Below are 54,553 nucleotides of genomic sequence, written 5' to 3'. Positions count from 1 at the left end.
AAGGGCCAACCCGCACGCGCCGGGTGCATGTGGGCCGCGATATCCAACCGTGCCTCGCAGCCGCGCGCGGCTGCGGCAGCGGCCAGGCGACGCAGGCTGCGATGGGTGGCGCGGTGCAACTCCGGCGCCCCGACGGGGTCGAAATCGCTGATCACACCGCGCACACTCACCCCGCGATCCAGGGTGTGCATCACGAGATCGGCCCATGTGTCGCCGGTCCGTCGCGCCTCGGGCGACAGCAGCGGGGTGTCCGGGTCGAAAACCCGGAACGAAAAAGCGATGCGGTCCTGCGCCTGCAGGAACAGCGATTCGAGATAGGGATAGGCCTCCTGTGCGGTCAGCATCACCCGCAGGTCTGGCAGTGCGCGTCCGTCGTCCGGGCGCGCTGTCATGTCCCGTGCTGTCGCCGCGTCCATGTTAGATGTTGCCCCTTGCCCGATTCCTGCTGCATGTGCCGCCGATACGGCGGTTCCAAGGGGCGACGCGGGAGGATGCCGTTTGTTCCCGTCGCGCGCTCCTGGTCGGCGGTTCGGCGCCGATACTGTTGCTGGCCGGGCGGTGGTGCACGGGATGTTTGGCATGCCCGGTGAGGTTGTGTACGGTCAAGATACATCTTTTTGGGAGTCGCGGATGACAGACACCGATGGCCGCGACCTGCGGCGTCACCCCGTGCCGGACCGGGCCGTCGCCTTTGCAGCGATCATTACCCTTGACGGCACGGTGCGACGTATCGACCACGCGGCGGGGCCGGGCGCGGATGGCGTGAGCGTCGGTCAGTCGCTGTGGCAGGTGGCGTGCTGGGGTGGCGGTACGGAGGGTGCGCGGGACCGCGTAGAGGCGATGATCCGGCGTGCGGTGGCCGGAGCTTCCGTGACAGCGACGGCGAGGGTGGCGCCTGGCGGTGAAGCAGCCCCGCTGGAGGTCCTGCACCGCATCGTACCGGTGCGCGGCCAGGATGGCGCGATCACCGGGCTCGTGGCCACCGCCACCGATGTCGGCCCTGCCGCTGAAATCCCTCGGTCGGGCAGCACGCCGGGGTCCGCGCCCGAACCCCCCGACCGCGCGGCTACGTTCGACAGCTTCGCGCAGTTCGAAAGCATCTATGCGGGGGCTGAGACCGGGATCGCTCTGCATGATGCGCGCCTGCGCCTGCTGCGCGCCAACGATACGTGGTCGGTGATGGGCACCGATCCGCTGAAGGCGCTGATTGCCGGGCGAAGAGCCGTCCCGACGGGGCCGGACGCGGGCGGAAACGCGGCGGTGCTGGCGACGGGGACCGATCCCCGGATCGTGGCCGCGATCCGGCGCGTTCTTTCCACCGGCCAACCGCTGCACGGGTTGGATGTGGCGGCGGCAACCGGCCCGCTGATCGGCGATCTCTACCCGGTGCGCCCCGACGGCCCAAAGGGGCGTGTGCGGGCAGTGGCCACCTGCTTGCGCCGCCCGTCCGGCGCGCGCCCCGCCGATGGAGGCGACGCCGCGGTCCGGGCCAACCTCGAACGGCTGCTGGAAGGGATGCCGTCGCCCGCAACTTTGCACGAAGGCCGGTCGCATCGCTTCGTTTATGCAAACGCGGCGGCGCGCAGGATCCTCGATGGCCAGTCCGTGCTGGGCCGGACACTGGCCGACGTCCTCTCGGGCTATGACGTGCCCGGCACGGTGCCGCGCTTCGACGCAGTGTTCCAGGAGGGCGCGCAGGACGTCGTAGCCGAGTTCGAGATGCCGCCGGGATCGGCCCGGTTCTACTACAATGCGCTGCTGCCATGGCACCATAGCGACGGCAGTGTCGGCGGCGTTCTGAGTTACGCGCACGAGATCACGCCGTCCGTGCGCGCGCGCCGCGACGCCACCGAGGCGCGTGACCGCCTGCGCAGGATGCTGGACGCCACCGGCGCGATGATGGTGGTGCTGGACCATGACGGCAGCGTACTGGAGGCCAACAGCGCCCTTTTGAGCAGTGTCGGCGCGGCACGGCGCGACGTTCTGAACAAGCCGATCTGGACATGCCCGTGGTGGTGCGATCCGCCCGAAACCGCGGAGGACACCGCCAGCGTGGCGATCCCGGTGGCGCAAAGGCTGCGCGCGGCCGTGGCGCGCGCAGCGGGCGGCGTGGCCGAACGCTTTGATGCGCGCATGGCATGTCATCCGGCCGGGCTGCGCGAGATAGAGGTGGATATCCGGCCGCTGGCCGCGTGGGATGCGCGCGAGGGCGCGATGGTACTGACCGCTGTCGACGTGACCGAACGCCAGCGCGCGATCGGACAGACCCGGTTCCTGCTGGACGAGATCAACCACAGGTCCAAGAACATGCTGGGTGTGGTGCAATCCATTGCCCGGCAGATGGGCCGCTACGAGTTCGACGATTTCGCGGATGCGTTTGGCGCGCGGTTGCAGAGCCTTGCGGCGGCGCAGGATCTTCTGATCCGCGGCGACAGCGGCCCGGTCACGCTGAACGACCTCGCGCGCGCGCAGCTCGGGCACCTGTCGCACCTGTTCGGAACACAGATCATCCTTGGCGGCCCGAAGGACGTCCGGCTCAGCCCACAGGCCACGCAGTCATTGTCCATCGCTTTGCATGAACTGGCCACCAACGCCGAAAAGCACGGCGCGCTGGCCCGGCCCCTGGGGCAGGTGCACGTGTCGTGGGGGCTGGACGGGAGCCAATTCTGGCTGGACTGGCGCGAGAGCGGCGGGCCGCCGGTCGCGCCGCCCGTGCGGCGGGGCTTCGGCCGGTTCGTGCTGGAACGGGTGGCGTCCCGCAACCTCGATGCCGAGGTGAGCATCGACTGGGCACCGACCGGGGTGCACTGGCGGTTGGAAACAAACCGCCGCAGCACGCTCGTTCCGCCGCGCCATTCCCCTTCGACCTGTGTATCGGGTGGCGGTGCCGTCCCAACCATCCTGATCGCCGAAGACGAACCGCTGCTGGGTTACGAGATGGCGGAACGGCTGCGCGAGGTGGGACATGCGATCTGCGGCCCGGCCCGCACGGTCGCGGACGCGATGGCGCTGCTGGACAGCCTGCCCTGCGCCGCCTGCGTGATGGACCTTGATCTGGCCGGGGAGCGCGCGGATGCTCTGGCCGAACGACTGATCGAGCAGGGCATTCCCTGCGTGCGTGTGTCGGCCCACCCCGCAGATGCGTGGCCGGGCTTCATGGGTGCGTCGCCTTTCATCGCCAAGCCGGTCGACTTCCGCCGCCTCGTTGCTGTGATCGCCGGGCTGACCGGTGGCGCTGCGGCGCGTCGGAAGCCCCCCGCATGACGCCACGTCGCAAAAATGCATTGGAACAGGGTGGGGCCTTGAAGGTTTTACGTTGTTGCCGTGCCACTCAGACGGGAAGCCAACATGCACGATGCCGATGAAACGCCTGGCGGAGGCGCTCGCAGGTCCAGCGCGACCCTCGAGGCGCAGATCGACGAGAACCTGCGCCTCCTGTTCGAAACCGATCTTGCGGCCGACCTGCCGCCTAAACTGGCGGCGCTGGTCGCCCGGCTCGATGCCGGGGCCGGAGACGGGTGCGGCAGCGGGCCCGATACGCCGCCGGACGCTGGGTCGGGTGATGCCGGTCCGGATGATGGCGACAGTGGGGGCACGGATGGCACAGGCCGCGTACAGTTCTTCAGCCACTGGAGGCTTGCGATATGACACCGCTTGACAATGCCAGGCCGACCCACCCCGAGGCGGACACGGCGCGTGCGCGGGTCAGCCTAGAGATCCGTCAGGAACTGATTGACAACATGAAAGTGCTGCGCGCTTTCGCCATCAGCCTCACCCGCAACACGTCTCGCGCTGACGACCTCGTGCAGGAAACCGTGCTGAAGGCTTGGGCCAACATCCACAGGTTCGAGCCGGGCACCAACATGCGTGCCTGGCTGTTCACGATCCTGCGCAACAGCTTCTACTCGGAACGCCGGAAGGCCCGCCGCGAAGTGGCTGACCAGGACGACGTTCTCAGCGGTCAGATCGCATGCAAACCCGAACATGATGGGCACGCGCAGTTGCGCGATTTCCGGCGTGCCTTCAACATGCTGCCGGCCGAGCAGCGCGAGGTGATCGTGTTGATCGGGGTGCTGCAACATTCCTACGAGGATGCGGCGAAAATGTGCGGCGTGCAGATCGGCACAATCAAGAGCCGACTGAATCGTGGCCGCGCACGGCTGGCCGACCTGATGCAGCTGGACAGCGAAGAGGCGCTGGAATTGACCGACGGCGCGACCGCCGCCGTCATGAGCGCGAACCGCGGCACAGCGCTCTGACCCGGCCTGCGCCGGGCACGGCGGGGCGCCGCCATCACAGGAAGAACCCGATCAGCAGCGCGACAACGACTGCCGCCGCGCCCAGCGTGATCGCCCGTCGCCAAGTGTCGGCCCGGTCGGCTCCATCATCGGGTAGCGCGGTCGGCCGGTCCTGACGTCCCGCATCGCCGGGGCCCGCGCGCACATCGCTTGGGTCCGGTTTCCCCGCGCCATCGTTGCGTCCGCCCCGCTGCGGGTCGGTGTGGCGTTGGCTGGGCTCGGGCATCCGGTCCTCCGTCATATGGAAATCAAGCGAGTTTCTGTTTCTCGCGTCTGCAGGGACAACCCGTGCGGGCTGCGCCTGTTCCGGTGCGCTTCAGCGCGATGCGGAAAAACATGCCCACGCCAGGGTCTTCGGGCGCAGGGCGAGTATGCGGACGGCCGCTCAGAGGGAGGGGACCTCGCGACCGTCCGCACCGATGCGCCCCTTTGGGACACCGGGTCAAGCGCGGGCGCGTCGATTTGTTCCACGGCGGACCGGACCGACCTGTGACGGGCGCTTTGCGCAGCCGCGCGGCGACCGCGACCCAAGCAAATTGCGTTCAGATGGCCCCGCCCGGCCCCGGATCCACCGCAACTCCAAGCGCCAGAAGTGGCACTAGCGGGGCGATCACCACGACGACAAGGCCGAGGACGGCGAACAACCCGTCGCGGGTCATCAGCCCGGTGGCGATCAAAAGCACCGCGAGGCCAAGCAGCGACGACGTGAAGGGTACAAGCTCGAACAGCGGGATCACGGAGCCAGCGAACAGGCAGGCGGCGCCCAGTACCGCGCGCCCACCCGCTCCGGTCACAAGCGGCGCGAAGCGTCGGCGCGCATGGCCGTCCAGCCAGCGCCCCAGCCGGTCCAATCGTGCCACTGCCTGCCGCGCGCGGACGCCGCGAACCTGCTGGCGCATCAGCCGGGCGGGCAGCCAAAGGCTGTCGCGTCCGGGCCAGAGCATCTGTGCTGCGACCAGCGAGATCGTCAGTCCGCAGACCGACGAGAACAGCGGAATGCCCGACAGCGGCGAGATCAGCAACAACGCGGGCACCATCAGCATTGGTAGAAACGATCGGGCACCGAAGGCAGCTACCACGTCGCCCAGCGTGACCGTGCGGGCTTGGCTGACCTGCTCCAGCCGTCCCAGAATATCCTGCACCGGCCCGGAGCTCTGGTCGTGCTCGCCCGGAGTTGCGGTCTGTGTCATGTCCGTCCCTCGGGATGGCGGCCCGTATTGGGCCGCGCCATGAAAAAGCCCCGCACCCGGTGGCGCGGGGAGGTTGGGGAACCCTGACGTCGGCTGATGCCGCGCGTCAGCCGCGTCCATTCGGTGCGGCCTGCGGCGCGTCCGGGTCAGGCGCCACGGCAGCCGCGGCGGCGGCCATGAGACGGTCGCGTTCCTGCCGGTATACCTGCTGCGCCTCGCGGCCAAGCCGGTCCGCCATCGCGCCGAGATGCTCGTCTTCAGTGCGGCTGCGCGGCAGGCTCGCGCCCAGAACCGCGCCCGCAGCCAGCGCCAGAGTGCCCGCCAGCAGTGGATGCGCCCGGATGGCCTCCCGCGTCTGTGCGCTGCCGCGCCGGGCGCCCTTGCCGGCCTCTTCCGCCGCGCGGTCGGCGGCGGCCAGCGCCTTGCGCCGGGCTGCAATGACGCGGTCGCGGGCCTCTTCGGTCATTTCGGCGGTGCCGTCCTCCACACGTGCGCGCAGGTCCCCGGCCTTTGTGCGAACCGTGTCTGCTGCTTGCTGCGCCTCTGTGCCGGCCTGCCGCGCGGCGCGCTTCACATCCGGCGACCGGGCGGCCCGAGGTGCCATAAGTAGCGCAACGCCGCCCGCCACGATCATCGCTGTGCCGACCGGGTGCTCGCGGATGGTGTCGACCAGATCGCCGATCAGCCCGCCTGCGTCTGCGCCCTGATCTGGCGTACCGTGGGCGCTGTCCTGCGCCGCGTCGGCCTGCAAGGCGGCCAACGCCGCGTCGAAGTCCGGATCACTGTCTTCGCGGGTGGGGCCGTCCGGCGGCGCGGCCCTGTTGCGATCGGTCATGTCGTCCCTTTCCGTGTGCTACTGCGCAGGCGATCTTGCCGCCCGCATTCTGCCCTGACAACGGCCAAGCCGGCGCTGGGTTCCACACCGTTCCCGCACAGCGGCCCATTGCGGCCCAAGGAACGATTGCGCCGCGCGCGGGTTTTACCTCCACAACAAATCGACAGGAAAAGGTCCACATGACGCACATCGCTACGCTTCGACAGATCGAGAACGTAACCCATGACACTGTGCGTCTCGACCTCACGCGCCCGGAAGGATTCCGCTTTACGGCCGGGCAGGCAGTCGACCTGTCCATCCAGCGCGAAGGCTGGCGCAGCGAGGAGCGACCCTTCACGCTGACCGGGTCGCCGGACGACCCGGAATGGCTGGAATTCATCATCAAGATATACCCGGACCATGACGGTGTGACGCGCCAGATCGGTCAGCTCACCCCCGGTGCGACGCTGCACCTGAGCGCGCCCTGGGGTGCGATCCGCGATGCCGGGCCCGGGCTGTTCGTGGCGGGCGGCGCAGGGGTGACGCCCTTCGTGCCGATCCTCCGCGCGCGGGCCGAAGCGGGAACGCTGGACGGCTGCCACCTTGTGTATGCCAACCGTGGCGAGGCCGACATCATCCTGCGCCGCGACTGGGAAGCGATGGCCGGGCTGCGGACGAGTTTCGTCGTTGACGAGGCGCATTCCGACCTGCCGCAGGGTCCGATCGATGCCGCGCTGCTGCGCCGGTTGCTCGACGCCGCGCCGCGACGGGCGTATCTGTGCGGACCGCCCGGCATGATGGAGGCGCTGCCGCCGGTGCTGGCCGAGCTTGGCCTGCCGGAGGGCGCGTTGATTGCCGAGGATCTGTCCTGACCTGCTGCTCTAACGGCACGGCGGGAACATGCGCGGGCCGCGCCCGTTACTGGACGACATTGCGACAGGACATGCCATGACCGACCCACACAGGCCCACCGACCCGGACAAGGGACCAGATCCCGCGGACCCGGCGCACGACCTGCGCGCCGCGGCCGCCGCCGCGCGGGAGGGTGTTCATGCTGCAGCGCAGGGCGGCACCCGTGCCGCGCTGGATGGCGCCGCCAACCGCGCCAGCAACGGCGCGCGCGCGGCGGACGAGGCGGCGGCGGGCTTCGACCCGGCCGCGTTTCCAGCGCGCGCGCTGGAAAGCGTGGCGCTGCTGCTGGACGATACCGCGCGGGGGCTGCGCGGTGCCGATCTCGACACGGCGCTCGACGCGTTGCGCGAACGCGCCCGGGGCGCGCCTCTCGCCTATATCGCGGGGGCCGCCGCGTTAGGCTTCGCGGCAGCGCGGCTGGCTCAGGCATCAGGCGGTGGCGGCAGCGACCGGGATACCGCCGCGAGCGACGGAGAGGGCAGCACGGCGCAGGCGGAGCGGCAAGATGCCCGATGAAGACCGCCGCCCTTCCCCGCCGCGTCCGATGTCGGCCGCACAGTTGGCTGCACGTGCCTTCGATCAGGCGCGGGGTCTTCTGCGCCGCGAGGCCGATCTCGCCCGCGCCGAGCTCGATGCCAGCGCCCGGCGGGCAGGCGCGGGGCTGGGGCTGCTGGCCGTAGCACTGGTGCTTTCGGCGGTTGCGCTGAACCTGCTTTGCGGTGCGCTGGTCGCCTATCTCGCCGGGCGGGGTCTGCCCCCCGAGCTTTCCGGGGCGGGACTTGGCGGTACCCTGGCTCTTCTGGCGGGCTTTTTCGTGTGGCGCGGCCTTCGGCGGCTTGCGGATGCCCGTCACGGGCCGACACGGGCCGCGCAACAGGCGCAGGCCGATGCCGCACGGCTGTCCGAGGTCGCACATGGACGACGATAAGGCGCGCGCCATCGAGGCCGACATCCACCGCCGCCGAGAGGAGTTGGCGCTCACACTGGAAGCTTTGCAGCAACAGGCCGCGCCGGACCGTCTGGCTGCCGACGTGGCCGTGCGCGCGCTGCGCGAGGGCGGCGCGCTTCTGGACCGGGCAAGTGGTGCGCTGCGGCGCAACCCGGTGGCCGGGGTGCTGATCTTCGCCGGGATCGCGGCGCTGCTGCTGGGCCCGAAGGGCGACGCAAAGCGCGCGCAGCACAGCGCGGACGGGCCCCCGCCGGAGGTCTGAAGGCGCATCGGCTTTCCGATCTGCGTTGCAGTGCCCGCAGTTTCGCACGAAGTTGGCCGAACACCGAATCCCCGCTCCATACGTCGAGACATCCCATGGAAGACCAGTTCTACCGCATGAAACGCCTGCCGCCCTACGTCATCGCGGAGGTCAACGCGATGCGGGCGGCAGCGCGCATGGCGGGCGAGGATGTGATCGACCTTGGGATGGGCAATCCCGACCTGCCGCCGCCCGAACATGTGATCGAGAAACTGGTGGAGGTCGCACGCAAGCCCGACGCGCATGGATATTCGCAATCGCGTGGCATCCCCGGCCTGCGCCGGGCACAGGCGGATTACTATGCCCGGCGCTTCGGCGTCGATGTCGATCCGGAACGCGAGGTCGTGGTCACGCTGGGATCGAAGGAAGGACTCGCGAGCCTCGCCACGGCGATCACCGAACCGGGAGACGTTGTGCTTGCCCCGAACCCGTCCTACCCGATCCACACCTTCGGCTTCATCATCGCGGGCGCCGCGATCCGCAGCGTGCCGACCACTCCGGACGAGGCGTATTTCGAAAGCCTCGAACGCGCGATGGCCTACACCGTCCCGCGTCCCAAAGTGCTGGTGATGAACTACCCGTCGAACCCGACGGCCGAAACGGTGGACCTTGCGTTCTACGAACGGGTCGTGGCCTTCGCAAAGGATCACGGGCTGTGGATAATCAGCGATCTGGCCTATTCGGAACTATACTACAACGGAAAGCCGACCGTTTCGATCCTTCAGGCAAAGGGCGCCAAGGATATCGCGATCGAGTTCACCTCGCTCAGCAAGACCTATTCCATGGCGGGCTGGCGGATCGGCTTCGCGGTCGGAAACCCGACGCTGGTCGCCGCGATGACGCGGGTGAAATCCTATCTCGACTACGGTGCCTTCACGCCGATTCAGGCCGCCGCCTGCGCCGCGCTGAACGGCCCGCAGGACGTGGTGGAACAGAACCGCAAACGCTATCATGCGCGGCGCGACGTGCTGGTGGAAAGCTTCGGGCGCGCCGGCTGGGATATCCCGGTGCCGCAGGCGTCGATGTTCGCCTGGGCGCCGATTCCGCCCTCGCTGGCGCATCTGGGAAGTCTCGAGTTTTCCAAGCAGCTTCTGACGCAGGCCAAGGTCGCGGTCGCGGCCGGTGTGGGCTATGGCGAGAACGGTGAAGGCTTTGTGCGCATCGCCATGGTCGAGAACGAACACCGAATCCGGCAGGCCGCACGCGGGGTGAAGAAGTACCTGCAATCGATGGGCGTGAATACGCCCTGAAGGGCAGGCGGAACAGGCTTCGACAGTCGCCAGCCTCGACGGTATCTGCAGTGCGATCACGCTATCGCGGGCACAATGCGCCGCATGATGCTGCCACGCAACCACTGCGGACACCTCTTTTCGCAACCTCAGGGCGCGGCGGACCGCTCCGCGCCTCAGCGCGCGCGGAACAGGCTGCCAAGAATGCCGCGCACCAGCTTCTGTCCCTCGCGGGAATTGAGCTGCTTGACCACGGTGCGCGCCAGCGTATCCGACAGGCTGGGCCCGCGCCGTTCGGGGGCGCTGCTGCGCTTCGGCGGTTGATACCGGCGGGCCTTGTTGAACTCGGCGAAGGCATCCCGCGCTTCGCTGGTGGCGGCTTCGGCGCGGGCGACATCCGCGGCCGCCGCTTTGGCCCGCTCGGCCAACCTTTCATGGGCACTGTCGCGGTTCACTGGCGTGTCGTAGCGGCCCGCCAGCGGTGAGGCGGCGATGACCGCCGCGCGCTCCGCCTCGGTCAGTGGCCCCATTCGCGATCCGGGCGGGCGGATCAGGGTGCGCTGAGCGATGCCCGGCACCGCCTTGCCTTCCAGAAGCGAGGTGACGGCCTCGCCCGTTCCGACCTCGCGGATGGCGGTTTCCGTGTCGAAATCGGGGTTCGGGCGGAAGGTTTCGGCGGCCAGCCGCAACGCCTTCGCATCGCGCGGTGTAAACGCGCGAAGCGCGTGCTGGATCCGGTTGCCAAGCTGGCCCAGCACGTCGGGCGGCACGTCGTCGGGGTTCTGGGTGACGAAATACACGCCCACGCCCTTGGACCGGATCAGCCGGACGACCTGTTCGATCCGGTCGATCAGCGCCTTCGGGGCCGTGTCGAACAGCAGGTGCGCCTCGTCGAAGAAGAACACCAGAACCGGCTTGTCGGGATTGCCGATCTCGGGGAGCGCTTCAAAAAGTTCCGACAACAGCCACAGCAGGAACATTGCGTAAAGCCGGGGCGAGGACATCAGCCGATCGGCCATCAGCACGTTGATCCGGCCCATTCCTGCACTGTCGACCGCCATCATGTCGGCAAGGTCCAGCGCCGGCTCGCCCAGAAAGCCCGCCGCGCCCTCGTTCTCCAGCACCAGAAGCGCGCGCTGGATCGCGCCGATGGAGGCGGACGACACGTTGCCGTAGCGCGCCTTTACGTCGGGCGCGTTCTCGTCCAGCCAGACCAGCATCGCTCTCAGATCGTCGAGATCGAGAAGTGCAAGGTCCTGATCATCGGCGACAGCGAAGGCGATGGTCAGCACGCCCTCCTGCACCTCGGTCAGGTTCAGCATTTGTGCCAGCAGCAGCGGCCCGATCTCGCTGATCGTGGTGCGGACCGGGTGGCCCGCCTGTCCAAACAGGTCCCAAAACACCACCGGAAAGGCGCGCAGGTTGAAATCCGGCAGGCCGATCCGGTTCGCGCGGTCGAACAGGAAGTCCTTGGCCGCGCCCGCCTGAGACAGTCCCGACACATCGCCCTTTACATCGGCCATGAACACGGGCACGCCGGCCGCCGAGAATTCCTCGGCGAGGATCTGCATGGTGACGGTCTTGCCGGTGCCGGTCGCACCGGTGATCAGCCCGTGCCGATTGGCCAGTTCAAGCCAGAGCCGCTGTGCCGTGTCCTGCGCCGACCCGCCGCCGCCCACGAAAAGTCCCGGCTTGTCCATGCCCCTGCCCCGTGCTGCCTGCCCTGCGCCAGCATGGCGTCAAGCGGCGCGGCGGGCAACTGTCTTGCTCGCCGCGCCGCGGGACCGCGCGCCTTGTCGGTCAAGCGGCGGCGGGGTCAGTCGCCGATCGACCCTTCGGTGTCCCGGCGGCGGTGCATCTGCGCCTTCACCCGGCGGCCGACCACCACCGGCAGCAGGAACCCGGTGATGGCGACCACCCACAGGCCAATGGAAAGCGGGCTGTCGACAAGCGTCAGCCAGTTGCCGTCATCGATGGTGATGGCGCGGCGCAGGTTGTTCTCCATCGCGTTGCCCAGCAGCGTGCCGAGGATGATCGGCACCAGCGGCACGTCGAGCTTGCGCAGCCCCCAACCCATCACGCCGAAGCCGATCATGACCATCAGATCGAACGACGACCCCGAGATACCGTAGATTCCGACGAAGCTGACCATCGCTACGATGGGCATCAGCACGCGCGGCGGGATCAGCAGCAGCCGGGTGAACAGGCCGACCATCGGAATGTTCATCGCCAGCAGCATGAAGTTTGCGATGAACAGCGCCGCGATCAGACCCCATACCACGTCCGGATTGTTGGTGAACAGCAGCGGTCCGGGCGTGATGTTCAGCGCCAGAAGCACCGCCAGAAGCACCGCCGTGGTCCCGGACCCGGGCACGCCAAGCGCCAGCATCGGCACCAGTGCCCCGCCGGCCGCCGCGTTGTTACCCGCCTCTGGCGCCGCGACGCCGCGCGGATCGCCGGTTCCGAAGGTTCCCTCCTTGTCCACCAACCGCTTTTCCATGGAATACGAGATGAACGAACCGAGCGACGCGCCCGCCCCCGGCAGAACGCCGGCAAGGAACCCCAGCAGCGAGGTGCGCAGCATCGTCGGCGTGCAGGCCTTGAGCATCGACAGCGGCGGGGTCAGTCGCCCGATCTTGAAGCTGCGCCCCTCGGCATCGGACTTGCCGTGCCGTTCCTCGAGGAAGATGAACACCTCTGACAGCGCGAACAGGCCGACGATCGCGACAAGGAAGTCCAGCCCGTCATAGAGATGGACTTCGCCGAAGGTGAAGCGCGGTACACCGGTCTGCGTGTCCACGCCCACCATCGCCAGCCCGAGACCGAGCGCAGCGGCGAAGGCCGACTTAGCCTGGTTTGTGGATGACACGCCACCGAGGGTCATGAAAGCCAGCGCGAACAGCGCGAAGTACTCCGCCGGCCCGAACAGCAGTGCGATCTTCACAAGCTGGGGGGCCAGCAGGATCAGCCCCCATGTGGCCAGAAACGCACCGACGAAGGACGCGACGCCCGACAGCGACAGCGCCTCGCCGGCCATGCCCTTCTTGGCCATCGGGTATCCGTCGAGGCAGGTCATCATCGCGGGTTCATCGCCCGGAATGTTCAGCAGGATCGACGAGATACGCCCGCCATACATCGCGCCGTAATAGACCGATGTCAGCAGGATCAGCGCTGGTGTGGCGTCCAGCCCCAGCGTGAAGGCCAGCGGGATCAGGATGGCGACGCCGTTCGACGGGCCAAGCCCGGGCAGCGCGCCCATGACGGTACCAAGGAAACAGCCCAGCAGCGCAAGACCGAGGTTCTGGAAGGTCAGAGCGATGGCGAACCCGTCGGCGAGATTTGAAAACATGTCCATGATCGGCTCCTCAGAACCCGAATGGCCCGCGCGCGAGCGACAGGCCAAGCACGAGATGGAAAATGACGTAGATGCCGACCGAGGTGCCAATTCCGGTCATCAGCGCGCCGAGCGGCCCGGAGCCGAGCCGCCAGCCAAGAAAGGCGGCGGCGAGCGCGGTGGCGATCACGAAGCCAAGTTCCGGCAGCAGCTGGGCATAGAGCACCATCACGACGACAGCGGCGGCGATTTCGGCGATGCGGCCGAAGTCGGGCCAGTGCGGTTCTGGGTCGGGGCGCAGTGCGATGACCGCGCTCGACAGCGCAAGAACGGCTGCGATGATCAGCGGGAAGGCTTTCGGGCCGACCGCGTCGGACAGGAAACTTTCCTCGATGGCGAAGGCCGATATCGCGAAACCGAGCGCCAGAAGAATTCCGAAGACGCCGAAAATACGATCACTCATGGGGGTCTCCCTTGGCGGCAGGTGGTCGAGTGGGGCGCCGTGACAGCACGGCGCCCCGTTGCGGGCAGGCAAGGCAGGGCGGGCTTCTCGCGAAGCCACGGCCGGCCCTTACTTGATGATGCCGATCTCGCGCGAAATGTCCTGGATCTGCGCGATGGAGTCGGACACGAAGCTCTCGAACTCGGCGCCCTGCAGATCGAGCGGCGCCAGCCCGTTGACTGCCATCACCTCTTTCCATTCGTCCGAGGCATAAAGCTCGGCAATGGCCGCGACCCAGGTGTCATAGGCCGCATCGGACATGCCGCCGGGGGCATAAAAGCCGCGCCAGTTCGCGCCGATCGCCTCGATGCCCTGTTCGCGGGCGGTCGGGAAGGAGGCGAATTCGCCGTCCAGCCGGTCGGGCGAAAGCACAGCGATCACCCGGATGTCACCGCTGTCCACAAAGCCCTTGGCTTCCGAGATGTCGCCGGTGAAGGCCTGCACCGAGCCGGCCAGAAGCTGTGTGACCGCCTCGCCGCCACCGTCGAAGGCGATGTATTTTACGCTGCGCACGTCGTCGATGCCATAGGCGTTGGCTGCGATCAGCACCTTCAGGTGATCCCAGCCGCCGACGGCCGAGCCGCCCGCGATGGACACCGACCGGGGGTCGGCCTTGATGCGGTCCAGCAGTTCGGGCAGCGTCTGAACTTCGCTGTCGCGCGACACGGCGATCACGCCGTAGTCCGCGCCGACCGACGCGAGCCAGCGCACCTGGTCCATCGTGTTGCCCGGATAGGCGCCCTGCGCCAGGCGCGTCGCCGTCGCGGTCGAGGCCGCGACGATCAGGTCGTTGGCGTCGTTGCGCTTGTTGACGACCTCGGCGAAGGCCACGCCGCCGCCGCCGCCCGCCAGGTTGACGACCTGCATGGTGCGGTCGATCAGGCCGAGATCCTGCAGCGACTTGCCGACCTGCCTGCAGGTGAAGTCCCAGCCGCCGCCGGGGTTGGCAGGCGCGATGCATTCGGGGTTTTCCGGTGTGAAGCCCTGCGCGCCGACGGACACGGCGGACACGCCGAGGATGGCCGCGGCGACGAGCGCACGGGATGCGGTGAAGATCATGGTTTTCCTCCTCTGGATCGGCGGGCACGTTGTTCGTGCGCCCTGCCGCAAGTCCCCGCGCGGCCCGACCGCCCTTTGCAGCCCCCTCCGAGCGGGTTAAGAAGGATCACTAGCGAAAGAAGCTGTCACGAACCTGTCAGCCGTCGCGTGCGGGCCGGAACACCGGCGGGGGGACGTCGTCATCATGCGGGTGCTGATGGTCGAGGACACGGCCGACCTGGCCGAGGGGGTCATCGCCCGGCTTGCGCGGGCGGGCATCACCTGTGATCTGGCCGATTGCCTCGAGGCCGCGCGCGACTTCCATGCGGTGCAGCGCTATGACGCGGTCCTGCTGGACATCAACCTGCCGGACGGGTCTGGGCGCAGCTTCCTGCGCGACATCCGCGGCGCGGGCGACCGCACGCCGGTGCTTATGCTGACTGCGCTGGTATCGGTGGACGATCGGGTCAGCGCACTCGATCTCGGGGCCGACGACTATCTTGTCAAACCGTTCGACCAGCGCGAACTGGAGGCCCGGCTACGCGCACTGGTGCGCCGCGATGCCGACCAGAAGGGCGACCGGATCGTGCTGGGACCGCTGGCCTATTTGCCTGCCCAGCAGGCGGCGACGCTGGCCGGGGACCGGCTGGAATTGACACGCCGCGAGGCGACGCTGCTGGAAATGCTGCTGCGCCACCCCGGCCAGGACCTGAGCAAGACGCGGCTTTATGATGGGCTTTTCGGCTTCGACGATGCCGATGTCGGGGTGAACGCCATCGAGCTGTATATCGCGCGGCTGCGCAAGAAACTGGCGGGCAGCGGCGTGTCGATTATCACCCGGCGCGGCGTCGGCTACCGGATCGCGCTGGATGGCTGACGCGCCGCGCAGCCTGCTGGCGCGTGTGGTTCAAGCGGTGCTGCTGCTGCTGCTGCTGGGCGGGGTGCTGATCTCGGGCTCTACATGGTACAACGGGCGCGCGGCGGCGCGTCAGGCCTATGACCGCATCCTGCTGGGCGCGGCCAGCGATATTGCCGAATCCATCAGTGTGCGCGACGGTGTGCCGGTGGCCGACCTGCCCGTTTCGGCCTTTGAGTTGCTGGCGCAGGCGCCGGATGATCGGGTCTACTATTCCGTGCGCGGGCCGGATGATGGGCTGATCGCGGGGCTCGACGATACGCGCATCGCGCCGCCCGACCCCGCGCGGGGCATCGGACCGGTCTATTTCGACGCAAGGCTCCAGCACGAGGCGGCCCGTTTCGTTCAGGTTAAGCGGCGCTTCGCCGAACGCGACTTTTCCGGCGAAGTGTCGGTCATCGTGGGCCAGACGCTGCGCGCGCGCCGCGCAATGGCGCTGGGGCTTGTGCTGCAGGGGCTGGTGCCGGTGTCGGTCGCGGGGATCGCGCTGCTGGTGATGTCATATTTCATAATTCGTTCAGCGGTACGGCCGCTGGAACTGCTGGCGGCCGACCTGTTGCACCGTGACCCTTACGACCTGACCCCGATGCGCACCGAGGGGCTGCCGCGCGAGCTTCGGGTCACGCTGGACGCGATGAACCGCTTCATGGACCGGCTTGACCGGCAGATGCAGGCGATGCGCAATCTGATCTCTGATTCCGCGCACCAGCTGCGCACGCCGGTGGCGGCGATCCGGGTACAGGCGGAATCCATGGTGGAGGAGGAGGACGCCCACCTTCGCGCCCATGCGCTGGCCCGGCTGCTGGCGCGCACCCGCTCGCTCGGCCGTCTGCTGGACCAGCTTTTGTCGCGCGCGCTGGTGATCCACCGGACCGACAGCGCGCCGCGCGTCGTCATCGACCTGCGCGAGATCGCGCTCGACATCGTGGAAAAGCGTGATCACGAACTGCTTGCGCCCGGGGCCGAGGTGACGTTGGCGATTGGCGAGGCGCCAGTGCCGGTGTTGGCCGACGCCTTCTCGCTGGAACAGGCGGGCCGGAACCTGCTGGTCAACGCGCTAAGGCATGGCCGCGCGCCGGTGCGCATCGGCACCGACGATAACGGTACCGAGGCCTCGCTTTGGGTCCAGGATGCTGGTCCTGGCCCCGATCCGGCGCTGCTGGCGCGGGTCGGCCGCCGTTTCGCCCGGAGCGCCGCCTCGCACGAGGACAGCGCCGGGCTGGGCCTGTCCATCGTGTCCGACGTTGCGGCAGCCTTCGGCGGTCGGGTGGATATGGTGCCCGGACCCGAGGGATTCCGCGTCTCGCTGGTCTTGCCCGCGGTCGAGGCGCCGAAATGATGGTGCGCAGGCAGTGCCTTGGAGCGACTCTACCACTCCTGCTGCTCGCGCTGGCGGCGGTAGTGGGCGTTCCGTCAGCGGCGCAAGAGGCGACGGCGCGGTTCGGCAGCGGCGCGACGGCAATCCTGCTGCGCTCCACCACAGACATCGCGATCATCCGCCCGGTAATGGAGCGGTTCGTCGCCCGCAACCCGGAGCTTTCCGTGCGGTACGAGCAATGGGGATCGAACGCGCTTTTCGCTGCCAGCCGCGCCGCCTGCGCGGGCGAGGGCGATCAGGCTGACGCTGTGTTTTCATCGGCAGTTCACCAGATGGTGTGGCTGGTCAACGCGGCCTGCGGGCATCGCTACCAGTCCGCGCGCACCGCAGCGTTGCCCGCGACGCGGCGCTGGCGGGACGAGCTTTGGGGCATCACCGAAGAACCCGCCGTCATCGTCTACAACACCGACCGGATCAGCGGCGCCGAGGTCCCGCGCAACCGCTTCACCCTGCTGGACCTGATGCGAAGCAATCCACCCCATCTTCGTGGCCGCATCGCCACCTACGACATCGAGGCGTCGGGACTTGGCTACTTGTTCGCGCACAGCGACAGCCTCGAGGCGACGACCTTTGGCGCGGTGCTGGAAGGCTTCGCCCGCATGGAGGCGGTTGCGACCTGCTGCTCGGCCGAGATTATCCGCGGCGTCGCGGAAGGCCGCTACCTTATCGCCTATAACGTGCTTGGCTCCTATGTCGCCAGCGCGACCTTCGCCAATGTCGGGGTGATCCTACCCGAGGACTACACGCTGATCTTGTCGCGTGCTTTCATGATCCCGCGCGATGCGGCGCACAAGCCCGAGGCGGCGCGACTGCTGGATTTCCTGCTGTCGGACGAGGCGCAGCACATCCTGCGGGACATTGGACTCGTGCTGACGCGCGATCCGTCTGAAACCGGGCTGTTGCCAAGCGCCCGGCGCTTCATCGCGCTTTCGCCCGCCCTGCTGGTGGCGCTGGACCGCAACAAGCGCGACCAGTTGTTCACGCTGTGGGGTCAGGCCTTCACCATCGACAACCGTCCCTGAGCCGCCGTGCGACCACGGGCGACACGGGATCACGCGGCGGCTGGCGCGCGCGCCAGCCACGCTTCGAGGCTGGCCAGATCCGGGGCTATCTGTTCGGCCAGCCCGCAGGCGAAGGCGTCGAACGCGGCGTGGTTGCGCGTGTTCAGGCCCAGCAGCACCGGCACACCCAGGTCCAGTGCTGCGGCGATCGGCGCGCGCATCCCCTGCCCCGCCGCTTCCTGCTTGCCGAACTTGTTCACGACCAGAAGATCGGCCATGGCGTCGAGCCGCGCCATCACATGGCCGACCGCCGTTTCCAGCGCCGCGGCATCAAGGCGACAACCTCGCGATCCTGCCCCCAGCGACTGGGATATGCGGAACGATGGCCCGTCCGGCAGCACACGCACGTCCATGTCGCATTTGCCTTGCCCGGCGCAGTCGGTGTTGGTCTGCACAATGCCGTGAACGCACAGCCCGCGCGTGGCGGCAGCCTGCGCGAAGCGGGTCAGCAGCGCGTCGGTCTGCCCGGCCTGCGGTGTCATCACGTAGCCAAGTTTCACCCGCCGGTTTCCCCCCGATCATCGGCCATCCTCCCGGCCGCGTGCAGTTCACAGCGGCCGGGGCGGCGTGTCAATGGCGGGGCGCGGCCGACCTGCCGGTCAAGCGGCCCGGCCCGGCCCGCTGCAAACTGCGGCTTCCGCCGCCCAGGTCAGTCCGGGCCGGTAGCGCGCGGCGACCTGCCCGTCCTCCAGCGCAAATAGGTGCATCCAGCCGTTATCGAACAATGCCCGAACGTCTGGATGGCGTTCGAGGATCGCGGTGATCCGGTCCTGCGGAGCCTCGATCATCACCGACAGGCGTAGCGGATCATGGGCCAGCGCGTCGCCGTCATGCACCGCCTGCCACGGCAGGCCGGGCCGCAGCTTGCCGCCATTGCCCTGCACCACGCCAATACCGCCCACGACGTTGTGGATCAGCTTCGTGCCGCCGCCAAAGGCGACCGGCGCCACGGCGGAGCCGTAGTATTGCAGGCTGATCCAGCTTGCGACGACCACCGGCGCGGTCAGGATCAGCTCCAGCGTGCCGAAGCCGTCATCGGCCCGCCAGTCGTAGCTGTGCAGGAAGGCGCGCCCGCCAAGGTCCACCCCGGCCGTCGCGGCCCGGGGGGCCGCGATGAAGGCCGCGCAGCCCGCAAGGCCCCATTCCGGGCGCAACTCGGCCCAGTTCACCGCACGCGCGGCGATGTCCTGCGCCGTGGCGCCGGGAAGCCGCGCTGCCCGCTCGGCCCGCGCAGCCGCGCCGGCCCGTTTCAGCCAGCGCGCGATCCGGCGGGTGTCTTCGGCATGGTCCGGCGCGGCGGCGTCACGATACAGCGTCACGGCGTCCGTCGTTGTGTCGTGCAGCCCCGCAAGGAACAGCGTATCCGCCGGAACATCCACGCCGTGGGCGGGCAGCGCGGCGCGGACCTCCGGGTCGTTCAGCAGCGCCGCCAGAAGCCGGGCCGAGACTTCGCCGGTATGGCCGCCGCACGCGCCGCAGTGATAGGCGCTTTCATGCGGGTTGTTGGTGACCTGCGCGCCGTGGCCCAGCAGAAGAACCACGCGGCCGTGTCCGCGCGCAAGGCTCATGGCCTTGAGGGCCGCCGCGGCCGCGGCCGCCTTTGCGTCGGGACCCGGATCGGGATCAAGCCGGGGTGCGGGGCTGGGCGTGCCGGGCGCGGTCTTGTCGGCGCCAAGCGCGTCGCGCAGAAGCTTAACGCCATAGACCGGGCCCGCCGCTTCGACGAAGGCGAAGGATGACACGGCCGCTTGCCGGAAGCGGCCCCAGGCGCGCGTCGCGCGGGCCGCGATCCTTGCTGTGTGTTCACCTTGCGCCGTGCCGTGACTCGTCGAGTGCATCGCCGGGTTCAGCAGTACCGGCAGATGCGCCTCGACTACGTCCGACCCGTGAGCGGTATGGGCCAACGGCAGGCCGAAGAAACCGGCAAAACCGATTGTCTCGATCGCCGGGTCCTGGCTTTCCAGCGCCCGGCGGAACACTTCGGACCGCACGTCGATGCAGAAAGCGGCCTGCAGTGCAGGGCGGGTAGGCGCCGCTTCGGTCGCGCCGACGAGAGCAGCGGCTAGGCGGCGCTGATGGGCGCGTTCGGCGGCCTCCTGCAGAATCGCGTCCACGGCCTGGTCGGCGGACGGCACCACTGGCCGGGCATGGGCGGCCAGCGTGTCGGCCCATTGCGCGCCGATCTGCGGAGCATGGGCCAGCAGTGCCTCTTCCCAGACCAGCCGGATCGCCAGAAGTTGCGCCGGCGTGTCGTCGGTCCCGCCCGCAAGCTCTGCCTGCCAGGACAACCAGCGCCCATGTTGCGCCCAGCCGCCGAGATCCATCAGCAGCCGGTGGAACACCGAGCCGGCTGCGTCTTCGGTCAATCCCAGCCGGTCCGACGCGCGCAGGATCGCCCGGTCCGGCGTGTCCGGCGCGTCGGCGGCGTGGGCGCAGAACCCGGCCAGCCCGGCTATTTCAGGCGTCAGGTCGTAGCTGGCCCAGGTGCGCCACGCGGCATAGGCGTCGCGTCCCGGTGCCGGTGTCCACAGCGCCTGCCCGCGGTCGAATTGCCCCGCCGCCCACAGCCCGAAGGTGCGGTCGATGATCGACGGCCAGTCGGTGCCGGTTTCAGCCATGGCGAGCTCGGCCAGAGTCGGCAGCGATTTGGCAGGTGCACCGCCCTGCTGCGCTGCGGTCTTCAGCGCGGCAAGATCGGCGGGCTTGTCCGGTGCTGTGCTGGCGTCCAGCGCGGCCAGCAGGTCGGCATCTGTGATCCGCCCCTCGGCCATGGCGGCGGCGTGGGTGGCCCGCGGCGGTGTCAGCGGCGCGCCTGCGACCCGCGCGAGCCGGGCCGACGCGGTGGCAAGGTCCTCGTCGCTCTGGCCGAGGAAGGGGTTGACCGCTACGGTCGCGTCCAGCGGGAAAGCGGGTGGCACCGCGTGCGCGGCAGCATCGACGATGCCGGAAAGGCGGGCGGGTGTGATCTGGTCATGTTTCAGGTACATCTGGGTGTCTCCTTCGCGGTCTTGGGGCATGTTCACCGGGACGCGGGGGCGCGGAACCCGCCGATCAACCGGTCAAGCAGCGCGTTCAGGTAAAGGCCGTTGGCAAGGTGCACGCGCAGCCCGGCCGTCGCTGGGTGATGCGCCCAGAGCGGGAACAGCGCCTGCGCGAAGGCGACCAGCCCGAAGGATGCGACCGCCAGCACGATCAGCGCCCATTCGAGCGGGCCCGCCACCGGCACCGGCGGCAACTGCGCGCCCCAGAGCGCGCCCGCTACCTGCTGGAAGGTGAAATAGGCCAATGCAGCCCCAAGAGCGGCCAGCCCGGTGCGCCGGGTCAGCGCGGCGGGCGCGGCATCGGCCAGGCCCTGCGCGACCAGGTAGGCGACTCCGAAGATCAGCATCGCGCCAAGCGCCAGGGCCTGCGGGGATTTTGGCCCCGCTGCCAGCGAGAATAGCGTCGCCACCGCGCCATACAGAAGCAGTGCCAGCGCAAAGGATTTCATCACCGCGCCGATATCGGGCACCGCGACAGGGCCGGGCCGCTTGAGGCCCGCCACCGCGCGCACAGCCCCGCCGGAGCCCAGGAAGGCATGCGCTTTGTACATGGAATGGGCCACGATGTGCAGCAGCGCCAGTGGCCAAAGGCCAAGCCCGCATTGCAGCAGCATGAAACCCATCTGCGCGACGGTGGACCAGGCTAGTGCCGTCTTGATCGCGCTTTGGGTCAGCATGACGACGGCACCGAACAGCGCAGTCAGCCCGCCCAGCATCACCAGCGCTGCCATGCCGCCAGGGCTGGCCTGCACAACGTCCGCAGTGCGGATCAGCAGGTAGCCGCCGCCGTTGATGATGCCGGCATGCAGCAGGGCGGACACCGGGGTAGGCGCTTCCATCACCTCGGTCAGCCAGCCATGCAGCGGGAAGGCCGCCGTCTTGAGCATGGCCGCCAGAACCAGCGCCGCGACAGCAAGATGCGCGGTGGCCGGCAACGCACCCTGCGCAGCGGCAGCACTTCCCGCGGTTGCCAACGCGGCAAGGTCCACCGTACCGAAGGCTGATGCGAGCAGCCCGGTCGCCGCAAGCAGCGCCAGGTCGCCAGCATGCCACACGATGGAGAACTTGGCCGCCGCGCGCCGCGCCGCGGGCCGTTCCGGGTAGAACAGCAGCAGGTGCCGCAGCGCGATGCCGACCGCGACGAAGGCAAGGATCATCACAGGCAGGTTCGCGGCCTGCACCAGCACCAGCACGGCGGCCAGCGCGGCCAGCATCAGGCCGTGGAACAGGCCTTCGCGCGCCTCGCCGTCAAGATAGGTGCGGGCATAGCGCATCACGACCCAGCCGATGAAGGCCACCAGCACCGTCATCGTGGCGCTGAGCGCATCAAGACCCAGCGCGAAGCCCGCGCCGGTATCGGGCAGCGCCACACGGACCGGACCGAAGGCCACAAGCTGAGCCGCGCCGCCAAGCGCAAGCGCCAGCGACGCCAATGCCGCAAGTTCCGAAAGGCGCGGCAGATGGCCGGGGCGGCGGCCGGGCTGCGCCGCGGCCATCGCGGCGACCGCCAGCAGCACCAGGGGCGCAAGCATCGACAGGGGGGGGATCATCATCATGTACACTCCGCATCATTGTCAGCTTCGGTGTCGGTATCCTGCGCGGCTCCGTTGTCCGTCCGGCGCGGCGCGAACTGCGTAGGGAGACAGATAGCGTTTGCCAGATGCCCAAGAAATTACATATTATGGCGCATATTGTTCTGTTTTGTAGAAGAATGGCTGGGCTCAACCTTCATCATCTCCGCCTGTTCCGCGCCGTGGCGCGCGATGGTACGCTGACCGGTGCGGCGCGACGGCTGAACCTGTCGCAATCGGCGCTCTCCACCCAGGTCAAGGCTCTGGAGGCGGCGCTGGGGCACGACCTGTTCGAACGGCGCGGGCGGGGTCTCGTTTTGACCGAGGCGGGACGCATCGCGCTCGACCACGCGGAGGCGATCTTTCGTACTGCGGACGATCTGGCCGCGACGCTACGCGACAGCCGCGGCGCGTTGCGCGCGCTTCGGGTGGGTGCGCTTGCGACGCTGTCGCGCAATTTCCAGATGCAGTTCCTCCGCCCGCTGATCGGTCGGCCCGATGTGGAACTGATCCTTCGGTCCGGTGGGCAGGGCGACCTGCTGCGCGGGCTGGAAGCGCTGTCGCTCGACGTGGTGCTGACCAACCTCGTGCCGGCGCGGGACGCGTCCAGCCCCTACCTGGTGCAGCAGATCGCTGAGCAACCGGTCAGCCTTGTCGGTACGCCGGGACGCCGTGCGCTTGCGGACCTGCCATTGACGGACCTTCTGGCCGAGGCGCCGCTGATCCTGCCGACGCCCGAATCGGCGCTGCGTGCGGCGTTCGACGCGCTGGTGCAGCGGCTTGGCGTCGTGCCCCGCATCATGGCCGAGGCGGACGACATGGCGATGATGCGCCTGCTGGCGCGTGCCGATGCGGGGCTTGCGGTCATCCCGCCAATTGTCGTGCGAGACGAGTTGGCCGCCGGGACCCTGCTGGAGTTGACCCGGCTGGAGGGCATCACCGAATCCTTCTGCGCGGTCACGCTGCAACGCCGCTTTCCCAATCCGCTGCTGTCCGAGGTGCTGAGCGCGCAAGCGGCGCAGACCCCGACGGATGGCGGCTGAGCCGCTTGCATCGCGCACTGCGAGGGCGCAGGCTGCGAGCGGCACTCACAGCAGGGAGATCGTGATGAAACTCAGCGCGCGCAACACCATCAAGGGCACCGTGGCCAGCGTCGAAAAGGGCGCGGTGAACGCGACGGTCCGCATCGACGTGGGTGGCGGGACAATCATCACCTCCGTCATCACCAACGACGCGGTCGAGGAATTGGCACTGACCGAAGGCAAGACCGCCTACGCGGTCATCAAGGCCTCGCACGTGATGGTCGCCGCCGAGGACTGATGCAGCCTGGCTGCGGCGCGGGGGGCCGAAACCGGTCCGCCAGCCGCACAGTGACAAATGCCAGCACACCCTTTCTGGTCGCCCTTGTCGGACATATGGATTGAAAGGCACCCCGATGACACGCACGTCCCTTGTTATTGCCGCCGCCCTCGGCGCGCTGTCGGGCCTTTTCGGCTGCGTCGAGACGACGACTGCGCCCGGCACACCGTCCGTCGGCAGCGCGACCGATTTGTCCGATTTCGAGGGTGCCCGTGCCGGGCAGGCCGAACTAGGACTTCAGGCGCTCGGATTCGAGCCGATCCGAAGCGAGGGGCTCGTGACCTTCTGGTTCAACCGCGACACCGGCACCTGCGCGCGGATCACAACCTCGAACGGGCGTTATTCCGACGTGACGATGTTGCCGGCCGAGGACTGTTGACACATGCCGCATCGGTCCGGCGGCGGCGCGGGCCGTCGCAGGCCAGGACATCCGGGCACTCCCTTCCCACGCACGCAAGGCGTCGCGGATGTTGCGCGCTTGTCGTGAAACGGCATGACCGGCGCCCGGCGCGGTGCTGGCGTACAAGGGTCCAAGCAGCGCTCTCCGGCGAAGTCCGGGCGGGCGCGGCCATGAACCTCCGCCGTCGAGTGCGCGGCTGTTGCTTGGTCCTGTTTCCTTGCCGCCCGTGCTGCACTGATACTGATCGGGTCGATGCTGGTGCTGGGCAGAGTGCCGGATCGGTTGGGCGCCGTTACGCTTCTGGTGGGCGCACTGACGCCGCCGACCGGGGCGAACAACCCGTGGCTGGCTCTGGCGCTGATCTATGCCGTGCCCTCGGTACAGACCCGACTGGTCACCCATAAGGCGGTGGCGGTGCTCATGTCTCCAGTCGCGGTTGGGCTTGCAGCCAGGCTTGGGATAGATTTCCATCCTTTCGGCGTTGCTGCTATGTTCGCGGCCTGGGCCAGTTACTCGGCCCGATCGGCTACCGGAGCAACACGCTGGTCTGCTGCACAGGCGGCTTCCGCTTCACCGAATTCCTGAGCATCGGGGTTTCCGATGAACCTCGTGATCGGAGCAGTCACGGTGCGGGCAAGGCCGCTGGTCTGGCCGCTTTACAACGCCCGCGGGAAACGTCGCCTGCCCCGCCGCCGGTCCCGCCCTGCCCTTTCCGGGTCAGCGCCAATCGTCCGGCAGGTGCAGCGTCTTGACCTCCAGGAACTCCTCAAGGCCGAGCCGCCCGCCCTCGCGCCCGTTGCCGGACATGCGGTAGCCACCGAACGGGCTGCCCCCCGCCAGCGGCGTGCCGTTGACATGCACCATCCCGGCGCGCAGGCGCCCCGCAACCCGCAGCGCGCGGTCCCGGTCGCCGGTCTGGATGTAGCCGGCCAGCCCGTAGGGCGTGTCGTTGGCCAGCGCAATCGCCGCGTCCTCGGTGTCGAAAGGGGTTATCGACAACACAGGGCCGAACACTTCCTCACGCCAGATCGTCATGTCCGGTGCCACATCCGCGAAAATCGTGGGGCGAGCGTAGTGGCCGATTTGCAGTCCGTCCGGCTTGCCGGACCCTCCGGCGATGCAGCGCGCACCCTGCGCCATCGCGCCCGCGATATAGCTCTGCACGCGGTCCCACTGGGCCCGCCCGGCCAGCGGGCCGATCCGCGCACCGCAGACCGCCGGATCGCCGACGACGGTCTGCGCCGCCGTCCGCGCGGCGAGCATGCACACGGTGTCGTAGATCGGACGTTCGACCAGCATCCGGGTCGGCGCGTCGCAGGACTGGCCCGAATTCAGGAAGCACTCGGCGACCGACGCTTCCACCCGGCCCGCAAGGTCATCACCGCAATCGGCGAACACGATGTTGGGGGACTTGCCGCCAAGTTCCAGCGTCACGCGCTTCACGGTGTCGGCGGCGTCCCTTGTCACCGCGATGCCGCCGCGCGTGGATCCGGTGAAGGACATCATGTCCACATCCGGATGCTGCGACAGCGCCGCGCCGGCCTCGGCGCCAGTGCCGTTCACAAGGTTGAACACACCGGCCGGAACACCCGCATCGTGCAGGATATCGGCATAGATCGCCGCGGAGAGCGGGGTCAGTTCGGACGGCTTTAGCACGCAGGTGCAGCCCGCCGCCAGCGCTGGAAGCACCTTCAGCACGATCTGGTTGATCGGCCAGTTCCACGGCGTGATCAGTCCACAAACCCCCACAGGCTCGCGCAGGATCGTGTCGCCATTGGCCAGTCGTTCGGTCCATTCGAAACCTTCCAGCGCGTCCAGCAGCGCCTCGAGATGCATCACCCCCACCGCAGCCTGTTCGGCCAGCGCCATGTCGGTCGGCGCGCCCATCTCGGCCGTGATCGCGGCGGCAAGGTCGATCTGGCGGGCGCGGGTCAGCCCAAGGATGCGGTCCAGCACCGCCACGCGGTCGGCGACGGGCGTGGCTGACCAGCCCGCAAAGGCGCCGCGTGCCGCGGCGACGGCGGCATCCACGTCAGCTGCGTTCGCCAGCGCAATCCGGGCAACGGCGCGTTCCGTCGCCGGATTCTCCACCGCCATACGTGCGGCCGAACGCGGCGCCACCCACGCGCCGCCAATGTAGAAGCGGGTGCAGTCGTCGGTCATGCCTGTTCCTTCGCATCGAGCCAGTCGCGGATGATTGCCCGGTGCCGGTCCGCGCCGTAGCTGGCGAAGTGCCCGCCATGCACCACGCGCACCGGCAGATCGTGCAGCCGCACCATGGAGGCGTGATAGTCCGCGGCGTCGGAATGGTAGGTGTCCTCGATCAGCGGTCCGTCGTAGACGATGTCGCCCGAAAACAGGATACCCGTGGCCGCTTCCCACAGTGCGATGCCGCCGGGCGAATGGCCGGGGGTGTGGATCACCTCGAACACGCGATCACCAAGGTCGATCACGTCGCCGTCGTCGACAAGCCGTTTCGCAGGAGCCGCGTGCACAGCGTAGGTCGTGGAGGCGTAGGGGGCGGGCGGCAGCGCGTCGAAGATGTCGTCGGTGACATAGGGATCGGCCAGAGTCGCCGTGTTGACCGGGTCGGCAAGGATATGAGCCTCCGCGCGGTGCACAACGCGGTCGGGAAACTCATGGTGGCAGCCGATATGGTCGAAATGCGTGTGGCTGGCCACCGCGGTCAGCGCACGTTCGGTCACCAGTGGCACCCAGCGGCGCAGCGGCAGGACGCCCATGCCGCTATCGACCAGCATGTCACGGTCGCGCCCGCGCACGTGCCAGCAGTTGCAGCGGTAGAATTCCTTGATGAACGGTTCTGAGATCAGCGTCACGTCATCGGCGCACCGCTCTACGGCGTACCAGTCTTCGGGTCTTGCACGTTGCATCGGATCACTCCATCGCAAAGACGGTCAGCGGGTCGGTCGCGGCGTTCAGGTGCAGCAGGTCGCCCGGCGCGGGCAACTCGCCCGGCGGCAAATGCGCGATCAGCGTCAGCCCCGGCGCGGCGTCCGGCAACACGTGGACGCGGCAATGGGTGCCGAAGAAGGCCGCGTCGCGCACCCGCGCGGGACCGAGCGCCAGCCCACCCGGCGCAGGACCGATCGCCTCGGGCCGCAGGCAGAGCGTCGCCTCGCCCGCGGGGCCGCGATGGGGCAGCGTGCCGAACGGCGTTTCCAGCGCGGTGCCGGTAGCGCGGGCAGGCACGCGGTTCGTCTCTCCCATGAAGGCAGCGGCGAAGAGCGAGCGCGGCGCGCGGTAGATGCGGGCGGGCGGCCCTTCGTCTTCGATCCGGCCCCGGTTCATCACCACGATCCGGTCGGCGATGGCCATCGCCTCTTCCTGGTCATGGGTGACGTGGATGAAGGTCGTGCCGATCTTGCGCTGGATCGTCTTCAGTTCGTCCTGCATGCTGCGCCGTAACGCTAGGTCCAGCGCACCCAGCGGTTCGTCCAGCAGCAAGACCTCGGGATCGACGGCCAGCGCGCGGGCCAGTGCAACCCGCTGTCGCTGACCCCCGGACAGCGCGTGCGGTCGCTTGTCCGCAGCCGTCTCGAGACCGACCAGCGCCAGCATTTCGTGCGCGCGAGCATGACGTACCCGCCGCCCCTGCCCCGCCATCCGCAGACCGAAGCCGACATTGTCGCGCAGGGTCATGTGCGGGAACAGCGCGTAGTCTTGGAAGACGGTGGTGGTCGGACGCCGGGCCGGGGCGAGCCGCGTCACGTCGCGCCCGCCGATCAGCACGCGTCCCTCGGTCGGATCGACAAACCCGCCCAACACCGATAACAGCGTGGTCTTGCCGCAGCCGGATGGGCCCAGCAGCGTCACGTATTCGCCCGCCGCGATATCGAGCCGAATGTCGCGCAGCGCTTCGAACGCCTCGAAGCGGTGCGAGACGCCATCAATGCGGACCGGGGCGGTCATCCGCGCCTCCGCAGGACCAGCAATTCGGCAAGGATCACCGCGGCGACCGACACGAGGAAGACCACCGATCCGATGGCGTTGAGGCGGGGCGACAGACCGGAGCGCAGCATGGACCAGATCTCCACGGGGAGGGTGACGTCGAAACGCGTCAGCAGGAAAGCGATGATGAACTCGTCCCAGCTCAGCGTGACCGACAGGAAGAAGGCGGCAAGGATCGCGGGCGCGAGCATCGGCACTGTGACAAGGCGCAGCACGTCTGCCTCGGACGCGCCAAGATCGCGCGCGGCGCGTTCGGCGCTTTGCTGCTGTGCGCCCATCGACGCGTAGATGATCGCGAAGGCGAGCGGCAGATTGATGACCGTATGGCCGATCCCGGCGGTCAAAAGCGACAGCGGCAGGCCCAGGCGCTGGATCACGATCAGCAGGCCCAGCCCGACGATCAGGTAGCTGACCGTCATTGGGACGATCAGCAGCGCCCTGATCATCGCGGCGCCGGGCAGAACGAACCGCGCAAGCCCATAGGCGGCCAGGAAACCCAGGCTCACCGCCACCGCCGACGACCCGAGCGCCACGCCTAGCGAAGCCGCCAGAGCCGCCAGAAGATCGTCGTCGACCAGAACCTCGCCGTACCATCGCAGCGACGGGCCGTCGAAGGGCGGCACCGGCAGCCCTCCCCCCTGGAACGAGAACAACACAAGGGCCGCCACCGGCAGGTAGATGAAGCAGAACATCGCGGAGAGGTAGATCCATGGCAACACGCGCATCATAACCGGTCCACTCGCAGCCAGCGCGCACCGGCAAGGTAAGCCAGCGTCACCAAGCCCATCAGCACGATCGCCAGCGCCGAGGCGAGCGGGAAGTCCGCGCGTCGGCCAAGCTGCACCATGATCACCTGCGGGACGGTCAGTTCGGTGTTGCCGCCCAGGATCTGCGGCGTCACGTAGTCGCCGATGCACAGGACGAAAGTCAGAAATGCGCCGGTCACGATGCCCGGCAGGGTCAGCGGCAGGATCACGTGCCGGAAGGTCTGGAATGCGCTGGCGCCAAGGTCCATCGCCGCGCGGCGGTAGTTCGGGGACAGCTGCACGAGATTGGCGTAGATCGTCAGCGTCAGCAGCATAACGAAGAAATGCACGAAGCCTGTGACCGTCGCGAGCCGCGTGTTCGCCAGCGTGACTGGTTCCGCGATCAGGCCCAGCATCAGCAGCGCCTCGTTCACCCAGCCTTCGCGCGCCAGCACCAGCAGCCACGCATAGGACCGCACCACGTAAGAGGTCCAGAACGGCAGGATCGCCAGAAGAAGCGCCAGCCTCTGCCAGCGCGGCGGCACACGGAAGGCGATGATCCACGCCAGCGGATAGGCCAGCAGCACCGACAGCGCGGTGACTGTCAGGGTGATTTCCAGCGACACGATGACGGCGCGGCGCAGGTAGGCACGCTCGGCCAGTTCGGCGTAGTTCGACAGGCTCAGACCCCAGACCAGTTCGCGCCCGTCCAGCGTGGCCAGGCTCATGGCCCCCATCACCGCGAAGGGCAGCACGAAGAAAGCCAGCGTCCAAAGCAGGGCCGGAGCGACGAAGCCCCAGCCCATCGCGTCGGAGCGGACCGCAGTCACTGTTGCAGCGTGTCCAGCCAGAGATCCTGCATCTCGATGTCGAGATCGGTATCGGGCGCAGGGTAAAGTTGCGTGCGGCTCAAGTAGTCCGGCTGGTCGTCCCAGCGCAGAACGGCCTTCTGCGCGTCGGTCAGGATGTCACCCGCCTTTGCGTTGGCCGGCATCCCCCAAAAGCACGAAGACGTCGCAAGCCGCGCCTGCCCTTCCGGGCTGACGATGTACTTCACGAATTCCAGCGCAAGATCGGGCTTCTCACTACCTTCGAGCACGCCGATGGACTGCGCCCAGCGAACTGCGCCCTGTTCCGGGATGGTCCAGGTCAGGTCAGGCTGTTCCTCGGCCAGCACGGCGGTCAGCCATTCACCCCCGCCCACGACGATGTCGACTTCGCCAGTGGCCAGCGCCGTCTGCGCCGCGACAACCCCGGCAACAGAAGCCGCGCGCGAGCGCATGGTCGCCAGCGTCTCGCCGATCGCGCTCAGGTCGTCCGTGCCGATCTCGGCAGTGGGTATGCCGCCCGCGATTGCGGCCAACCCCATCACCGGCAGGTAGTAGTCGTAGATCGACAGCCGGCCCGCGTATTTCTCGGACCAGACCGCCGATAGGTCGCTCATGTCTGCCGGGTCCACCTTCGCCGCGTTGTACGAGATCGTGTTGTAACCGAATTTCTCGGTTACGGCATAGGTCTTGCCGTCTACAATGTTGTTTTCCGCCATCACCACTTCGGGAAAGAAATCGCCCGTTGGAAGAGCATCCGCGGGCAGTTCGGCCAGCAGCCCGGCCTCCACTGCGCGGAACACGTCGATGCCGTCGATGACCAGAACATCCCAGTCGCCGGGGCGGGACTGTTCCAGCAGCGCAAGCGCCGCACCGGTGCCTTCGTATTCGCGCAGGTTAACGGTGACGCCATGCGCCTCCTCGAACGGTGCGATAAGCGCGTCGTCGGTATGGTCGCACCACACCAGTGCGTTCAGTTCCTCCTGCGCGGCGGCGGCGCCTGCCAGGCCCGCCAGAGCCGTGGTGCCAAGGCACAAAAGCAGTCGTGACGACATCGGATAACCCCCTGTTGATTTCTTGCGCGGCGCGTGACGGCCGCTTGCAGAAAAAAGTTGAGTGCGTTCAATTTTGCAGTCAACATAAAACTTGAACGGATGCGAAACTTTTACCGGGGAACGGGATGGCTGGCCTAAGAGATCGGCAGAAGGCGGACCGCGAGAAGCGCATCCTGTCGGCTGCCGTGACGCTGTTCAAGGCGCGCGGCTACCACGCGGTGCGGCTGGAGGACCTGGCGGACCGGGCTGATGTGTCGGTCGGGACGGTCTACAATTACTACCGCACCAAGGGCGATATCCTGATAGCCACCGTGGCTCTGGAGGTCGAGGAAGTGCTGGGCATGGGCCGACGGCTTGTCGCGGACCCGCCGCACGGCGTGGCCGAGGCGCTTCTTGCGCTGATCTACAGCTACTACGACCATTCGCTGGAATATCTCAGCAAGGAGATGTGGCGCTCCGCCATGGCGCTGTCGATCGACGCGCCGGAAACGCCTAACGGCCTGCGTTACAGCGCGCTCGACCGAAAGCTGGCGGCGCAGGTGACGGACCTGATCGTCCGCCTGCAAGCGCGCGGCGAGGTCCGGCCCGAGATCGACCCGGCGGCGATCGGTCAACTGGTGTTCAACAACCTGAACATGATGTTCCTCGAATTCGTCAAGGACGACGCCATGACGCTGGCGCAGTTGCGCGCCGCCGTGGCGGACCAGACCCGCCCCCTCGCCCGCCTGATCGCAACGGAGCAATCATGACACAGTTGAACCAGCCGCTCGGTGGTAACGAAATGCCGCGTTTCGGCGGCCCGGCCACCTTCATGCGTCTGCCCGCGCAGGACGGGGCGGACGGGCTCGATGCCTGTTTCGTCGGCATCCCGATGGATATCGGCACTTCGAACCGGCCGGGAACGCGACTCGGTCCGCGCCAGATCCGCGACGAAAGCCGGATGCTGCGGCCCTTCAACATGGCGACGCGGGCCGCCCCGTTCGAGACGCTGCAGGTGGCCGATGTCGGGGACGTTCCGATCAACACCTTCGACCTGAAGAAGTCGGTCGCCATCATCGCGCAGCATTTCAGCGGCCTTCTTGGGTCGGGCGCGGTGCCGCTGACGATGGGCGGGGACCACACGCTGACATGGCCGATCCTGCGTGCGATGAAGGACCGGCACGGGCCGGTCGCGCTGGTGCATGTGGATGCCCATGCGGACATCAACGACACCATGTTCGGCGAAACCGTGGCGCATGGTTGTCCGTTCCGCCGCGCCTGGGAGGACGGTTGCCTGATCGATGACAAGGTGTTTCAGATCGGGCTGCGCGGCACCGGTTATGCACCCGAAGACTTCGACTGGGGCCGAGAGCGAGGCTGGACCGTCGTGCAGGCGGAAGAATGCTGGTACCGCTCGCTCGCGCCGCTGATGAAAAGGGTCCGCGATAGGGTGGGCGATGCGCCGGTCTATCTCAGCTTCGATATCGACAGCCTTGACCCGGCCTTCGCGCCGGGCACGGGCACGGTCGAACCGGGCGGTCTGTCGACCTGGCAGGCGCTTGAGATCGTGCGCGGAATGGCGGGTCTGAACCTCGTGGGAGGCGACCTCGTGGAGGTCTCGCCGCCCTATGATCCGTCGGGCAACACGGCGCTGATCGGCGCCAACCTGCTGTTCGAGATGCTCTGCGTGCTGACCGCCCGGCCGGGCTGATCGCCGCCTGCCGGGCCGCCTAGTCCCCGGCGGCGGGCGACTGTGCGGGCGCGGCGGCGGGTGCTGGCGCGCCGGACGTCGGGTTGGCCGACCCGGCGGGTTCGGGCAGCATCACTGCGGCCAGAGCAAGCGCCGCCGCCATACCGAGGATCGCAAGCCCGCCGCTCTGCGCCAGCCCGTCCGGTCGCCGCCGCCGCCGCGGGGCCAGCGCGCGGCCGCGCCGCTCGGGGGCGGGCAACGCCAGCACCGGTGCAGGGACGGGCACCTGTTCGAACGCGGCCAGCAGCCCGCCGGGCGCGGGCGGCACCAGCCGAACACGGGCGAGGCGCACGGCAGCCAGCGTCAGCGCCGCCAGCGCCGCGGCCATCGCGAGCGGCAGCAGGTCCGACGGAACCGCAGCCTTCGCCGCGTGCGTCGGTACGGGGATAAGCGCCAGCCCAGCCACTCCAAGGCCTACCGCCACGGCGAAGGGCAGAGCGACGCCGCGCGGCACTTCGGCCCGAATGGGCGCGGCGGCCAGCAGCGCGAAGGCGCGCAGCATGAGGCACGCGGTCCCGAGGCTGGCGGCGAACAGCGCTGGGGCCAGCCAGAACGCCCAGGCCCCCGGTCCGACCGCAACCGCTGTCTTGATCGCGTCCTTGGCCAGCCCGCCACTGGTGCCCGGCAGGCCGATCAGCGCGGCGGCGGGCAGCGCCATAGCGCCCAGCACCAGCGCACGCGGCCAGCCGATCCCGGTGGCCCAGACGACCGGCACACCGAGAAACAAGGCCGCCTTGGCGAAGGCATGGTGCGCAGCCAGCAGGACCAGCGCGACCGCGATGGCGGGCCATGCCTCGGGCGCGGCAAGCCCCACGCCAAGACCCAGCGCCATGAGGCTCATCTGGCCGATGCTGGAATAGGCCAGCACGGCCTTCGGGTCGCCCTGCACAAGCCCCAGAAGCGGCGCGATCAGCAGGCCCGCCACCGCCATCGCGGCCAGCAGAGCGCCGGCCTCGGGGGCAACGACAGCGCCAAGCGGCAGCACCGTCATCAGGCCGAACAGCCCCGCCTTGAGCATCGCCCCCGACAGCACCGCGCTGGCAGGGGCGGGTGCTGCGGAATGTGCCAGCGGCAGCCACAGGTGCAGCGGCACCGCCCCCAATTTGATCAAAAAGCCAACCGCGACCAGCGCCAGCGCCAGCGGCGGCACCCCCGGTTGCGCGAGGTCGGCCAGCATGTAGGTGCCGGTGGCGAAAGCACCCATCGCCAGACCGGCGAACAGCGCCACCTCGCCTAGAATGGCGAAGGCGATGTAGATGCGCCCGGCGAAGACCTGTGCCGCGCCACCACCATGCAGCACCAGCCCCCAGGACGCGAGGCTCATCATTGCGAAAAACGCGTAGAAGCTGCCAAGGTCCTGCGCCACAAGCAGCCCCAGATTGCCGGTCATGGCCAGCAGCAGGCAGACGCTGAAACGGTCGCGGGCCGGATCGCGCACCAGTAGCCGCTCCGCGCCCCATCCCGCGAGCGCCCACAGCAGCGCCGAAAAGGCTAGGAATGTGGCGCCGGTTTCGGTGAGCGCAAGCCGGGTGCCCAGCAGAAGCCAGTCGAGCGCGAGCGGCGGAGGGGCCACCGGGGCCAGCGCAGCCAGAAGAGCGGGCAGCGGGGCCACCGGCACCAGCGCGCGGGCAGTGGCGCGGGCCTGAGGCAGCGCGAACAGGATCAATAGGGCAAGCGGTGCGCCCGGAACGAGGAAGAGGGGAAGCTCGATCATATGTATTCCAGCGAAACGATGAATCGGGTCCAGCCGAGCGGGCTGAATGGGGCATTGGCCAGAAGGCCGGCCGCAAGGATCAGTCCGGCCGTGATGGCCGGCGGCACTGCCAGCATCCAGCCGATGCGGCGCAGGCGGGGGGCTGGCGTCTCCGGCGGCGGGCGGAACCACGCACGGTGCAGGATCGGCAGGAAATACGCAGCGTTCATCAGCGACGATCCGGCCAGCAGCGCAATCACCAGCGGCGCCTGCGCATCCAGCCCTCCGGCGGCGAGGTACCACTTGCTGACGAACCCAGCGAGTGGCGGCACCCCGATCATTCCCAGCGCGCCGACCGTGAAGGCCAGCGTGGCACCGGGCATCAGGCGGCCCATGCCGTCCATCTGACTGACTTTTTTCACGCCCTGCCCTTCGGCGAAATTACCTGCGGCAAGGAACAGCGTGATCTTCATGATCCCCTGATGGATCAGGTGGGCCAGCCCTCCGATTGCCGCCACCGGCGAGATCAGCGCGACACCCAGCGTGATGTAGGACACTTGGCTGACGGTCGAATAGGCGAGGCGCTTCTTGAGGTCGTCTTGCGTCAGCGCCCGCAGCGAGCCCCAGATGATCGTGACCGCGGCCGCCGCCGCCAGAGGCATGGCAAGACCCAGCGCCTGTGTCGTTTCCACCCCGAACACGTCGTAGACGATCCGCATGATCCCGAAGGCGCCCGCCTTGACCACCGCGACCGCGTGCAGCAGCGCGCTGACCGGCGCAGGGGCGACCATCGAGATCGGCAGCCAGCCGTGTAGCGGAACCAGCGCCGCCTTCACCCCGACGCCCGCGATCAGAAGCAGGAAGATGATCCGAAGCGTCACCGGGTGTTCCGCGGGCAGATTGCCCAGCGTACCCTGTGGCGTGAAGGTCACGTCGCCCGCCAGCGCATAAAGCCAGATCGTGCCCAGCGTCAGCGCCAGCCCTCCACCCAGCGTGTATGCAAGGTAGATGCGGCCAGCGCGATGCGCCTCGGCGCTGCCGCGATGCACCACGAGTGGCCATGTGGCCAGCGTCAGCACCTCGAAGAAGATCAGGAAGGTAAACAGGTTGCCGGACATCGCGATGCCGACGGTCGCAGCAACGCAAAGGCTGAAGAAGCCGAAGAAGCGGCTGCGGTCGGTCCCGCCTTCCAGGTAGCCGACGGCGTAGATCGTGGTCAGGAACCACAGTACCGCCGACAGCGCGAGGAACAGCACGGACAGCGCGTCGGCCTGCAGCACAAGGTCGAGCCCAGGAGCCACCGGCAACCGGGCCTCGAAATCGGTGCCGCGCGCAACCTGCCAGGCAAGCCAGCCGACAAGGCAGACCTTCACGCTGGCCGCCGCGAGGTTGACGGTGGTGCGCAGCGTGCGCGCGCCGTCGGGTATCATAAGGATCACCGGGGCGACGCCCAGCGAGGTCATTAGGATAGCCACGGGAAGCCAAGTCTCGATCATGACAGCAACGGTCCGTTCAAAAGCGCCAGCGGCGCGGCGGAAAGCAGGCCCATGAACAGGGCCGTGAAGGCAAGGCCGATGGCGGCGACGTCGCCCGCGCGCCACGGGGGGCGGCGCGCGCCCGGCGCGATGTGCGGCCCGCCGCGCAGGCAACGCGAGACGACCCGCGACAGGTAGGCCACGCTCAGCACCGTGCCGGTCAGAACCAGCGCCACAACCGGCCACGCACCCTGCCCGATCAGCCCGTCGATCAGTACCCACTTGCCGACGAACCCGGCGGTGGGCGGCAGACCGATCAGGCTGATCGCGGCAATGGCAAAGGCGAATTCCGCCGCGCCTGGGCGCAGGTCGGACCGGTTCAGGCCTGAGATCCGGTCATGGCCCAGCTCTTCGGCGATGCGCCCGACGGCCAGGAACATTGCCGCCTTGGCCAGCGCGTGGCTGAGCATCAGCAGCGCCGCCGCCTGCCAAGCGGTGCCGGTCAGTGGGTCACCCGCGACCGAGATCGCCAACATGATCAAACCGATCTGCGCTACGGTCGAGTAGGCCACGAGCAGCTTCAGGCGGTCTGCGCGCAGCGCGCAGACCGAACCCCAGGCCATCCCTCCGGCGCCAAGGCAGATAAGGCCCCAGCGCAGCGCGTCGGCGACAAGCCCGCCTTCCAGCAGCAGCCGCAGCGCGAGATAGAGCGCGCCCTTGACAACCAGCGCCGACAGGATCGCGCTTGCGGCGGGCGCGGCGCTGGAATGGGCCGCTGGCATCCAGAAATGCAGTGGGAAGAGCGCGGCCTTCAGCCCGACGCCGGAGACGATCAGCGCGATGGCGATGCGCCCCGCAGCGCTGTCCGCCAACAACGGCAGCACCCCGAGATCGACCCGGCCCGCGGCGGCATAGGCCAGCGCGACGCCCAGCAGAAGCAGAAGGCTTCCGGCAAGTCCGGCCACGAGGTAGTCGAAGGCAGCGCGCAGGGCGCGGCGGGTGCCCGACAGCGCCGTAAGTCCGACCGCCGCGAGGCCGAGGATCTCGAAGGTCACGTACAGGTTGAACAGATCGCCCGACAGGTAAAGCCCGTTCAGTGCGGCCAGCGTGCTCAGCCAAAGCGGCCAGAAGCCCATTCGCATCCGGGCGCGGCGCGGGTCCTCCACGGCAGTGGGGCGCAGTCCCCAGGCAGCCAGCGCCTGCACACACACGCCGAGCCCGACAAGCGCGGTCATGGCGATCATCAGCGCGGCCAGCCCGTCGGCACGCAGTGTTATGCCCAGCGGTGCCGCCCACCCGCCGATGGCGATGCTCGCGGGCCCGGAGGCATGGACAGACAGAGCCAGATGCGCGGCAAGCCCGGCGCTTGCCACGGTTCCTGCCAGCCCCCATCCTGCCGCGCCGCGCGCGTGGATGGTGGCTGCCAGGGCCGCGAGGAACGGCAGCAGTACAAGCAGCGAAGTGTCAGTCATCGCTTTTCGCTCCGGTCAGATCGATCCGTTCGGCCAACGCCAACAGCGCGGCGGTAACCGCGACCAGTACCACGATGCCGGTCAGCACGAAGGCATGCGGCACCGGGTCGGGGACTGCGCCCGCGCCGCGATTTGCGGCCGCCACGAAGACTGCGGCGATGCCCACCGACAGCACGTTGAGCGCGAGGATGCGGGTCAGCAGGTCGCTGCTCGTGGCCCCGCGATAGAGCGCGATTCCCACCAGTGCAGCACCGGCCAAGTGATAGATCAATTGCGGGGTGAGGTCAGGGAACGGAAAAGGGGTCATGCTCGTGCGCCTCCCTGGCGCAGGCCGGTGAACAAAAGCAGAAGTGTGGCCCCGATCGACACGGTCAGCCCGCCCTCGATGGCGAGGATCCAGATCTTGTCGGCGCCGTCGGGATAGGCCAGCAGCGTGCCTGTCAGCACCTCCGCAGCAAGCGCCGCGGCCGCGAAGACCGCGACGCCAGCGGCGCATAGCGCCCAAAGCGGCCCGGCAGGCACAGCCGCGGGCCTGAGCGCGCCGCCGAAATACAGCGCCAGCAGCCCACCGCACAGCACAGCCCCGGCCTGGAATGCACCGCCCGGCGCGGTTGCGCCCAGCCACAGCAGATGCCCCGCTACCAGCACCGACAGCGGCGCCATGATCCGCAGGAACGGGGTATACAGCGGCCCAAGCCGCGCCGGTCGCGGTGTTCCGCGGGGGCCGAGGGCGGCAACCAGCACCAGCGCAGCCAGAAGCACTGCCATTTCCAGCAGCGTGTCCCAGGCGCGGAAGTTCAGCAGCACCGCCGTCACCGGGTTGCTTACCCCGCTCTGTCCAAGGTCCGCACGCACCAGCGGGTCGTAGACGATTGTGGCTCCCGGCAGGTCCATCACGGCGACCGCGAGGCCGCCCGCAAGCCCGCAGGCCAGCAGCGCCGCTGCGGCCCGCTGAGCGCGCGGTACGCGATCGGCGGCGGGCGGGGCCATACGACCGGCTGCGCGCAGCATGAGCGCGCCGGTCAAGCCGGACCCGATCGCCGCTTCTGCCAGCGCCACGTCGGGCGCGTCCAGCCGAACCCAAGATAGCGCCACCAGAAGCCCGAAGACCAAGAACCCCGCGATCGCGCCAGTGCGGTCCGGCGCCGACAGCGCCGACCAGCCCGCCACAAGGATCGCGGCGGCCAGCATGAGGTCAAACACTATCATGGCGCGTGCTCCTCCATGACGCGTGCTCCTCGTCCAGCGCGGAGCGTGCGATCAAATGCCCGGTCGTCGCGCCGGAAATCGCCACGAGAACCGCGCAGAGCGTGAGGGGGACCAGCGTCGCAGCGCTGCCCGACAACAAACCGGCGCCCAGTGCGACCAGCGCGACCCCGGCGGTGTCAGCCTTTGTCAGCGCATGCAGGCGCGTGTGCAGGTCGGGAAAGCGCCACAAGCCAAGCGCCGCCAGCAGAAGCAGCACGACGCCGCCAGCAATCAGCAGGTGTCCCAACAGGGTCAAAACCATCATTTCAGCATCATCCCGCGGCGCAGGGCGACGAACGCCACGCCGATCAGCGCTGCAAGGCAGGCGAACACCAGCGCGAGGTCGAAATATGCGGCTGCGTCTTCGGCCGCCCCAAGGATGACCAGCGTGGCGACGATACCGGTTCCGGCGAATTGCAGTGCCATGATCCGGTCGGCGGCGGTGGGGCCACGCACCAGACGGGGCAGCGCGGCGAGCGCGGCCAGCAGCGACAGGCAGGCAAGGGTCTGGAGTATCATCCCGTCTCTCCTTCAAGGGTCAGCCCGTAGAGTCCGGCGATCCGCGCCTCAAGGGCGCGCAATTCCGCCTCCACCGGGCCGTTCAGGTCCAGCGCGTGCACCGACAGCACGTCGCCTTCCAGGCGCGTGGTCAGCGTTCCGGGCAACATGGTGATGGCGATGGCGAACAGGCGCCGCGGCCGACCTTCGGGCAGCCGTGTGCGCAGCGTCACGTGCCCCGGTGCAAGACCGGTGGGGCGCAGCGCGCTCAGCGCGACATCAACCGCGCCGCGCAGCACGCCCCGCACAGCGAAGCCCGCGAAGCGCAAAGCGCCGCGCGGCGAAAGGTGAGGCGGGGGGTCGGTCGGCAGAAGCAGGGCCACGGACCCGCCGGCGATCACGGCAGGGACGCCGACGACCCAGCTCGCAGGCTCCGCCACACCGTGCAGCGCAGCCCACAAACCGGCGATCCAAGCGCCGGTCAAGGTCGCACGGCGTACCCGTCCGAAACGCGGCGGCGGCGGGGTGGCGGCCAACTGCGGCGCCGGATCCCGCCCGGGGGACGGACGGACGGGCGCAACGCCGGACGCGCGGATTGAGAAGTCTTGTCGGGCCAGCATCAGGTCTCCTGCGGCAGCCATGTGGCGATGAACGATGGTTCCGACATCGCAACCGGCTGCCGTGCGGTTGCCAGAGGGGCCCGGACCCGTAATCTCCCTGTTCCTGGATGCGCCCTGCCCGCGGCACGGCATTTACAGGACAAACGCGCGGGGCCACGGTTTCATCCCGAATTTGTGTCGATTTTTAGAAACACGGGATGGGTCGGCGCAAAACGGCTCCGCGTGAAGCGCTCGGATTATGCGCTGACCCGCCATGTAAAAGGCCCGTCTGCAAGAGCAGACGGGCCAAGGGGCCGGTCAAACGCCGCAGCGTGGTCAGATGTCCTTTGACAACTCCAGCGCAAGGTTCTGCAGATCGATAGCGCGGTCCTGGCTGACCAGTGCATAGTCAAGGTTCAGGCTGCTCCAGTAGCCGACCTTCTGGCCGGGATAGTCCACGGTCTTGAGCGCCTGAACCGGCTGATCCTCGGGGTGTTTGGCCACGGTCAAGGACAGCCGCTTGCCAAGCCCGTCCTCGTAGATGAACTGGGCCAGTGGGCCTTCCTTCGTGCCAAGCAGGCGGGCGCCGACCAGCTGCATTCCACGTTCTTCCAACGCGGGCACGGCAATCTTCACCCCCAGTTTCCGCGAAAACCATTCCGCCGCACTGTCCACGGCGGGTCCGGTGAATTCGGCGGGATGGATCTTGTCCTCGGCGAAGACCTGGTGCGCGCCAAGCGCCTCGGACACGTACTCGGGCACGCCGCTTCCGCCGGGAATCCAGACGGCGTGTCCCCACCAGCCGGCCGCCACAAGTGCGCATGCAGCTGCGGTGCGGGTCGCGGCCAGCATCCAGGCTCCTCCCAGACCACGCCGCCGCGCAAGTTCGGACCGTTCCAACGCGCGGGCGAGCTTCCGCTCAAGCCCGGCGGTGCGCAGACTTTCGGGACCGGTGTCCAGTTCCCGCAACGCATTGGCCAAGGTGCGTTTCTGCCGGGTCAGCGCAAGGAACGCGGCGCGCTCCTCCTCATCGGCTTCAAGACGGGCCTCGAGTTGCGCAGCCTCTTCGGGCCCAAGCTCGCCGTCAATATATGCGTTCAGTTCCATATCCCTCGCCTCCGTCATTGCGGAAAAATCTTGTCAAACCACCAGCTTGATCCGTGAGCTCTTCACGCCATCCATCAACTTGCGCAGGGCCGCGCGACCCCGTCCCAGCCGGGAGTAGAATGTGCCCAGCGGCAGATCGAGCGTACGCGCCGCGTCGGCGTAGCTCATCTCTTCCAGTGCAACGAGCACGATGGGCTGGCGCTGCGCTTCCGGCAGCTCTTCCAGTGCATCAAGCACCTGCTGCAACTCGATCCGGGTGGTGGGGTCGCTGTCTTCCACCGCGTCGGGCAGTTGCAGGCGGGCATCTTCCCTGACCTTGTGCTTGCGCCGGTCGCTCATGAACGTGTTGTGCTGGATGCGGAACAACCACACGCGCAGGTCGGTACCCGGCGTCCATTGCTCGGCCGCGCCGATCGCCTTTGTCAGCGTGTCCTGCACCAGATCCTCGGCCGCCTCGCGGTCGCGGGTCAGCACCAGCGCATACCGCCGAAGGCTTGTCACGTAATCATGAATTCTCGCGCCCAGCTCATCGCGCAATGCCATCCAGTCCTCCTGTTGTTCAAGCATACATACGCGCGACATCCGGGTTTCATCCCTGCTCCAGTGAAAAAAATTCTTTGCGCAATTTGCACGATTTTTCGGATGAAGCCGGGCTTTCACGCGTTGTTCTTGCAAAACACCCGATGAGGAGGCCGACCGCCGTGACCGATGCTGCCGCGATGACCGACACGCCGATCCAGTTGCCTGTGCCCGTCGCGGTGCCGGCAGAGGTACACGATACCGCATCCGGCCTGCCGGGCGGCCGCGTCCGCCGCCGCTTTCCGCGCATCGGCCGCAAAGCGCTGCGCGCGATGGCCGCTCTTGGCGTGTTGGGCGCGGTGGTCAACTGGGGCGTGCTTGGGCCGCTGACCCACGATATCAACGCCGATCCGGCCTTCCGGTCGGCGCAGATGCCGCAGGGTGGCAGTGTCGCCGTCGCCACCGCCGCCGCGCTTCTGGACCGCGAGATCAATGCAAACGGCTGGACCCCGAACGATCCATTCTTCGCGCCGAGCGCCGTGCTCGACAACATGCCGAATTTCCAGATGGGCGTCGTGAAGGCCGTAGGGCGCTTCACCTTCGAGATGCTGGATCAGGTATCGCGCACGCGCGGGTCGTCCCGCGCCGACCCGGACCTGGAGCGCGCGTCGGGCTTCCTGCAGTTCCCGCCCGATATCTGGGTGATCGACCCGTCGCGGTCGTGGATGCCGACGGTGCCGTCGGAACACCAGTACCGCGCTGGTGTCGCCGCGCTGAACAGCTACAACGCGCGGCTGGCATCCGGGCAGGCCGTGTTCGAACGCCGCGCCGACACGCTGGCCGAAACCCTTCGGCAGGTGTCGGCGGATCTGGGCTCGCAGACGGCGCAGCTGGACCGGGCGCAAAACGACGGCTGGTGGGTCTTCAGCCGAAAGGCGGATGACCTGTTCTACCAGAACAAGGGCATGCTTTATGCGTATTCCGTCACGCTGAAAGCCTTCGGCGAGGACTTCGCGCCGGTGATCCGGGGCAGCAACCTTGAAGCGGTCTGGGCCCAGGCGATGGCCAGCCTCGAGCAGGGTTCCCAACTGCGCCCGCTCGTGGTGCTGAACGGCGATCTGGACCGGTCTATCTTCGCCAATCACCTTGCGATCCAGGGCTTCTACATGAAACGCGCGATCCTGCAACTGGAGGAAGTGGTCAGCGTGCTGGCCGTCTGATCCGGGCACGGCCCCGTGCCGCGTCCGTGCCCCGAACCACCCGAAACACCAACCCCCAAAACACACCATCACCCATGACAGGAGGAAAGACCATGCTTGCACGTCTCTTCAAGAAGGCCCGCCCCGCCCATACCGAAGCGGCCGAAGCCACCGGCGGGTCGGCGCTGCACAAGATGCGCGCGGGGTATGCCGACTGGCGTTTCCAGCGCGACATCGCTGCGATCATGGCATCGCTCGACCGGCTGTCCGACCGGCGCCTCGCGCTGATCGGCGTGCGCCGCGATGCGCTGTTCGACGCGGTGTCTGACCTTATGCTGCGGGCCGCGGACGACCGTGCCATCGCGGACGAGGTGATCGCGATGCTGGAGCGCGCCCCGGCCGCACAGAAGCCGCGCGAGGACATCGCGACCCCGGCCAGCGACGCCGCGCGCGTCGCCGCCTGATCAACCCCTTCCGCCGGTGCCCGTGCCTTCTGCCGGCGGAAACCAGGGACCGTGCCTGCGCGCCCGGCGTCGGCGCGGTCCCGACCGCACGGAGCGCGCTCAGCCCGCGCCGGATCCCTCCGGCTCAGGGTAATACGCCCCCTTGTCCGCGACGAAGATGTGCTTCCCGATCCGCAGGCCTTCTGTGTCGTCAAGACAACCTGCCGCTATGCCGATCCCACCCTCGCCGTTCTCCTGGTAGAATAGGCTTGATCCGCAGTTTCGGCAGAAGCCGCGCCGCGCGTGGTCGGACGAGGCATACCAGACCAGCCCCGCATCCTCGATAAACCGCACGGCATCCAGCGGTGCATGGGTCGATGCCCACAGGTGACCGCTGGTGCGGCGACACTGGCTGCAGTGGCACACCGTCACCGTCTTGCGCAGTTCGCTAACCTCGAACACCACACGCCCGCATTCGCATCGTCCCCGGTTCATGATCCCGCCACCAGCCTTTTTGTTTTCGGCTGTTCCAGCAAATGCCCCCGGGTCCTGGAATGCAAGCGGTCAACGCCGCGCCACGAGCACCCTTGCCCGATCATGCCGGGCGTTGCAAAATCGTTTCATTCCTGTGGCATCGGCTGCTAGGGATAGGCCTGAACAACGGGGATGACGAAATGACGACGGCACCGAAACATTTGAAACTGACGGTTGCAGCAACCGCACTGCTGGCGCTGGCCCAGCCCGCCGCCGCAGACACGCTGCGCTTGCTAACCTGGGGCGGCTACGCACCTGAAGGTGTGATCGAGATGTTCGAAGCGGAAACCGGCCACACGGTCGAAGTCACGCTTTCCAACAACGAGGAAATGATAGCCAAGCTGCGCGCGACCGGCGGCGGCGGCTTCGATCTGGCCCAGCCCAGCCAGGACCGCATCGCGGGCCCCCAGGAAGAGTTCGGCATCTACAAGCCGATGGACCTGTCGCGGATCGATGCGGCGCAATTCATTCCCTCCATGCTGGAAGCGACCAAGGACAACACCACCGTGGGCGGTGAAGTCTACGGTGTGCCGCATGTCTGGGGCACCTCGGGCCTCGTTCTCGATACCGCCAAGGCCGGCATGGTCGCCGATTACACCGATCTGTGCGCGCCGGAAGTCGCGGGCCAGGTGTCCTACCGACTGCGTCGCCCAACGCTGATCGGTTTCGCCTTCGCGATGGGCATGGACCCGTTCGCTGCCTATGGCGACGAGGCCGCCTATGCCGAGATCCTGGAGCAGGTCGAGTCCAAACTCATCGAGTGCAAACCCAACGTGAAGACCTATTGGGGTGGAGGCGACGAGTTGATGAACCTCGTCCGCTCGGGCGAGGTCGTGGCAGCGATGGCCTGGGACACGGGCGGCTGGAAGCTGAACGAGGACAATCCGGACGTGACCTTCGTGGCGCCCGCCTCAGGCGCGCTCGGCTGGGTGGACACCTTCGTTTTGCCCGCCAAGGGGCAGGCCGACGACGCGGCGTACGCGTGGATCAATTTCGTGATGCAGCCCGAAGTGGCCGCAATGATCACCGAAGTGGCGGGCAACTTCACCGCATCCAAGGGCGCTGACGAATTCGCCCCCGATGCGCTGAAGGCCAAGTACCAGGCCAGCTTCACGCCCGAGGCGCTGGACAACATCAAGTGGTATCCGCCGGTACCCGCAGGCCTCGAAGCGATCGAAGGCGGCGTATTGGACCGCGTGAAAGCCGCCAACTGATCGCCCCGTGATGCCGGCAAGGCCCCCGCGAAGCCCGCGGGGGCCTTCGCCGTTCTACAAGGACACACGACATGACCGCCCCTGATCTCGAATGCCGCGCGCTGACCAAGCGGTTCGCGCCCGATGCGCCGCCCGCCGTGGACGGCGTCGGTTTCTCTGTGCCGTCCGGGTCGTTCTTTTCCATTCTCGGCCCGTCGGGCTGCGGCAAGACGACGATCATGCGCATGGTGGCGGGATTCCTCGAACCCAGCGGCGGCGACATCCTGATCCGCGGCCGGTCAGTCCTGTCGGTGCCGCCCAACAAGCGCCCTGTGAACATGGTATTCCAGCATCTTGCCCTGTTCCCGATGATGAACGTGGCTGAGAATATAGGCTATGGCCTGCGACGGCGCGGAACCTCGAAACCGGAGATTGCGCGCAAGGTCGGCGATGTGCTTGAGCGGATCGGGCTGCCCGAGATCGGCACGCGACGCGTCGACGAGCTTTCGGGCGGGCAGAAACAGCGCGTGGCGATTGCGCGTTGCATGGTGCTCGACCCGGACGTTCTTCTTCTGGACGAACCGCTGGGCGCACTGGACCTGAAGCTGCGCGAACACATGAAGGTGGAACTCAAGGCGCTCCAGGCCGCGTTCGGCACCACCTTCGTATATATCACCCACGACCAGAGCGAGGCACTGGTCATGTCCGATGCCGTGGCGGTGATGAACCGCGGCCGGTTCGAACAGATCGGCAGCGCGCAAGACCTGTATTACCGCCCGCAGACGCCCTTCGTTGCGGGCTTTGTCGGTGACAGCAACCGCTGGCGCGGCCGCGTCACGCGGGTGGACGGCGAGTCGCTGGAACTGCAAACCGATGGCGGGCTGACGCTGCGCGCGGCACGCAACGGGCGCGCCATTGCGGCGGGCGACCGCGCCGAGGTATTCGTGCGGCCCGAGGCCATCCACCCCGCTCGGGACGCCGCCGCGCTGGAGGGATGTGCCAACATGCTCCGCGGCGAGGTCAGCACGCTGCTGTTCAACGGCGCGGCCAGCCGGGTGCGGGTCCGGCCCGAAGGCGCGGGTGCGGACACCGAGATCGAAGTCGCCCTGCCTCAATCGGGCGCCTTCGCCGGACTGGCGCGCGGCGACGATGTCTGGATCGGCTGGACCGACGCGCAGGCCGGCGCCTTCGCGGCGGCGGCGGCGGAATGACCGGCACCTCCGCGCGGCTTGGCTTCGTGCTGCTGCTGGCGCCGGCGGCGCTGTGGCTGACGTTGCTGATCGTGATCCCGCACATAGACCTGTTCCTCGTGTCGCTGCGCGAACGGATCGGGGTAGGGCAATACACTACCAGCTTCGCCAACTACGGCACCTTTCTGGACGAACCTCTGTACCTGATGACCTTCGCCCGCACCGCGATCATGTCGGTTCTGGCCACGGCGCTGACGCTGCTGATCGGCTTTCCGGTCGCCTACTACATCGCCAAGCTTGCGCGCGGGCGCACCCGGAGCGTGCTGTTCCTGCTGTGCCTCGTGCCGTTCTGGGTGTCGGAGCTGGTGCGCACCTTCGGCTGGATGATCCTGCTGCGCGAAACCGGCCTCGTATCGTCGTTGCTGCAATGGGCCGGATTGGCCGCTGGCCCCGTGGAACTTCTCTACAACGACGCGGCGATCATGGTCGGGCTGGTCTATACGTCCATGCTGTTCATGGTCGTGCCGCTGATCACGACGCTCGACAGTCTTGACGACGCGGTGATCGAGGCTGGTTACGACCTCGGTGGTTCCGCACCGTCGATCCTGCGCGAAATCGTGATCCCCCATGCCATGCCCGGCATCGTGTCGGGCTGCATCGTCGTGTTCATGCTCAGCCTCGGCAACTATCTGACGCCGATCATGCTGGGCGGCAAGGACAGCCTCTGGTTCACGGAACTGATCTATTCCCAGTTCATCCTGCGCTTCAATTGGGAGCTGGGCGCCGCCTTTGGCTTCGTTCTGCTGCTTCTTTCCTCGGTCATCGTTTGGGGCACGCTGCGGCTGACCGGGCAGACGCTTCGGGAGACGATGGGATGAGGGCGGCGCGATGATCCCCAGCATTCCCCGCAACGGCGCGCTCCGGGCAGCTTACACCGCCTATGTCGTGCTGTTCTTCGTCTACCTTGCCCTGCCGCTGACCGTAGTGGCGGCGTTCGCCTTCAACGACAGCCAGTTCCCGTCGCTTCCCTGGGAGGGGTTCACGCTGGCCTGGTTCTTCGGCGCCGAACGCCCGATGATCGGCGTCTTCCACGAACGGCCGATCCTGCGCGCGCTTGGCACCTCGGGTTTCGTGGGCCTGTGCGTCGCCGCGCTGTCGGTCGCGGTCGGAACCTGCAACGCGTTCCTGTTCAACCGGTACGAATTCCGCGGCAAGGGCCTGCTTTACGTTCTGATGCTGCTGCCGCTCGTGGTGCCGGGCATTGTGCTGGGCATCTCGATCCTTGTGTTCTCATCGCGGGTCGCCAACACCGCGTGGGACCTAGCGCAGTGGGACATCCAGGCCCTTCGCCCCGGCCTGCTGCTGGTGGTGCTTGGGCAGTTCTCGTTCATCACGACGATCACGACGCTTGTCATCGCTGCACGGCTGCAAAAGTTCGACCGGACGCTGGAAGAGGCAGCACTGAACCTCGGTGCGAACCGGCTCACGGCGGTGCGCACCGTGACGATCCCTTATCTGATGCCGGCGCTGGTCGGGGCCTTCGTGGTCGGCTTTCTGATGAGTTTCGAGAACTTCAACACCACGCTGATGCTGGTGGGGTCAGACGCACCATTGACCATCGCGATGTTCGACCGGCTGAAGGAAGGGTCCACCCCCCTGCTGAACGCGGTGTCGCTGCTGTTGATGGTTGGATCCAGCCTTCTGGCGCTTTTGATGATCGCCTTCCAACGCAGGGCCTGAGCCGCGCGGCAAGGCCCGGCGTCAGTTTCTTCGCAGGTATTCGTGCAACTTGCAGCTCGGGTCAGCGTGGCGCAGAAGCACGCTGCCGACGCAGCGCCAGTCCGCGTCGTCCACAGCCGGGAACAGCGCGTCGGCGTCGGCAACTTCCAGATCCACCTCGGTGATGAGCAGCCGGTCCGCCAGCGCCAGAGTGTCCCGGTAGATCCGCGCGCCACCGATCCCGTAAAGCCGCCGATAGCCCTGCGCCTCGGCCCGCGCGATCGCCTCGGCCACGCTGCGGCAAACCGTTTCGGACGCGGGCATCGTTCCCGACACGACCAGGTTCAAACGCCCCTTGAGCGGTCTCACCGGAAGGCTGTCCCAGGTGTTGCGGCCCATGATCAGCGCGCCGCCCGTGGTTTCGCGCTGGAAGAAGGCCAGGTCCTCGGGCGCGGACCAAGGGATCGTGTTTTCCTTGCCGATGGCGCCGTTGCGAGCGCGGGCGACGATGACGCTCAGCACCGGTCAGACCGCGACTTCGGCGCGGATCGCAGGATCGGGATCATAGCCCGTCACCTCGAAATCCTCGTAGGTGAAGTCGAAGATCGACGGCACCTGCCGAATGATCCGAAGCTGCGGCAGCGGCTTGGGGCTGCGCGCAAGCTGGGTGCGGACCTGGTCCATATGGTTGGAATAGATGTGCGCATCCCCGATGCTGTGCACGAAATCCCCCGGTTCATAGCCAGTGACATGAGCTAGCATCACCAGAAGCAGCGCGTAGGACGCGATGTTGAACGGAACGCCGAGGAACATGTCAGCCGAGCGCTGGTAGAGCTGCAGGTGCAGCTTGCCGCCGAGGATGCGCACCTGCCATAGGGTATGGCAGGGCGGCAGCGCCATCTGCGGCACCTCTCCGGGGTTCCATGCAGACACGATCAGGCGGCGGCTGTCGGGCGTGTCGCGGATCGCACGGACAAGGTCGGCGACCTGGTCGACACCGCGCGACAGGAAGATCGGCGCCCCGTCTGGCCCCTGCCCCGCCGGTTCCAGCGCAGAAAAGCTGCGCCACTGCTTGCCGTAGACAGGGCCGAGATCGCCGTTGGCGTCGGCCCATTCGTCCCAGATCCGAACGCCGTTGGCCTTGAGGTAAGCGATATTGGTATCCCCCGCGAGGAACCACAGAAGCTCATGGATTATCGAGCGCAGATGCAGCTTCTTGGTCGTCACCAGCGGAAAGCCGTCCGCCAGCCGGTAACGCTGTTGCAGCCCGAAGTAAGCGATCGTGCCGGTGCCCGTCCTGTCGCTGGTTTCCACGCCCTCGGAAAGGACTGTTCTCAGGGCATCGTGGTACTGCTGCACGGGCACGCCTTTCGCTTGTCTGCGTCGCTGTTCCCCGTGATACGGGGCCGCGCCGCCGCCGCCAAGCCGGAACTCGCGCCCCGGGCGGTGGCGGCGGGGATTGTCAAAACATCCCGAAAGGTGCTGTCGGACGAATGTCACTGGTGTTGCCAGGTCGACCGTGCGCCTTCTGGCCGGTATCACTTTCGCAGAAGGAAACCCCATGCCCGAAAGCTATTTCGCCCCGACCGGCGGCCACCCCGGCCAGACCCAGCTTCTGACCGATCGCGCGATGTTCACGACCGCCTTCGCCGTGATCCCGAAAGGCACGATGCAGGACATCGTCACCAGCTTCCTTCCCTTCTGGGAAGGGACCCGTCTATGGGTTTTGGCCCGCCCCATGAGCGGCTTTGCCGAAACGTTTTCGCAATACATCATGGAAGTAGCGCCCGGAGGCGGATCGGATCGCCCCGAAACCGACGCGGGCGCGCAGGGCGTGCTGTTCGTGGTGGAAGGGTCTGCGACGCTGCGAGTCGAAGGCGCCACGCATGTCATGGCGCCGGGAGGCTACGCCTATCTGCCCGCCGGGGCTGACTGGACGCTGCGCAACGAGAGCGATAGGGCGTTGCGCTTCCACTGGATCCGCAAGGCCTACGAGCCAGTGCAGGGCCTGCCGCAGCCCGATGTGATCGTGACCAACGAACAGGACATCGCGCCGTCGGTGATGCCTGACACCGAAGGCCGCTGGGCGACCACCCGGTTCGTCGATCCGACCGACCTGCGCCACGACATGCACGTGACCATCGTGACGCTTCAACCGGGTGCCGTCATCCCGTTCCTCGAAACCCATGTCATGGAACACGGGCTCTATGTGCTGGAAGGCAAGGCGGTCTATCGGCTGAACACCGACTGGGTGGAAGTCGAGGCCGGCGATTTCATGTGGCTACGCGCGTTCTGCCCGCAGGCGTGTTATGCCGGCGGCCCGGGGCCGTTCCGCTACCTGCTCTACAAGGACGTGAACCGGCACATGGCGCTGCCGCGCCGCTGAACCTTCAGCAGGCGTCAGCCCCCCTGCGTTGCGCGGAACCACGCGACGATCTGCGCGCGCGCCTCGGGGTCCATTTGCACGGCGTTGGGCGGGGGCATGGCGTGGCTCGCCCCTGCCTGCAGATAGACCTGCCGCGCGTGCCGGGCCACGTCCCCCTCGGTTTCCAGCACCATACCTTTCGGCGGCCATCGCAGGCCCGCCCAGACCGGTTCACGCGCGTGGCACATCGAACAATTGCCCAGCACGGCGTAATAAGCGTCCTCGAATCCGTCGGCGGCGACTAGGCGCTGTTCGTAATCGGTCAGCGTGCGGGCCTCGGCCTCTTCGATGCTGTCCATCGCCGGGTAGCTCGACAGCCACGCGATCACCACCATAAGGATCGCCGTCGCCGCCCAGGTCCAGTTCGGCCCCTTGCCACTGGCGTGCATCGTGTTGAAATAATGTCGGATCGTCACGCCGGTCAGGAACACGAGGCTCGCGATGATCCAGGCGTACTGCGTGCCGAAGGCCAGCGGGTAATGGTTGCTCAGCATCAGAAAGATCACCGGCAGCGTCAGGTAATTGTTGTGGGTGGACCGCAGCTTTGCGATCTTGCCATACTTCGCATCCGGAACGCGCCCCGCCTTCAGGTCAGCCACGACGATGCGCTGGTTCGGCATGATGATGAAGAACACGTTCGCCGTCATGATCGTCGCGGTGAAGGCACCGAGGTGCAGCAGCGCGGCGCGTCCCGTGAAGATCTGCGCATAGCCCCAGGACATGACCACCAGCAGAGCGAACAGCAACAGCATCAGCACCGTCGGCGTATCGCCCAGCCGTGACTTGCAAAGCGCGTCGTAGCACAGCCAGCCGATGGTCAGCGATCCGCCCGATATCAAGATGCCCTGCCACAGCGCAAGATCCGCCTTGGTCGGATCGAGCAGGAACAGCTCTCCGCCCACCCAGTAGACGATCATCAGAAGCGCGGCACCCGAGAGCCAGGTCACGTAACTTTGCCATTTGTGCCAGATCAGGTGCTCGGGCATGTGCTCCGGCGCGACGAGGTACTTCTGGATGTGGTAGAAGCCGCCTCCATGCACCTGCCATTCCTCGCCATGCACGCCGACCGGCGCGCCCGGAGCCTTCCGCAAGCCAAGATCCAGCGCGATGAAGTAGAACGACGCGCCGATCCACGCCATGGCTGTGACGACATGCAGCCAACGCACGCCGAAGGCGATCCAGTCCCAGATGATGGCCAGGTCGTACATTGCACTCTCCCCAATTGTCGAAGGTCCTGAGCACCCTATGCGACCGTGGAATGTTCTGCTATCGACGCAAATTACCAAGGAGCATCAAAAATACCAAGAAGATGTCATATCTGGACAACATCCGGACCTTCGTGCGCGTCTACGAATTGGGCAGCATGTCCGCCGCCGGGCGCGACCTGCGCATTTCGCCAGCGGTCACGTCCTCGCGCATCTCGCAGCTTGAAGAGCATCTTGGCGTGCGGCTGTTCCAGCGCACCACGCGCAGCCTGACTGCAACGCAGCAGGGCAAGGCATTCTATGGCGGAGCCTGCGAAATTCTGGACGCGGTCGATGCGGCCGAGGCGCAGGTCGTCGACATCACCGAGAACCCGCGCGGATCGCTATTCGTCGCCGCTCCGCTGGGGGTCGGGCGCCGCCTGATCGCGCCGCAAGTCACCGCCTTCCTGCAGCATTACCCCGATGTCAGCATCCGCTTGAGGCTGACCGACCGGAAGGTGGACCTGACGACCGAAGGGCTGGATCTTGCGTTCTTCCTGGGCCAGCCCGAGGACAGCACGCTGCGCATCCGCAAGATCGCCGATGTGGACCGGGTGCTGTGTGCTGCGCCGTCCTATGTCGCCTCGCGCGGGATGCCGCGCGACGGAGCCGACCTGATCGCGGACGGGCATGACTGCCTGAATCTGCGATTTCCGGGAGCGACGGAGTTCCAGTGGCGGCTGCTCACGCCCGACGGGCCGCGCCGCTTTGCGGTCACGGGGCGGTTCGAATCCGATGACGGGGATGTGCTGACCGACTGGGCGCTTGCAGGAAATGGCATCGCGCTCAAGCCGGTGTTCGAGGTGGCCGAGCATCTGGCCGCCCGGCGCCTTGTGCCGGTGGCCGTGGACACCCCGCCCGAGCCGGTGCAAATGGCGTGCCTGTTCACCCACCGACGGCGGCAGGACCCCAAGACGCGGCTGTTCATGGATTTCGTGATCGACCGGATCGGCGCGGAACTGCGCGCTCAGCTGCCCCGATAGGTCGAATAGCCGAACGGCGACAGCAACAGCGGCACGTGGTAATGCGCCGCCTCGGACATTCCGAAGCGCAGCGGCACGATGTCCAGGAAGCGCGGCATCTCCGGCGGAATGCCCGTCGCGTCGAGATAGGCGCCGACATGAAACACAAGCTCGTAGCTGCCGGTAGCGAAGGTGTCCTGCGGCAGGATCGGAGTGTCGGTGCGCCCGTCGTCATTGGTGACACGCGTGGCCAGCAAGCTTCGAGTGTCGCCTTCCATGCGGAAAAGCTCGATCCGCAGTCCGGCCGCGGGGCAGCCGCGCGCCGTGTCGAGCACATGGGTCGTCAGATAACCGGTCATGGGGCCGCTCCTTTTCGCCTGCTGCCTTATAGGCCGGATCTAGGTCATGGGGCAAAGCGGCACGGGCACGACAGTCCTTCAATTTCTTTTTGAAAAACTTCGGGATTGTTCTGGATTAAGGGTAACGTTACGCCCCATCTTCCGGAGGATTTTCTTTATGTCTCGTTACCCTCGTGATTTTTGTGGTCATGGGCCTTTGGTTCCGGATCCTTGCTGGCCTGGGGGTGCGCGGATCGCGGTTCAGATCGTTTTGAACTACGAGGAGGGGGGCGAGAACTGCGTTCTGCACGGGGACGCGGCGTCGGAGGCGTTTCTGTCGGAGATCGTGGGCGCGGCGGCCTGGCCGGGCCAGCGGCACTGGAACATGGAATCGATCTACGAATACGGCGCGCGGGCCGGGTTCTGGCGGCTGCACCGGATGATGGCGGACCTTCCGGTCACGGTGTTCGGCGTGGCCACGGCGCTGGCGCGCGGCCCCGAACAGGTTGCGGCGATGCAGGCGGCGGGCTGGGAGATCGCCAGCCACGGGCTGAAATGGATCGAGTACAAGGACATGGACCCGGCGCAGGAGGCCGCCGACATGGCCGAGGCGATCCGCCTGCACACCGAGGTCACGGGCGCAGCCCCGCGCGGCTGGTACACCGGGCGCTGTTCGATGCAGACGGTGGAGCTGGCCGCGCAGACGGGCGGCTTCGCCTATGTCGCGGACAGCTACGCCGACGATCTGCCCTACTGGATCGAGGCGGGCGGGCGCGCGCAGCTGGTCGTGCCCTACACGCTGGACGCGAACGACATGCGCTTCGCCACGCCGCAGGGCTTCAATTCGGGCGAGCAGTTCTTCACCTACCTGCGCGACAGTTTCGATTGTCTTTACGCCGAAGGGGTGGCGGGCGCGCCGAAGATGATGTCGGTGGGGCTGCACTGCCGTCTTGCCGGGCGTCCGGGGCGGGCGGTTGCGCTGCGCCGGTTCCTCGATCACGTGCGCGGCCATGACGGGGTGTGGTTCGCCACGCGCGAGCAGATCGCGGATCACTGGGCGGCGACCCATCCGCCCGCGGCGGCCGGAACGCGCCCGTCGCGGATGGACCGGGCCGGGTTCGTGGCGGCCTTCGGCGGCGTGTTCGAACATTCGCCCTGGGTGGCGGAGCGGGCCTTCGCGCTGGAACTCGGCCCGGCGCATGACACGGCGACGGGGCTGTCCTCGGCGCTGGTGCGGGCGTTCCGCGGCGGATCGGAGGCGGAGCGGCTGGAGGTGCTGCGCGCGCATCCCGACCTCGCGGGCAAGCTGGCGGCGGCGCGGCGGCTGACGGCGGACAGCGCGGCGGAACAGGCGGGGGCGGGGCTGGATGCGCTGACCGACACGGAGCGGGCGTCGTTCACGCGGCTGAACGCGGCCTACACGGACCGGTTCGGCTTTCCGTTCATCATCGCGGTGCGCGACCACGACAAGGCGGGGATCCTGCGCGCGTTCGAGCGGCGGCTGGGCAACGCGCCGGAGGCCGAGTTCGCCGAGGCCTGCCGCCAGGTGGAACGGATCGCGGCGCTGCGGGTGCGGGACCTGCTGGCGCGATGAGCCGGACGATCGCCGCACAGCCGCTGACGCAGGCCGGGTTCGCGCCCTTCGGCGAGGTGCTGGAGGCGGCGGGGGCGCCGGACCGGATCATCAATCGCGGGCTGTGCGGGCGGTTCCACGACCGGGCGGGGCTGGATTTCGGCGACGGGCGGGCGGGGATCAGCCTGTTCCAGGCCGTGCCGCGCACGCTGCCGCTGGAACTCGACCTGCTGGAGCGGCACCCGGAGGGCAGCCAGGCCTTCGTGCCGATGGGGCCCGAGCCGTTCCTTGTGGTGGTCGCGCCCGACGACGGCGGGGTGCCGGGCCGCCCGCTGGCCTTCGTGACGGCCCCCGGCCAGGGCATCAACCTGCGCCGCGGCACCTGGCACGGCGTGCTGACCCCGCTGCACCCCCCGGGCCTGTTCGCCGTCATCGACCGCATCGGCCCCGGAGCGAACCTGCAAGAACACGACATCAACCCCCCCTACACCATCACACAAACC

59 protein-coding genes (1 of these 59 cut by a window edge) are annotated in these 54,553 nt (G+C 67.7%); 27 read left to right on the top strand and 32 right to left on the bottom strand.

The features are described from left to right. Positions 1-416, bottom strand: partial view of a phospholipase D-like domain-containing protein gene (locus DKT77_RS18435; RefSeq protein ID WP_238548007.1) — the start only. Its footprint begins 1,192 nt before the window's first position; the window shows 416 of its 1,608 coding nt (coding positions 1-416); its start codon is at positions 414-416; its stop codon lies beyond the left edge, outside the window. Positions 417-630: 214 nt separating this feature from the next. On the opposite strand from DKT77_RS18435, the gene DKT77_RS18430 reads away from it, so the two are divergent. The 3 genes from DKT77_RS18430 (at position 631) to DKT77_RS18420 (ending at position 4,259) form a co-directional block, all read left to right on the top strand. After that, a complete protein-coding gene (locus tag DKT77_RS18430) occupies positions 631-3,264 on the top strand; it encodes a PAS domain-containing protein (RefSeq protein ID WP_109813122.1) in 2,634 nt (877 codons plus the stop codon). 84 nt (positions 3,265-3,348) lie between these two features. Continuing rightward, positions 3,349-3,648 carry a hypothetical protein gene (locus tag DKT77_RS18425; protein ID WP_109813121.1) on the top strand — a complete coding sequence of 100 codons (300 nt, stop codon included), beginning with the start codon at positions 3,349-3,351 and terminating at the stop codon, positions 3,646-3,648. Then, positions 3,645-4,259 (top strand): RNA polymerase sigma factor, encoded by a 615-nt coding sequence (locus tag DKT77_RS18420; RefSeq protein WP_109813120.1) that lies wholly within the window; start codon positions 3,645-3,647, stop codon positions 4,257-4,259. Before DKT77_RS18425 ends, DKT77_RS18420 begins: the two co-directional genes overlap by 4 nt. Before the next feature lie 34 nt (positions 4,260-4,293). On the opposite strand, the gene DKT77_RS18415 is transcribed toward DKT77_RS18420, so the two are convergent. The 3 genes from DKT77_RS18415 to DKT77_RS18405 all read right to left on the bottom strand — a co-directional run bounded on the left by DKT77_RS18415 (position 4,294) and on the right by DKT77_RS18405 (position 6,323). Beyond that, entirely contained in the window at positions 4,294-4,524 is a 231-nt protein-coding gene (locus DKT77_RS18415) for a hypothetical protein (protein ID WP_146205041.1), read from the bottom strand. 316 nt (positions 4,525-4,840) lie between these two features. Continuing rightward, positions 4,841-5,488 carry an exopolysaccharide biosynthesis protein gene (locus tag DKT77_RS18410; RefSeq protein ID WP_109813118.1) on the bottom strand — a complete coding sequence of 216 codons (648 nt, stop codon included), beginning with the start codon at positions 5,486-5,488 and terminating at the stop codon, positions 4,841-4,843. A gap of 106 nt (positions 5,489-5,594) precedes the next feature. Then, the gene (locus DKT77_RS18405; RefSeq protein ID WP_109813117.1) at positions 5,595-6,323 is read right to left on the bottom strand and encodes a YtxH domain-containing protein; all 729 of its coding nucleotides are present in this window, start codon (positions 6,321-6,323) and stop codon (positions 5,595-5,597) included. A gap of 179 nt (positions 6,324-6,502) precedes the next feature. On the opposite strand from DKT77_RS18405, the gene DKT77_RS18400 reads away from it, so the two are divergent. The 5 genes from DKT77_RS18400 (at position 6,503) to DKT77_RS18380 (ending at position 9,714) form a co-directional block, all read left to right on the top strand. Further along, positions 6,503-7,174: an FAD-binding oxidoreductase gene (locus tag DKT77_RS18400; protein WP_109813116.1), complete on the top strand. Its 672-nt coding sequence runs from the start codon at positions 6,503-6,505 to the stop codon at positions 7,172-7,174. 76 nt (positions 7,175-7,250) lie between these two features. Beyond that, positions 7,251-7,730 carry a hypothetical protein gene (locus tag DKT77_RS18395; RefSeq protein WP_109813115.1) on the top strand — a complete coding sequence of 160 codons (480 nt, stop codon included), beginning with the start codon at positions 7,251-7,253 and terminating at the stop codon, positions 7,728-7,730. After that, the gene (locus tag DKT77_RS18390) at positions 7,720-8,142 is read left to right on the top strand and encodes a phage holin family protein (RefSeq protein WP_109813114.1); all 423 of its coding nucleotides are present in this window, start codon (positions 7,720-7,722) and stop codon (positions 8,140-8,142) included. Before DKT77_RS18395 ends, DKT77_RS18390 begins: the two co-directional genes overlap by 11 nt. Further along, complete coding sequence (locus DKT77_RS18385) at positions 8,129-8,425, top strand: DUF3618 domain-containing protein (RefSeq protein ID WP_238548006.1); 297 nt, start codon at positions 8,129-8,131, stop codon at positions 8,423-8,425. The genes DKT77_RS18390 and DKT77_RS18385 overlap by 14 nt, the downstream gene beginning before the upstream one ends. A gap of 95 nt (positions 8,426-8,520) precedes the next feature. Then, complete coding sequence (locus DKT77_RS18380) at positions 8,521-9,714, top strand: LL-diaminopimelate aminotransferase (RefSeq protein WP_109813112.1); 1,194 nt, start codon at positions 8,521-8,523, stop codon at positions 9,712-9,714. A 155-nt stretch (positions 9,715-9,869) separates the two neighbouring features. On the opposite strand, the gene DKT77_RS18375 is transcribed toward DKT77_RS18380, so the two are convergent. From DKT77_RS18375 to DKT77_RS18360, 4 genes are all read right to left on the bottom strand, one after another. Beyond that, positions 9,870-11,393, bottom strand: coding sequence for a helicase HerA-like domain-containing protein (locus DKT77_RS18375; RefSeq protein ID WP_109813111.1), 1,524 nt, complete (start codon positions 11,391-11,393; stop codon positions 9,870-9,872). A 116-nt stretch (positions 11,394-11,509) separates the two neighbouring features. Beyond that, the gene (locus DKT77_RS18370; protein ID WP_109813110.1) at positions 11,510-13,048 is read right to left on the bottom strand and encodes a tripartite tricarboxylate transporter permease; all 1,539 of its coding nucleotides are present in this window, start codon (positions 13,046-13,048) and stop codon (positions 11,510-11,512) included. A 10-nt stretch (positions 13,049-13,058) separates the two neighbouring features. Next, positions 13,059-13,490: a tripartite tricarboxylate transporter TctB family protein gene (locus DKT77_RS18365; RefSeq protein ID WP_109813109.1), complete on the bottom strand. Its 432-nt coding sequence runs from the start codon at positions 13,488-13,490 to the stop codon at positions 13,059-13,061. 108 nt (positions 13,491-13,598) lie between these two features. Then, complete coding sequence (locus DKT77_RS18360; protein WP_109813108.1) at positions 13,599-14,588, bottom strand: Bug family tripartite tricarboxylate transporter substrate binding protein; 990 nt, start codon at positions 14,586-14,588, stop codon at positions 13,599-13,601. 184 nt (positions 14,589-14,772) lie between these two features. On the opposite strand from DKT77_RS18360, the gene DKT77_RS18355 reads away from it, so the two are divergent. From DKT77_RS18355 to DKT77_RS18345, 3 genes are read left to right on the top strand one after another with little or no spacing between them, the layout of a single operon-like run. Beyond that, entirely contained in the window at positions 14,773-15,444 is a 672-nt protein-coding gene (locus DKT77_RS18355; RefSeq protein ID WP_109813107.1) for a response regulator transcription factor, read from the top strand. Continuing rightward, positions 15,437-16,822: a sensor histidine kinase gene (locus DKT77_RS18350; RefSeq protein ID WP_109813106.1), complete on the top strand. Its 1,386-nt coding sequence runs from the start codon at positions 15,437-15,439 to the stop codon at positions 16,820-16,822. Before DKT77_RS18355 ends, DKT77_RS18350 begins: the two co-directional genes overlap by 8 nt. After that, positions 16,819-17,883 (top strand): ABC transporter substrate-binding protein, encoded by a 1,065-nt coding sequence (locus DKT77_RS18345; RefSeq protein WP_338016095.1) that lies wholly within the window; start codon positions 16,819-16,821, stop codon positions 17,881-17,883. Before DKT77_RS18350 ends, DKT77_RS18345 begins: the two co-directional genes overlap by 4 nt. A gap of 29 nt (positions 17,884-17,912) precedes the next feature. Here DKT77_RS18345 and DKT77_RS18340 read toward each other — a convergent pair whose 3' ends face one another. From DKT77_RS18340 to DKT77_RS18330, 3 genes are all read right to left on the bottom strand, one after another. Further along, positions 17,913-18,422 carry a DUF2478 domain-containing protein gene (locus DKT77_RS18340; protein WP_238548005.1) on the bottom strand — a complete coding sequence of 170 codons (510 nt, stop codon included), beginning with the start codon at positions 18,420-18,422 and terminating at the stop codon, positions 17,913-17,915. A 99-nt stretch (positions 18,423-18,521) separates the two neighbouring features. Beyond that, the gene (locus tag DKT77_RS18335) at positions 18,522-20,909 is read right to left on the bottom strand and encodes a YbcC family protein (protein ID WP_109813105.1); all 2,388 of its coding nucleotides are present in this window, start codon (positions 20,907-20,909) and stop codon (positions 18,522-18,524) included. Positions 20,910-20,941: 32 nt separating this feature from the next. Beyond that, positions 20,942-22,516, bottom strand: coding sequence for a proton-conducting transporter transmembrane domain-containing protein (locus tag DKT77_RS18330; protein ID WP_109813192.1), 1,575 nt, complete (start codon positions 22,514-22,516; stop codon positions 20,942-20,944). A gap of 158 nt (positions 22,517-22,674) precedes the next feature. On the opposite strand from DKT77_RS18330, the gene DKT77_RS18325 reads away from it, so the two are divergent. The 4 genes from DKT77_RS18325 (at position 22,675) to DKT77_RS18310 (ending at position 24,878) form a co-directional block, all read left to right on the top strand. Beyond that, positions 22,675-23,577 (top strand): LysR family transcriptional regulator, encoded by a 903-nt coding sequence (locus DKT77_RS18325; protein ID WP_109813104.1) that lies wholly within the window; start codon positions 22,675-22,677, stop codon positions 23,575-23,577. A gap of 64 nt (positions 23,578-23,641) precedes the next feature. Next, positions 23,642-23,854 (top strand): TOBE domain-containing protein, encoded by a 213-nt coding sequence (locus DKT77_RS18320; RefSeq protein ID WP_109813103.1) that lies wholly within the window; start codon positions 23,642-23,644, stop codon positions 23,852-23,854. 115 nt (positions 23,855-23,969) lie between these two features. Beyond that, the gene (locus tag DKT77_RS18315; RefSeq protein WP_109813102.1) at positions 23,970-24,272 is read left to right on the top strand and encodes a hypothetical protein; all 303 of its coding nucleotides are present in this window, start codon (positions 23,970-23,972) and stop codon (positions 24,270-24,272) included. Between the two features lie 273 nt (positions 24,273-24,545). Then, positions 24,546-24,878, top strand: a complete 333-nt coding sequence (locus DKT77_RS18310) for a transporter permease (RefSeq protein WP_109813101.1) — start codon at positions 24,546-24,548, stop codon at positions 24,876-24,878. Positions 24,879-25,010: 132 nt separating this feature from the next. On the opposite strand, the gene DKT77_RS18305 is transcribed toward DKT77_RS18310, so the two are convergent. Genes DKT77_RS18305 through DKT77_RS18280 form a run of 6 tightly spaced genes read right to left on the bottom strand, consistent with a single transcriptional unit; the run spans position 25,011 to position 30,890 of the window. Further along, entirely contained in the window at positions 25,011-26,456 is a 1,446-nt protein-coding gene (locus tag DKT77_RS18305) for an aldehyde dehydrogenase family protein (protein WP_109813100.1), read from the bottom strand. After that, complete coding sequence (locus DKT77_RS18300) at positions 26,453-27,184, bottom strand: MBL fold metallo-hydrolase (protein WP_109813099.1); 732 nt, start codon at positions 27,182-27,184, stop codon at positions 26,453-26,455. The genes DKT77_RS18305 and DKT77_RS18300 overlap by 4 nt, the downstream gene beginning before the upstream one ends. Positions 27,185-27,188: 4 nt before the next feature. Beyond that, complete coding sequence (locus DKT77_RS21580) at positions 27,189-28,223, bottom strand: ABC transporter ATP-binding protein (RefSeq protein WP_109813098.1); 1,035 nt, start codon at positions 28,221-28,223, stop codon at positions 27,189-27,191. Next, a complete protein-coding gene (locus tag DKT77_RS18290; protein WP_109813097.1) occupies positions 28,220-28,990 on the bottom strand; it encodes an ABC transporter permease in 771 nt (256 codons plus the stop codon). The genes DKT77_RS21580 and DKT77_RS18290 overlap by 4 nt, the downstream gene beginning before the upstream one ends. Next, positions 28,987-29,838 (bottom strand): ABC transporter permease, encoded by an 852-nt coding sequence (locus DKT77_RS18285; protein WP_238548004.1) that lies wholly within the window; start codon positions 29,836-29,838, stop codon positions 28,987-28,989. The genes DKT77_RS18290 and DKT77_RS18285 overlap by 4 nt, the downstream gene beginning before the upstream one ends. Then, entirely contained in the window at positions 29,835-30,890 is a 1,056-nt protein-coding gene (locus DKT77_RS18280) for an extracellular solute-binding protein (protein WP_109813096.1), read from the bottom strand. Before DKT77_RS18280 ends, DKT77_RS18285 begins: the two co-directional genes overlap by 4 nt. A 125-nt stretch (positions 30,891-31,015) precedes the next feature. Here DKT77_RS18280 and DKT77_RS18275 point away from each other — a divergent pair, with 125 nt between their 5' ends. Next, a complete protein-coding gene (locus DKT77_RS18275) occupies positions 31,016-31,639 on the top strand; it encodes a TetR/AcrR family transcriptional regulator (RefSeq protein ID WP_109813095.1) in 624 nt (207 codons plus the stop codon). Next, positions 31,636-32,580: an agmatinase gene (gene speB / locus DKT77_RS18270; RefSeq protein ID WP_109813094.1), complete on the top strand. Its 945-nt coding sequence runs from the start codon at positions 31,636-31,638 to the stop codon at positions 32,578-32,580. The genes DKT77_RS18275 and speB overlap by 4 nt, the downstream gene beginning before the upstream one ends. Before the next feature lie 19 nt (positions 32,581-32,599). Here speB and DKT77_RS18265 read toward each other — a convergent pair whose 3' ends face one another. The 10 genes from DKT77_RS18265 to DKT77_RS18220 form a co-directional block, all read right to left on the bottom strand. Then, positions 32,600-34,333: a proton-conducting transporter transmembrane domain-containing protein gene (locus DKT77_RS18265; protein ID WP_109813093.1), complete on the bottom strand. Its 1,734-nt coding sequence runs from the start codon at positions 34,331-34,333 to the stop codon at positions 32,600-32,602. Further along, on the bottom strand, positions 34,330-35,808 hold the full coding sequence (locus tag DKT77_RS18260) for a complex I subunit 5 family protein (protein ID WP_109813092.1): 1,479 nt from the start codon (positions 35,806-35,808) through the stop codon (positions 34,330-34,332). The genes DKT77_RS18265 and DKT77_RS18260 overlap by 4 nt, the downstream gene beginning before the upstream one ends. After that, positions 35,805-37,259, bottom strand: coding sequence for a complex I subunit 5 family protein (locus DKT77_RS18255; RefSeq protein WP_109813091.1), 1,455 nt, complete (start codon positions 37,257-37,259; stop codon positions 35,805-35,807). The genes DKT77_RS18260 and DKT77_RS18255 overlap by 4 nt, the downstream gene beginning before the upstream one ends. Next, entirely contained in the window at positions 37,252-37,566 is a 315-nt protein-coding gene (locus DKT77_RS18250; protein ID WP_109813090.1) for an NADH-quinone oxidoreductase subunit K, read from the bottom strand. The genes DKT77_RS18255 and DKT77_RS18250 overlap by 8 nt, the downstream gene beginning before the upstream one ends. Next, entirely contained in the window at positions 37,563-38,468 is a 906-nt protein-coding gene (locus tag DKT77_RS18245; RefSeq protein WP_109813089.1) for a hydrogenase subunit MbhD domain-containing protein, read from the bottom strand. Before DKT77_RS18245 ends, DKT77_RS18250 begins: the two co-directional genes overlap by 4 nt. Next, positions 38,455-38,772 carry a cation:proton antiporter gene (locus DKT77_RS18240; protein ID WP_109813088.1) on the bottom strand — a complete coding sequence of 106 codons (318 nt, stop codon included), beginning with the start codon at positions 38,770-38,772 and terminating at the stop codon, positions 38,455-38,457. The genes DKT77_RS18245 and DKT77_RS18240 overlap by 14 nt, the downstream gene beginning before the upstream one ends. After that, positions 38,769-39,026, bottom strand: a complete 258-nt coding sequence (locus tag DKT77_RS18235) for an MrpF/PhaF family protein (protein ID WP_109813087.1) — start codon at positions 39,024-39,026, stop codon at positions 38,769-38,771. Before DKT77_RS18235 ends, DKT77_RS18240 begins: the two co-directional genes overlap by 4 nt. Then, positions 39,023-39,625, bottom strand: coding sequence for a Na+/H+ antiporter subunit E (locus DKT77_RS18230; RefSeq protein WP_238548003.1), 603 nt, complete (start codon positions 39,623-39,625; stop codon positions 39,023-39,025). The genes DKT77_RS18235 and DKT77_RS18230 overlap by 4 nt, the downstream gene beginning before the upstream one ends. 315 nt (positions 39,626-39,940) lie before the next feature. Then, entirely contained in the window at positions 39,941-40,711 is a 771-nt protein-coding gene (locus DKT77_RS18225; RefSeq protein ID WP_109813085.1) for an anti-sigma factor family protein, read from the bottom strand. A 33-nt stretch (positions 40,712-40,744) separates the two neighbouring features. Next, the gene (locus DKT77_RS18220; protein ID WP_238548002.1) at positions 40,745-41,254 is read right to left on the bottom strand and encodes a sigma-70 family RNA polymerase sigma factor; all 510 of its coding nucleotides are present in this window, start codon (positions 41,252-41,254) and stop codon (positions 40,745-40,747) included. Positions 41,255-41,412: 158 nt separating this feature from the next. Between DKT77_RS18220 and DKT77_RS18215 the strand changes: the two genes are divergently transcribed. Next, a complete protein-coding gene (locus DKT77_RS18215; protein WP_238548001.1) occupies positions 41,413-42,450 on the top strand; it encodes a DUF2333 family protein in 1,038 nt (345 codons plus the stop codon). Positions 42,451-42,542: 92 nt separating this feature from the next. After that, complete coding sequence (locus tag DKT77_RS18210; protein WP_109813083.1) at positions 42,543-42,893, top strand: hypothetical protein; 351 nt, start codon at positions 42,543-42,545, stop codon at positions 42,891-42,893. Between the two features lie 99 nt (positions 42,894-42,992). Here DKT77_RS18210 and DKT77_RS18205 read toward each other — a convergent pair whose 3' ends face one another. Continuing rightward, positions 42,993-43,367 carry a GFA family protein gene (locus tag DKT77_RS18205; RefSeq protein WP_109813082.1) on the bottom strand — a complete coding sequence of 125 codons (375 nt, stop codon included), beginning with the start codon at positions 43,365-43,367 and terminating at the stop codon, positions 42,993-42,995. A gap of 179 nt (positions 43,368-43,546) precedes the next feature. Between DKT77_RS18205 and DKT77_RS18200 the strand changes: the two genes are divergently transcribed. From DKT77_RS18200 to DKT77_RS18185, 4 genes are all read left to right on the top strand, one after another. Beyond that, positions 43,547-44,620 (top strand): extracellular solute-binding protein, encoded by a 1,074-nt coding sequence (locus tag DKT77_RS18200; protein ID WP_109813081.1) that lies wholly within the window; start codon positions 43,547-43,549, stop codon positions 44,618-44,620. A 71-nt stretch (positions 44,621-44,691) separates the two neighbouring features. Then, positions 44,692-45,810 (top strand): ABC transporter ATP-binding protein, encoded by a 1,119-nt coding sequence (locus tag DKT77_RS18195; protein ID WP_109813080.1) that lies wholly within the window; start codon positions 44,692-44,694, stop codon positions 45,808-45,810. Continuing rightward, positions 45,807-46,667 carry an ABC transporter permease gene (locus DKT77_RS18190; protein ID WP_109813079.1) on the top strand — a complete coding sequence of 287 codons (861 nt, stop codon included), beginning with the start codon at positions 45,807-45,809 and terminating at the stop codon, positions 46,665-46,667. The genes DKT77_RS18195 and DKT77_RS18190 overlap by 4 nt, the downstream gene beginning before the upstream one ends. A gap of 10 nt (positions 46,668-46,677) precedes the next feature. After that, entirely contained in the window at positions 46,678-47,529 is an 852-nt protein-coding gene (locus DKT77_RS18185; RefSeq protein WP_109813078.1) for an ABC transporter permease, read from the top strand. A gap of 21 nt (positions 47,530-47,550) precedes the next feature. On the opposite strand, the gene DKT77_RS18180 is transcribed toward DKT77_RS18185, so the two are convergent. Together DKT77_RS18180 and DKT77_RS18175 are read right to left on the bottom strand one after the other, a co-directional pair. Further along, entirely contained in the window at positions 47,551-48,030 is a 480-nt protein-coding gene (locus tag DKT77_RS18180) for a dihydrofolate reductase (RefSeq protein WP_109813077.1), read from the bottom strand. Positions 48,031-48,033: 3 nt separating this feature from the next. Further along, positions 48,034-48,867 (bottom strand): thymidylate synthase, encoded by an 834-nt coding sequence (locus tag DKT77_RS18175; RefSeq protein ID WP_109813076.1) that lies wholly within the window; start codon positions 48,865-48,867, stop codon positions 48,034-48,036. A gap of 202 nt (positions 48,868-49,069) precedes the next feature. Between DKT77_RS18175 and DKT77_RS18170 the strand changes: the two genes are divergently transcribed. Further along, positions 49,070-49,894, top strand: coding sequence for a bifunctional allantoicase/(S)-ureidoglycine aminohydrolase (locus tag DKT77_RS18170; protein WP_109813075.1), 825 nt, complete (start codon positions 49,070-49,072; stop codon positions 49,892-49,894). 14 nt (positions 49,895-49,908) lie between these two features. Here DKT77_RS18170 and DKT77_RS18165 read toward each other — a convergent pair whose 3' ends face one another. Beyond that, positions 49,909-51,141, bottom strand: coding sequence for a urate hydroxylase PuuD (locus DKT77_RS18165; protein ID WP_109813074.1), 1,233 nt, complete (start codon positions 51,139-51,141; stop codon positions 49,909-49,911). A gap of 101 nt (positions 51,142-51,242) precedes the next feature. Here DKT77_RS18165 and DKT77_RS18160 point away from each other — a divergent pair, with 101 nt between their 5' ends. Next, positions 51,243-52,160 carry a LysR family transcriptional regulator gene (locus DKT77_RS18160; RefSeq protein WP_109813073.1) on the top strand — a complete coding sequence of 306 codons (918 nt, stop codon included), beginning with the start codon at positions 51,243-51,245 and terminating at the stop codon, positions 52,158-52,160. Here the strand turns inward: DKT77_RS18160 and uraH are convergent. After that, entirely contained in the window at positions 52,145-52,498 is a 354-nt protein-coding gene (gene uraH / locus DKT77_RS18155) for a hydroxyisourate hydrolase (RefSeq protein WP_109813072.1), read from the bottom strand. The two genes, DKT77_RS18160 and uraH, sit on opposite strands and share 16 nt — an antisense overlap. 157 nt (positions 52,499-52,655) lie before the next feature. Between uraH and puuE the strand changes: the two genes are divergently transcribed. Further along, positions 52,656-54,071, top strand: coding sequence for an allantoinase PuuE (gene puuE / locus DKT77_RS18150; RefSeq protein ID WP_109810120.1), 1,416 nt, complete (start codon positions 52,656-52,658; stop codon positions 54,069-54,071). Then, positions 54,068-54,553, top strand: a 486-nt coding sequence (locus DKT77_RS18145) for an ureidoglycolate lyase (RefSeq protein ID WP_109810119.1), incomplete at its 3' end; no start/stop codon positions are given. The genes puuE and DKT77_RS18145, both read left to right, overlap by 4 nt.

Origin of the sequence: Meridianimarinicoccus roseus (assembly GCF_003172915.1) — a bacterium.
GTDB classification, from domain to species: Bacteria; Pseudomonadota; Alphaproteobacteria; order Rhodobacterales; family Rhodobacteraceae; genus Meridianimarinicoccus; species Meridianimarinicoccus roseus.
This window is presented reverse-complemented; position numbering and strand designations above follow the sequence as displayed.

Coding starts and splice junctions, on each gene's coding strand:
- DKT77_RS18195 (WP_109813080.1), top strand. CDS start 44,692: ATGACCGCCCCTGATCTCGAATGCCGCGCGCTGACCAAGCGGTTCGCG.
- DKT77_RS18275 (WP_109813095.1), top strand. CDS start 31,016: ATGGCTGGCCTAAGAGATCGGCAGAAGGCGGACCGCGAGAAGCGCATC.
- DKT77_RS18395 (WP_109813115.1), top strand. CDS start 7,251: ATGACCGACCCACACAGGCCCACCGACCCGGACAAGGGACCAGATCCC.
- DKT77_RS18245 (WP_109813089.1), bottom strand. CDS start 38,468: ATGATAGTGTTTGACCTCATGCTGGCCGCCGCGATCCTTGTGGCGGGC.
- puuE (WP_109810120.1), top strand. CDS start 52,656: ATGTCTCGTTACCCTCGTGATTTTTGTGGTCATGGGCCTTTGGTTCCG.
- DKT77_RS18355 (WP_109813107.1), top strand. CDS start 14,773: ATGCGGGTGCTGATGGTCGAGGACACGGCCGACCTGGCCGAGGGGGTC.
- DKT77_RS18335 (WP_109813105.1), bottom strand. CDS start 20,909: ATGTACCTGAAACATGACCAGATCACACCCGCCCGCCTTTCCGGCATC.
- DKT77_RS18410 (WP_109813118.1), bottom strand. CDS start 5,488: ATGACACAGACCGCAACTCCGGGCGAGCACGACCAGAGCTCCGGGCCG.
- DKT77_RS18375 (WP_109813111.1), bottom strand. CDS start 11,393: ATGGACAAGCCGGGACTTTTCGTGGGCGGCGGCGGGTCGGCGCAGGAC.
- DKT77_RS18225 (WP_109813085.1), bottom strand. CDS start 40,711: ATGGAACTGAACGCATATATTGACGGCGAGCTTGGGCCCGAAGAGGCT.
- DKT77_RS18240 (WP_109813088.1), bottom strand. CDS start 38,772: ATGATGGTTTTGACCCTGTTGGGACACCTGCTGATTGCTGGCGGCGTC.
- DKT77_RS18230 (WP_238548003.1), bottom strand. CDS start 39,625: ATGCTGGCCCGACAAGACTTCTCAATCCGCGCGTCCGGCGTTGCGCCC.
- DKT77_RS18255 (WP_109813091.1), bottom strand. CDS start 37,259: ATGACTGACACTTCGCTGCTTGTACTGCTGCCGTTCCTCGCGGCCCTG.
- speB (WP_109813094.1), top strand. CDS start 31,636: ATGACACAGTTGAACCAGCCGCTCGGTGGTAACGAAATGCCGCGTTTC.
- DKT77_RS18415 (WP_146205041.1), bottom strand. CDS start 4,524: ATGCCCGAGCCCAGCCAACGCCACACCGACCCGCAGCGGGGCGGACGC.
- DKT77_RS18400 (WP_109813116.1), top strand. CDS start 6,503: ATGACGCACATCGCTACGCTTCGACAGATCGAGAACGTAACCCATGAC.
- DKT77_RS18330 (WP_109813192.1), bottom strand. CDS start 22,516: ATGATGATCCCCCCCCTGTCGATGCTTGCGCCCCTGGTGCTGCTGGCG.
- DKT77_RS18185 (WP_109813078.1), top strand. CDS start 46,678: ATGATCCCCAGCATTCCCCGCAACGGCGCGCTCCGGGCAGCTTACACC.
- DKT77_RS18170 (WP_109813075.1), top strand. CDS start 49,070: ATGCCCGAAAGCTATTTCGCCCCGACCGGCGGCCACCCCGGCCAGACC.
- DKT77_RS18235 (WP_109813087.1), bottom strand. CDS start 39,026: ATGATACTCCAGACCCTTGCCTGCCTGTCGCTGCTGGCCGCGCTCGCC.
- DKT77_RS18260 (WP_109813092.1), bottom strand. CDS start 35,808: ATGATCGAGACTTGGCTTCCCGTGGCTATCCTAATGACCTCGCTGGGC.
- DKT77_RS18360 (WP_109813108.1), bottom strand. CDS start 14,588: ATGATCTTCACCGCATCCCGTGCGCTCGTCGCCGCGGCCATCCTCGGC.
- DKT77_RS18370 (WP_109813110.1), bottom strand. CDS start 13,048: ATGGACATGTTTTCAAATCTCGCCGACGGGTTCGCCATCGCTCTGACC.
- DKT77_RS18320 (WP_109813103.1), top strand. CDS start 23,642: ATGAAACTCAGCGCGCGCAACACCATCAAGGGCACCGTGGCCAGCGTC.
- DKT77_RS18190 (WP_109813079.1), top strand. CDS start 45,807: ATGACCGGCACCTCCGCGCGGCTTGGCTTCGTGCTGCTGCTGGCGCCG.
- DKT77_RS18200 (WP_109813081.1), top strand. CDS start 43,547: ATGACGACGGCACCGAAACATTTGAAACTGACGGTTGCAGCAACCGCA.
- DKT77_RS18345 (WP_338016095.1), top strand. CDS start 16,819: ATGATGGTGCGCAGGCAGTGCCTTGGAGCGACTCTACCACTCCTGCTG.
- DKT77_RS18430 (WP_109813122.1), top strand. CDS start 631: ATGACAGACACCGATGGCCGCGACCTGCGGCGTCACCCCGTGCCGGAC.
- DKT77_RS18325 (WP_109813104.1), top strand. CDS start 22,675: ATGGCTGGGCTCAACCTTCATCATCTCCGCCTGTTCCGCGCCGTGGCG.
- DKT77_RS18290 (WP_109813097.1), bottom strand. CDS start 28,990: ATGATGCGCGTGTTGCCATGGATCTACCTCTCCGCGATGTTCTGCTTC.
- DKT77_RS18365 (WP_109813109.1), bottom strand. CDS start 13,490: ATGAGTGATCGTATTTTCGGCGTCTTCGGAATTCTTCTGGCGCTCGGT.
- DKT77_RS18205 (WP_109813082.1), bottom strand. CDS start 43,367: ATGAACCGGGGACGATGCGAATGCGGGCGTGTGGTGTTCGAGGTTAGC.
- DKT77_RS18405 (WP_109813117.1), bottom strand. CDS start 6,323: ATGACCGATCGCAACAGGGCCGCGCCGCCGGACGGCCCCACCCGCGAA.
- DKT77_RS18165 (WP_109813074.1), bottom strand. CDS start 51,141: ATGTACGACCTGGCCATCATCTGGGACTGGATCGCCTTCGGCGTGCGT.
- DKT77_RS18385 (WP_238548006.1), top strand. CDS start 8,129: ATGGACGACGATAAGGCGCGCGCCATCGAGGCCGACATCCACCGCCGC.
- DKT77_RS18300 (WP_109813099.1), bottom strand. CDS start 27,184: ATGCAACGTGCAAGACCCGAAGACTGGTACGCCGTAGAGCGGTGCGCC.
- DKT77_RS18305 (WP_109813100.1), bottom strand. CDS start 26,456: ATGACCGACGACTGCACCCGCTTCTACATTGGCGGCGCGTGGGTGGCG.
- DKT77_RS18220 (WP_238548002.1), bottom strand. CDS start 41,254: ATGGCATTGCGCGATGAGCTGGGCGCGAGAATTCATGATTACGTGACA.
- DKT77_RS18210 (WP_109813083.1), top strand. CDS start 42,543: ATGCTTGCACGTCTCTTCAAGAAGGCCCGCCCCGCCCATACCGAAGCG.
- DKT77_RS18425 (WP_109813121.1), top strand. CDS start 3,349: ATGCACGATGCCGATGAAACGCCTGGCGGAGGCGCTCGCAGGTCCAGC.
- DKT77_RS18420 (WP_109813120.1), top strand. CDS start 3,645: ATGACACCGCTTGACAATGCCAGGCCGACCCACCCCGAGGCGGACACG.
- DKT77_RS18350 (WP_109813106.1), top strand. CDS start 15,437: ATGGCTGACGCGCCGCGCAGCCTGCTGGCGCGTGTGGTTCAAGCGGTG.
- DKT77_RS18250 (WP_109813090.1), bottom strand. CDS start 37,566: ATGACCCCTTTTCCGTTCCCTGACCTCACCCCGCAATTGATCTATCAC.
- DKT77_RS18160 (WP_109813073.1), top strand. CDS start 51,243: ATGTCATATCTGGACAACATCCGGACCTTCGTGCGCGTCTACGAATTG.
- DKT77_RS18280 (WP_109813096.1), bottom strand. CDS start 30,890: ATGTCGTCACGACTGCTTTTGTGCCTTGGCACCACGGCTCTGGCGGGC.
- DKT77_RS18390 (WP_109813114.1), top strand. CDS start 7,720: ATGCCCGATGAAGACCGCCGCCCTTCCCCGCCGCGTCCGATGTCGGCC.
- DKT77_RS18265 (WP_109813093.1), bottom strand. CDS start 34,333: ATGATCGAGCTTCCCCTCTTCCTCGTTCCGGGCGCACCGCTTGCCCTA.
- DKT77_RS18380 (WP_109813112.1), top strand. CDS start 8,521: ATGGAAGACCAGTTCTACCGCATGAAACGCCTGCCGCCCTACGTCATC.
- DKT77_RS18315 (WP_109813102.1), top strand. CDS start 23,970: ATGACACGCACGTCCCTTGTTATTGCCGCCGCCCTCGGCGCGCTGTCG.
- DKT77_RS18310 (WP_109813101.1), top strand. CDS start 24,546: ATGCTGGTGCTGGGCAGAGTGCCGGATCGGTTGGGCGCCGTTACGCTT.
- uraH (WP_109813072.1), bottom strand. CDS start 52,498: ATGACCGGTTATCTGACGACCCATGTGCTCGACACGGCGCGCGGCTGC.
- DKT77_RS21580 (WP_109813098.1), bottom strand. CDS start 28,223: ATGACCGCCCCGGTCCGCATTGATGGCGTCTCGCACCGCTTCGAGGCG.